Here is a 57477-nt window from a genome sequence, read left to right as displayed (position 1 = left end):
GGCTCTCGACGCGGCCAAAACGTGGCTTGACGCTTATTTCTCCGGGCGCGACCCCGGCGCCCTGCCGCCGCTGCACCTCATGGGGTCCGCCTTCCAGTGCGCGGTGTGGGCGAGGCTCATAGAGATTCCCTACGGTGAGACCACGACGTACGGCGCCATCGCCAGCAAGCTCGCCTCCGCAAAGCGCGCCGAGGCCACATCGCGCGGCGAGGGCCCTTCTGCGATCCGCGTCTCTGCCCGCGCCGTCGGCGGCGCAGTGGGGCGCAACCCCATATCGGTCATCGTGCCGTGCCATCGCGTGATCGGGGCCGATGGATCAATCACCGGGTACGCCGGCGGTCTTGACCGCAAGCGTGCCCTGCTCTGTTTGGAGACTGATGCCGAGCAGCTATCTAAATCGCAAACACCATGATGGGCAGCTGCTTATTTGCCCTAGAGCGCTAGACGGAGTCGGGGGGCACCGCACCGTCTTGAGCAGTAGACTCGATACGAAAAAAGCCAGAGCCGAAGCTCTGGCCTTACAATGCGTGGTGGGCGTTACAAGATTTGAACTTGTGACCTCTTCCGTGTCAGGGAAGCGCTCTCCCCCTGAGCTAAACGCCCGTTCAGGGTGCGCTCGCAAGCGCAAGGGATAATATACCGAAGCCCGCGCGACCTGTAAAGCAAAAGTTTGAAAAAGTTTGGAACCGCTGCCGATATCCTGCTCGCAGACGCTAGTCGGAGCCGCCCCGCAGCTCTCCCCACGCGCTACTTTGCGGCAGGCGGAATGTCCTCACCGATCCTCATGTTCTCAAACGTCTCCGCCATAAAGCGGTCGTCAAAATGCGTATCGACATACATCTCAAAACTGTTGCGCGGCGGCACGCCCTCAAACCGCTGGCCGGCGCGCCAGAAGCAGGCGACCGTCATCGTCACGTCCAGGGCGATGAACGCCGCCAGAAGCGTCACCAAGATCACTTGGCGGCGCGACGTGGGTTCCCCGATGCGGTAGATCATCTCGGGCATGATGACGCGGCACCACACCACGCCCAGAATGCCCCCCATAACCACAAAACGCCACGCTACCCATTGGGTGATATGGTCCGGCAACCCCAGATAGGTCCACGATTGCAAGTGGGCAAAGTGCTCCATACTCCAACCGGACACCTGCTCGAGCGCACTCCCCAGCACCGCGGAGATGAGAAAGACCTTCCAGACCGACTCTTTGCGCAGGCGCCAGAGCACCATGGTGAGCAGAACCGCGCCCGCACCGTAGAGCGGCGAGAACGGACCCCATACGAGCCCCACACGACTCTCCCAGATGCCAAAGACCACAAAGGTGTAGATCGTCTCTATCACAAGACCCAGGACCGACGAAACGAGAAAGATAATGATGTATTGGTAGAGCCCCGGCACCGTGTCGTCGAGGAAGTCCTCGCGCATCTCCAGGCGCGCCTGCAGAATCGCGTTGCGCTGCTCGTTGGAGATGCGGGAGCGCACCCTGCGCGCCCCGGAGGTTGTGGCGGACCAGAGGGCGTCGGCGTAGACCCCCGCCTCGAGCCTGCCCTGGGTGAGCATGCGCTTGAACGCGCGGCCCCGCGCCCTGCCCTCGAGATAGCGCTGAACGCTCCCGATCACAAAACGAGCCAGAAGAAAGGCCAGTATGATGAAGAGCGAGATGGTGAGCACGTGCGTCCTTTTCGTTTAAGCTGCGCGCCCTACCTGCGCAGACACTGTGTCAACGTAGGGTTTATTCTACCCCAGCAAATTTTTTCAAAACAATGCTTGCATTCCTTTGGAGAGTCCCGTATAGTATCTCCTTGCAAGCGGACATGGCTCAGTTGGTAGAGCACAACCTTGCCAAGGTTGGGGTCGCGGGTTCGAGCCCCGTTGTCCGCTCCATCGCATGTAAAGGGCCGGATGAATACATTCGGCCTTTTTCATCGGCGACGTGGCCAAGTGGTAAGGCAGAGGCCTGCAAAGCCTTTACCCCCAGTTCGAATCTGGGCGTCGCCTCCATCGCATCGTAAGGGCACCGGCAACGGTGCCCTTTTCGTTACCGCCCCGGCCACCGAGCCACAACATCCCAAGCTCAAGTCGTTTATGAGCGTAAAACTGAGGTGTGCCGGGTTTCATGCCGCACACGAATGCAAAAAATGCACGATTTGCCCAGATAATCGCTTCGCTAGACTGACGTGTCGACGGGGAGTGCCCATGAATACGCTCATGATCGACTTGAGCCTCATCGGGACGGCACGCGTCGCCGGTTAGGCGGCGGGTGCGAACAGCTTGATGAGGCGGACCATGGTGCCCTGCACGTCCGCGCGACGTTTGACCTCGGCGCTATCGACGAGCATCCTCATGAGCTTGATGCCGCGGCCGCGCTCCTCGGACTCGGCAACGTCCTCGTCGGGCGCGATCTCAAAACCGCCGCCGCAATCGCATACCTCGATGACGACCCGGTCCTCGTAGGCGCGCACGTTGAGCATGCAGCCGGCAGCGCCCGCGTGGTCGTACGCGTTGCCGAGCGCCTCCCCCGCCGCGAGCGCCGTGTCGTACACCGCGTCGCGCCCCAGGGGTAGCGTCTCCAACAGCTCCACCACGCGGTGCCGGTACAGGCCGAGGTGCTCGATGCCCTCCGCAACCGAGATGCTGCGGCTCCACACCGGGAGCGTCCCCGGAGAGAGCACGGGCACGGGCGGGCGGTCGCGTGCCGTCACGTGCAGCACGCTGATGAGGCGGGCGATCTGGAGAAAGCGCGACACCTCGGCGGAGACGTTCACGAGCGAGAGCATGCCGCCCTCCTGTATGAGCCGCCGCGCACGGGAGAGCAGAAATGCAAGCCCGGTTGAATCGATGAAGGTTACGTTTTCGCAATTGAGCAGGATGCGCCTCGTCCCCGCGGCGATAAGGGAATCCACCTCGCTGCGAAGACCGGGCACCGTTGCGATATCGATATCGCTCACGGGCGCCAAAACGGCTATGTCCATCCATTCACGCATACGCTCATGGTTCCCGCCGCGGGCGCCGCTTAATCACCCGCACCGCCAAACGGAGGTGCCCGGCGGCGCAGGCGGTGCGGCGTCAGTCAAAGCGTAGGGCGACCATGGCGATGTCGTCTTCGAGCGCAGAGTCGGTAAAGGCGTCAAGCTCGCCGAGGACGCGCTGGCACAGGCCGTCGACCCCCTGCCCCACCGAGGAGATCACCACGTCGCGCAGACGCTGCTCGCCAAAGAACTCGCCCGCGGCGTTGCGCGCCTCGATGGCGCCGTCGGTGTACATGAAGAGCACATCGCCCGAATCGAAACGGAACGACCCGCTGCGAAAAGCCATGCCTTCAAAAGCGCCGACCACACCCGACTGCGTGCTCAAAAGCTCGACCTCGGTCGCCTGGGTATGGGTCTCTCCGCCGGCACCCAGGGTATGGCTGCGCACGAGCATCGAAGGGGGATGTCCGGCGGAACAGTAAAGGGCACTGCGGTAGCGCAGGTCGATCTTGGCAACAAACATCGTGGCGAAGGTCTCCACGCGCGAGAAGCTCATGAGCATGCTGTTGAGCGAGCGCACCATGTGCACCGGGCTCGCCCCCTCCCACGCGTAGGCCGTGAGCGCGGTCTTGACCAGGGCCGACATGGAGGCCGCCTCGACGCCCTTGCCCGATACATCGCCCAGAATCATGACGGCGCGGTCGTCGGGCAGGCGGATAAGCGTGTAGAAGTCTCCACCCACGAGCGCCTGGCGCGTGGCGGAGGAGTAAAGCGCGTCTGTGGTGATACCCGGCACGACGCCGAGCGAGCTCTGCATGCCGCTCTGGAGGGCCTGCGCGATATGGCGGTCCTCGCTCTTCTGCTCCTCGCGGCGGAAGAGGAGCTCGAACTCGTGGGTGAGGCGGACGAGATAGTCGTACTCCACATCGTCGATGGGCTCCTGGGTCCCATCGCGCAAAAGCAGAACGAGCGGCGTCATAGCAGAGGGGGACCTGGGCGCTGCGAGCGCAAGCGCGCCGGTATCCGGCTCCTCGCCCTCGTCTGAAGCGGTGCTGTCCGGCGCGAACTCGATGAAGACGCCCTGGTTGGGCAGCCCGTGCGCAAGCAGCCACTCCCCCGCATGGGAGAGTCGGTCGATACGGGTGACGCGTGCGAACTCGAGCCCGTCCTCATCGGGGGCGCCCGCGGCAAAGTAGTCGCTCACCACAGGGCTCACCTTGGCTGCCGGCGCGGTGCTCCCGCCGCCGAGCCACTCGGAGCCGCCGGGAAGCGCCACCTGGCTGCCGCCCTCGTAATCGAGCACGTAGCAGCCGCGCTCCGCATCAAAGACGACCGGGCAGATATGGCAGGCGAGGACGCGCCGCACCTCGGCCGAGATCTCGGCCCAGGCGCTCGTGCGGTCGCCCTCGAGGGTAAAGACGGTGTCGCGAACGTTGTTGAGCGAGCGCGTGAGCTCGGCCGAGCGGCGCGACCGCATACTCGTGATGAGACTCACGAGCTCGATGGAGAGGTAGTCGCAGATCACCTCGAGCACGTTGACGTCGTAGTCGCGCGGGCGGCACGGACGGCCCCAGCCGAGCTCCATAATGCCCATGATCTGACGACCAAAAAAGACCGGCACGGCGATAAGCGTCTTGAAGGGCGGTACGTCCTGCACGCGCAGGGGGCGCGTCTCGCGGTGGTCGATGTCGTAAAAGACACCGCTCGAGGCCATCCCCTCCTCCGCCGGCACGACCGAGATGCGGCATGCCCTCGCCTCGCGCAGCACGTAGGTGGGAATTCCCGCGCCAAAGGGGATGAACTCGGGCACGAAGGAGCGCGTGAGGCTCTGCGAGATGCCGCGGAGCTTGAAGCCGCCGTTCTCGGCAAAGTACATGGTCGAGCCGTCTACATCGAGCGCATCGACGAGCTTGTTCAGAACCGAATCGAGAAGCCCTGAGAGGTCCTCGGCGCCCACGGTGGCCATGATGACCGAAAGCGTGCCCGAAAGGCGCTTGTTGGCCGTTTGGAGCTCCGAGAGGACGCGGCGCATCTGGCGGTCGCGCGCATACTGCTCGGCGAGGCTGCGCACCACCACGAGCACGCGCTCGCGCGGTGCGAGACGGCGGGCGATCTTGCGGCGGATATCACTGGAGCGTGCCGAGGGCGAGGTCGCGCGGACCTCGACGGGAATGAAGGACCCGTCGTTGAGCTTGAGCCTGAGCGTGGTCGGCTCGCCTTTGAGCGGAAAGGGCAGATGATGGTCTTGCGCGCGCTCGAACGCATCGGAGAACAGGAGGTCCTTGATGTCGGACCCCACAAGAGTCCGGCGGTTCTTGCCGGAGAGCTCGCAAAAGCGCTGGTTCACATGGCCGATGGAGCCGTCGAGGCCGCATACGGCAACCGCATCGCTCGTCAGCTCGACCAGCTGCGAGATCTTGGGCAGATCTTCGTGCGCGTCGCTCGCCATGCTACCCCTCCCCTGCGCGCAAAGACAGATGTCCTCGGTATACCCCGAACGGGCGCCACCGTGCACAGAACCAATCGGTAAGAAAAAAGCCTCCGAAGAGGCTCGTGTATTCGATGGTGTCGGAGGCGGGACTTGAACCCGCATGACCGAGATGTGGTCACTAGCACCTCAAGCTAGCGCGTCTGCCAATTCCGCCACTCCGACAAAAGCAGCAAGAAGAATAATACCCATACCCCCGGGTGAGCGCAAGAGGGAATTTTGAAAAAGTTTGCGCCGGCGCGAGGTCGCCGATCGGGCCGTCCGCCGGCGCCCCCGCCGCGCATCTACTCCTCAGGGGGAATCTCCGCCAAGCGGGGTACGCCCGCAGGGTCGATGACAAGGCCGTTTGCCTTGGCCGTGCAGGCGAAGGCATGCATGGGATAGGTAAGCGGGATGACGGGCGCTTCCTCCCCTATGAGCGTATCGGCCTCGGCAAGCAGTGCCTCGCGCGATATGTCGTCGCGAGCGGTGCGCGCCTGATCGATCAGGCTGTCGACCTCCTCGCTTGCAAAACCGCTCACGTTCGAGCCGCCGCGGCAACGGGAATGGAACAGCGGGAAGAGCACGCTTTCTGTAACCGGGCGCTCCGTCACCACGTCCAAGCGCGCGATCTGATAGTCCCCGGAGCGCACGCGCTCGTAAAAGACCTGCTCCTCGAGCTCCTCGGGCTCGCACTCGATACCCACGGCAGCAAGGTCCTCCACAATCTGCTCGATGACGTTCTCGTTGCCTCCTCTGCCCGTGTAGATAAGACTGAAGGGCTCGCCGCGCACGCCCTCGTCGTTTGCAGGGTACACAGCGTCGAGCAGCTCCCGGGCGCGCGCCGGGTCGTACACGGTATAGGGCCATGCGGCGTCTCGATAACCCGAGACAAACGGCGGCACGATACCGTCCGCCACAAGATGCGTATCGCGGTACACGCGGCCCACAAGGCCCTGGCGGTCGACGGCAAGCGAGAGCGCGCGGCGCACGTCGGCGTTATCGAGGGGCGCCGCAGCGACATTGAGGGCAAGGTAGCTCGTCGCAAGGTCGGGCGCCTGCACAAGATGGGCGCCGGGGCCCACCGTAAGGCCGTCCACCGCGCGACCGTAGCGGGCGATGGCACCCTCGAGCTCATCGACAGGACACGCCGCCATATCGAGCGAGCCGGTCAGGAACTCCTGATAGGCGCTCACGGTGTCTGAGAACACCTGGAAACGCGCGCCCGCGAGCACGGGGGCATCGCCGGTGTAGCCGTCAAAGCGTGTGAGCCTGACCGCCGTGGAGTTCTTGCCCCACGACCCCTCCATGCGAAACGGGCCGGCGCCGATAGGGCTCGAGCCAAACGCGGCAACGTCCTCCTCAGCGGACGCTGGCACGGCAGCCAGCGAGGGATGGGCGAGCACGGACGCAAAGCCCGCATAGGGCTCGACCAGATGAATCTCGAGTGTGCGCTCATCGGGGCAGCTGACGCCAGAGAGCGCGCTCACGTCTCCTGCGGCAAGCGCATCGTAGCCCTCGACGACCGCAAGACGATAGGCGTTGGGCGATGCGCCGAGCTCGGCGGCAGCCGCGCTTGCGGGGTTCACGAGGCGCTCCCATGCGCGCTTGAAATCGCGCGCCGTCACCGCGCTACCGTCGTGGAACACGCGCTCGCGAAGATGGAACGTGAAGATGCGCGCATCCTCCGAGACGTCGAAGCGCTCTGCCGCCGCCCCCACAAGCTCACCTGAAGTGTAGTCAAACCGCACGAGCGGTTCGAAGATCTGCGAAGCGACCTGTTCGGCGGACGTTCCCACGAGCGCAAACGGGTCGAGGGAGACCGGGCGCAGGATGCCGACGGAGAGGATGCCCTCGAGATTCTCGGCATCACCTGCGGGTGCACCGTCCTGTGCACAGCCCGCCATGAGAGCGGAGGTGAGAAGACAGGTCGCGCCGATCAGGCCCCGCCTGCTTATGAGTGGCAACGCGTTGGAGACTGTAGCCATGCAAGCTCCTTTAGAGGCTAAGAGTTGCGTGATTGCCTAGACGATACGGCAACCTACCGCGCGCGTCCACCACAGGCACCCATCCCCTGCGCAATCCCCACGGCAACAAAAAAGGACCCCGCAGGGTCCTCAATTAACTTTGTTTGCCCCTCGACGCACGAGCACCTATCTTGCAAAGGCCCCGTACGAAACCCGCAGAGCGTTTCCCGCAGCCGCGGGGCGCGAAGCGCACCCCCGCAGCGAGGACCACGCCCGAAGGGTTTCGTGCAGGGCCTCTCCCAAGCCTAGAGCTCGATGCTCGACTCCTTGATGGGGAACGGCGCCGCAAAGTGGCAGGCGCAGAAGTGACCCGGCTCGACCTCGCGGAACTCGGGCTGCTGCTCGGAGCAGACACCCTGCGCGATCGGGCAGCGCGTATGGAAGCGGCAACCGCTCGGCGGATCGATCGGCGACGGCGGATCGCCGGCGAGGATGATGCGGCTGCGGCTCTTCTGGATGTCCGGATCGGGGATCGGGGCAGCAGAGAGCAGCGACTGCGTGTAGGGGTGCTGCGGCTCGGCGTAGAGGGTCTTCCAGTCCGAAAGCTCGACGATCTTGCCGAGGTACATGACCGCGACACGGTCGGAAATGTGCTGGACAACCGACAGGTCGTGGGCGATGAAGAGGTACGCCGTACCGAACTGCTTCTGCAGGTCCTTGAGCAGGTTCAGCACCTGGGCCTGGATCGACACGTCGAGTGCCGAGACCGGTTCGTCGCAGATGATGAGCTTGGGATGCAGGGCAAAGGCGCGGGCGATACCGATACGCTGGCGCTGACCGCCGGAGAACTCGTGCGGGTAGCGGTTGATGTGCTCGGGGTTCAGGCCCACGACGTCGAGGAGCTCGCGAACGTACTTGTTGCGCTCGCTCGCGGTCCTGCCGTCACCGTGAATCTGCAGCGGCTCGGAGATGATCTCGCCGATGGTCATACGCGGGTTCAACGACGCGTACGGATCCTGGAAGATGAACTGCATCTCGCGGCGGAGGCTCTTGAGCTCCTTGTGACTCATCTTCGCCACATCGCGGCCCTCAAAATAGACATGGCCAGCGGTGGGACGCGTGAGGCGCATGATGGAGCGGCCGGTGGTGGACTTGCCGCAGCCGGACTCACCGACCAGACCGAGCGTCTCGCCCGGATAAATCTCAAAGCTCACGTCGTTTACGGCGGAGACCTTCTTGGCGAAGCGGCTCATGAGCATGCCGGACTCCGCAGGGAACTCCTTAGAGAGGTGCTCAACCTTGAGCAAGGGCTCTTTCGTAGCCATTTACGCCTCCTTCTTCTCAGACGAGGCACCCTGGCCAGCGGCCTTGCGCACAGCGAGGTCGGCGCGGGTACGCGAGTTCTCGGGAGCGAACTTGAGGAACGCGGGGTCGTCGGCAAAGTGGCATGCCGAGTAATGACCCGTCTCGGTGGTGATGTGCTGGGGCAGCTTCTCGTGGCAGATGTCGACCGCATACGGGCAGCGCGGAGCAAAGGGGCAACCGGTGGGAAGGTTCACGAGCGACGGCGGATTGCCGGCGATGGGCGTGAGCTCCTTCTTCTCGTCCATACCGTGATCGGGGATGGAGCGGATGAGGCCCCAGGTGTAAGGATGGCGCGGATCGTAGAAGATCTCCTCGGCGGTGCCGAACTCCACGGGGCGACCGGCGTACATGACCATGATCTTGTCGGCCATATCGGCAACGACGCCGAGGTCGTGGGTGATCATGATGATCGCGTTGCCGTTCTCCTCCTGCATCTTCTGCATGAGCTCGATGATCTGCGCCTGGATGGTCACGTCAAGAGCCGTGGTGGGCTCGTCGGCGATGAGGATGTCCGGGTCGCAGGCGAGTGCCATGGCGATCATAACGCGCTGGCGCATACCGCCGGAGAACTGGTGCGGGTACTCGTTCACGCGCTTCTCGGGCTCGGGGATACCCACGAGGTCCAGAAGCTCAGTGGCGCGCTTGAGCGCCTCCTGCTTGGAGTAACCACGGTGCAGACGCAGGCCCTCGCCCACCTGACGGCCGATCTTGTAGACCGGGTTCAGGCTCGTCATGGGGTCCTGGAAAATCATGGCGATATCGTTGCCGCGGACGTGCTGCATCTCCTCCTCGGTCATCTCCAGAATGGAGCGACCGCGGTAGCGGATGTCGCCGCCCTCGATCTTACCCGGGGGCATCTCGATGAGGCCCATGATGGTCATGTGGGTGACGGACTTACCGGAGCCCGACTCGCCCACGACGCCCAGAGTCTCACCACGGTCGAGCGTGTAGCTCACGCCGTCAACCGCGTGCACGACGCCGTCCTGGGTGTGGAAGTACATCTTGAGGTTATCGACCTCGAGCAGATGGCTCCCCTCGGGGATGGGCTGCTCCTTTAGGTCGACGTAGTTCTTAGCGTGCTTAGCCATTATGCATCCTTCATCTTGACGTCGAGAGCGTCGCGCAAGCCGTCACCGAGCAGGGTGAAGGCGAGCACCGTGGAGAGGATCGCGAGACCCGGCAGGATCATCAGCCAGGGCTCGGTCTGCAGGTACTGCTGACCGTCCTGGATGAGGGTGCCCCACGACGGGTTGGGGGGCACGACGCCCATGCCGAGGAACGACAGCGCGCTCTCGGTGAGGATGGCGCCACCGATGTTCATCGTGGCGTAGACCACGATGGAGGCGACGGAGTTGGGGAAGATGTGGCGCGCCACAATGCGGACGTCGGAGGCGCCCATGGCACGAGCCGCGTCCACGTAGTCGTTCTCCTTGACCGAGAGGATCGCCGAGCGGAAGACGCGCGCGATCGACGGCCAGCCGAGGATACCGATGGCGATGAACACGTTCTGGATGCCGTTACCGATGACTGCGATCATCGCGACGACGAAGAGCGTGTAGGGGAACGCCAGGAAGATGTCAGCAAGGCGCATGATGATGGTGTCCCAGATGCCGCCGTAGTACGCGGCGATAGCGCCCATGATAAGACCGAGGATGGTCGAGATGCCCGTGGCGACCACACCGACGGTGAGCGAGATGCGCGCACCGTAGATGACGCGGGAGAGCACGTCGCGGCCGAGGGTATCGGTGCCAAAGGGATGCTCGAGCGAGGGCGCGAGGCGCGAGGACTCAGCCATGTTCGCAGCCGTGGCCGTGGGATCGCCGAGCGTCTGGGGAACCCAAAGGTCCGCGGTGATAGCGATGAGGATGATGAAGATAATCCACACAGCCGCGATGATGGCGAGCTTGTTCTTCTTCAGACGGCTGAAGGCATCGCCCCACAGGGTGCGGGAAGCGCTGCTGTCGCCAGCGTTGGCCTTGGCGGCAACAGTGGACTCAGCCTTGGCCTGCATACCGATGTTTTGAGTCGGTGACGGATAAATCATGTGCGTTCCTCCCTAGCCCTCGTTCTTGGAGCTGCCGAGGCGGATGCGCGGGTCCAGGAAGGCGTAGCTCACGTCGACGATAAGGTTGATGATCATGACGACGCACACGATCACCGTGACCGTGCCCATGACGATGGGCCAGTCGCGCTGCGTAATCGCGATGTAGGTCTCACGACCGATGCCGGGCCAGCTGAAGACCGTCTCGGTCAGGATGGCGCCGGCGAGCATCGCGCCAAAGTCCATGCCCACGTACGTAACGACGGGGATGAGGGCGTTCTTGAGCGCGTGCTTGCGAATGATCGCACCCTTGGAAAGGCCCTTGGCCTTAGCGGTGCGGATGTAGTCCTGATTCATAACATCGAGCAGCTGCGAACGCATAATGCGCGCGGTGTAGGCAGTGGAGACCGCGGCGAGCGTGCAAGCGGGCAGGATGTAGTAGGTCCAAGCGGGATACTTGGAGATGGGGCCGGCAACGCCGGAGATGGGCAGCGCGATGGCGCCGCCGGTAAGGTCCTTCAGCCAGATGCCAAAGATGAGCTGGAGCAGCATGCCGAACCAGAAGGCGGGCATGGCAACCAGAAGGGACGTCACGAGCGTGACCAAGATGTCCCAGAACGAGTAGCGCTTGATGGCCGAGATGATGCCGGCGCCGATGCCCACGATCGCCTCGATCACGATGGCGACCAACGCAAGCTGCACCGTATAGGGGTACTTCTGCACTATGATGGCCGTCACCTCGGTGCCGCGCTGATACGACGTGCCCAGGTCACCCTGGAGCAGGTTGGTGAGATAGACCACATAGCGCTTCCACAGCGGCGTGTCGATCGTGTCACCGTTCTCATCGTAGATAATCTTGCCGTCGGCATCCGTTTCGATGAACCCATGGGTGGCGCGCAGGTTCAGCTCCACCTGGGGATCGAGCTTCCTTTCACCGGCGATCAGCTTGATGGGATCGCCCGGCACAACGTTCTGCATGATAAAGAGAATCAGCGTCACGCCGAGGAAGACAGGGATGAACTGCAGGATTCGCTTGGCAATATACTTGACCACGGCGATACCCTCCCTTGTCTGGCTTATACAACTCAGTCGCTTTATGACCGTAAAGCGCTAGTATACCGGAAACGCCGGTACCATAGCGAAAATGCTCGAAATAACGCATATCGTGCACCGCCGCTGCCAGATGAGCCTTCCTTATTGGACCGATGCACAAAACAGGAGGGGCGCCGAAAAGTCAGCGCCCCTCCCCTCGCCGTCCTAGCGGACGTCGTCACACTCGCAGGAACACGCCTTACGCAAGCTCAGCGGTCTCGAAGTGCGGGATGGTCTGAGCGTCGTAGTTGAAGCTGGCGAGACGCTCGGTACCGACGTAGTTGTGCGCATAGAACACGATCGGGATGACCGGCATATCCTCGCCGATCTGGTGGCAGATGGCGCGGTAAGCGTTCTTGCGCTCCTCCTCGTCCTGAATCTGGCGGGCAGCCAGCAGCGCGGCGTCGACGTCGGGGTTGTTGTAACCACCGTAGTTGTTGTCAGCCGTGGAGAAGAAGTTCGGATAGAGGAAGTTGTCCATGGTCGGGTAGTCAGCGGTCCAACCAAGACGGGCGAGCTTGTAGTTGCCGTCGGACAGGTTGTTGAGGTAGGTAGCCCACTCGGTGGTGTCCTGGGTAACGGTGATGCCGATGGCCTCGAGGTTGGCCTGGACGGCGCTCATGAGCTCCTCGTGGCCGCCGTCGCCGTTGTAGTTGAGCTCGACGGAGATGTCGCCCTCGGCGTAGCCAGCATCGGTGAGGATCTGCTTGGCGCGCTCGGGATCGTAGGCGCAGTACTCCCAGACGTTCTGCTCGTTGTCGTCGATCGAGAGCGGCATGATGGAGTTAGCCGGCTCACGGTAGCCCTCGTAGAGGGTGTCGACGATGGCCTGACGGTCGATGGCGAGGGAGATGGCGCGACGGACGTTCACGTCGGAGAGCGCCTCGTCCTCGAGGTTCACCACGAGGTAGTAGGTGGAGAGCTCGGTGCCGGTGAGGGTCTGCTTGCCCGGGGTGACGGTGAAGCCGTCGTCGGAGAGACCATAGGCGTCCACGGTCTCCTGGATCTTGCCAGCCGGAATCATGGCGAAGTCGATATCGCCCGCCTCGAGCGCGCGGAACGCGGTGTCGGGGTCGGCCTGGATGGACATGTACACGCCGTCGATCTTGGGAGCCTCACCGTAGTAGTCGGCGAACTTCTCAAGCAGGATGTACTGGTTGTGCTGCCAAGCATCGGCCATCATGAAGGGGCCGTTGCCGATAGGCTTCTCGAGGAAGGACGCCGGATCGTCGATGGCGGCCTGCGGCACGGGCACGAGGCCCGGGTGGCAGCACACGGCGACGAAGTCAGCCATGGGGTCGGTGAGGGTCACCTGGAAGGTGAGGTCATCCACGACGGTGAGGCCGGAAATCTCCTCGGCCTCGCCAGCGGCCATCTCGGCATAGCCGGCGACCGGCGCGAGGTGGTAACCGATCTCGGACGGAGAAGCCATGGTGGAATCAGCAAGGCGCTGCCAACCACGCTTGAAGGACTCGGCATCGACCGGATCGCCGTTGTGGAACTTCATGCCCTCGCGAAGCTTGAAGGTGTAGGTGAGGCCGTCCTCAGAGACGGTGGGGAGCTCGGTGGCGCAGACCGGCACAGCCTCGTTAACGCTCCAGTCCCAGGTGACCAGACCATCGAAGCAGGCGCGGACGACCGCGGTGCCCTGGTTCTCCTGAGCGTTGTACGGGTCGATGTACGCAGGCTCAGAGAGGTAGAAGTTCATGTAGTTGTCGCCAACCGTGGGAGCAGCCGCGGAAGCGGAGCCGGAACCGGTGCCGCCACCGTTGTTGGTGCAACCCGCCAGAGCAGCGAGGGCGCTCGCCGCGAGGGCGCTGCCCACGAACTGGCGACGATTCATGTTGAAGTCTGCCATGCAATCCTCCTTCAGATGTAGGCGTGCGCCTTGCACGCCCCTTACATCGTCTTCACCCCAAAGACACAGAATTGTGCTCAGGATGCTGACGTTCTGTATAACAGTACCCGATTTTTACCGCCCGCGTGCAAACTATTTCGGTAAACGCGCTGGACACTCTTTGGCACGCTGGAGTGTTCCTGCTATTACGCTGGTTGTTATCTCATAGGAACCGCTCACCGATGCATATTGTTTCAAGCGTGTTTCTCGCAAACCGAAAAAAGGCCCTCGCGCTCACGGGAACGACACGTCCCCAAGAGCGCGAGGGCCCTGACAAATCCGCTTGTTGCGTAACGGCAGCTTAGATGCCGACAATGCCCTGCGGGAAGAAGAACATGCAGAGGACCACGCACACCGCAAACACCACGGAAACGATGATGGTGAGCTTGTCGAGATTCTTCTCCATAACGCCAGTGGCAGCGCTCGCGTTGTAGAGCGAGCTCGCAATCATGTCGGAGACGCCGGTGCCCTTGCCGGAGTGCATAAGCACGAGCGCGATGAGAGCGAGAGCAGACAGCGCCCACACGATGAAGATAATGATCTGGAACGGACCCATGGGTCACTCCTCGTTGGTTTTGGGGACAGGCGATTATGAATCGCTGTCCCTCGAAAGACATATCGTTCGATACTTTAGCGCAACCTCGCTTTACGCCGCAAGCTCATTTGGGGACGGGTTCAAAACGTGCAATTGCATCACGATTGGGGACCTTCAGCGCGCGGTTGCGCGAGAAATGACGCTCGCACCGATGCCCGTCAGGCGCTCAATCTGCTTGCGGGTAAGGCCCGCTTGCCGCAAAGCGCGCAAGGCATCGTCTCGGCGAGCCTTTTCTATCCCTTTCACGTCCGTTGGAGTGACATCGCCCAACACGTTGCGCGCCGCAAGCATCGCATCTTCATCGGAGACCCGTTTGCCCGACCGCACATAGTACCCAGAATACCGCTCGCTGCGGCTGAACTCCTCAAAGTGCTCCCTGCCCCCGATCAGCTCAAGAACCAGCTTGTCGTTGATAAGGTGCGCACCGCTCAGGTACTCCCTATAGCTGCTCCAACGGTATTCCCGGAACGGCGCAATCCCTGCCTTTTCGGGATTGTCATGAATATAGCGAACGACTTGCAGTAGTTGTTCGTTATCTTTGATGGGAACGCTGGTGAAGCGGCCTTGAAAGACCGCTCCTACATGACCGGTCGCATCATTGAAGTGACGCGCGTAGGCGGTTGCCAGCGCATGCATGGCGTGGCTCAGATTGTTTTGCAGATCATCGAGCAGCAGATGAATATGGTTGCTCATGAGGCACCACGCGATAAGGGAAATGCCCTGACCCAAGACCTTTTCCTTTAGTAAGCTGAGGAAACACACTCGGTCCTCGTCGCTTTCGAATAGCAGCTGCTTTCCGTTGCCGCGGAATATGACGTGATAGAACCCGGATTCGGAACGGATGCGTGACGTTCTCGGCATTTCGGTTCCTCCTTTTGCACGCGGTCCCATACCCGCATATTTCGACCCCGTCCCCAAACGTGCAAACGTGCGTCCACGTGCACGTTTTGAGCACGTCCCCAAATACGCAAAAGACCATCCGCCGAAAACAGCAGATGGTCTTTGGTTGTTCTGCGGGGCGGGACGCTCAGGCGCCCCACCCCGTATATTGGGATGGGTCAAAACGAACCCGTCCCCAAATGCGCTACTCCTCGACGGCGAGCACGCGACCGGTCATCTCGGCAGAGGGCTCGAGACCGGCGAGCGTGAGCATCGTCGGAGCGGTGTCCGAAAGACGCCCATCCTCGATACCGGTGAGCTTGGCAGCCGGATCGACCACGATGAAGGGCACGCGGTTGGTCGTGTGGGCGGTGAAGGGGTGCTTCTCGCCCGACTCGTCCTCGTCGTACATGTGGTCGGCGTTGCCGTGGTCAGCCGTGATGAGCGCGAAACCACCCTTGGCGAGAATCGCCGGGATGACCTTCGACAGGCCGTCGTCCACGGCCTCGACCGCCTTGACGGCAGCGTCGAAGACGCCGGTGTGGCCGACCATGTCGCAGTTCGCGTAATTCACGATGTAGAAATCGGCGCGATCCTCGTTGATAGCCTCGACGAGCTTCTCGGTAACCTCCGGCTCGCTCATCTCGGGCTGCAGGTCATAGGTAGCAACCTTGGGCGAGGGAACGAGCACGCGCTCCTCCCCCTCCTTGGGCTCCTCGACGCCGCCGTTCAGGAAGAACGTCACGTGGGCGTACTTCTCGGTCTCGGCGGTATGAAGCTGCTTGAGCCCGTTCTGGGCAATGACGTCGGCGAGCACGTTCTCCGGGAAGGTCTTGGGGAACGCGACCTCCACGTTGGTGAAGGTGTCGTCGTACTCCGTCATGGTGACGAAGTGGCTGAGCTTCGGCGCGACCTTGCGCTCGAAACCGTCGAAATCGGCCTCGGTGAAGGCGCGGGTCATCTCGCGGGCGCGGTCGGGACGGAAGTTGAAGAACACCATCGCATCGCCGTCTGCAACGCCCTCGTTGTGGCAGGCGAAGGGCTCGACGAACTCGTCGCCACGCTCATCCTTCTCGTAGTAGGCCTTGACGCCCTCGACCGGGTCACACTCGGTGTCGGAAGGCAGGGTGACCACGTCGTAGGCGCGCTCGACGCGCTCCCAGCGGTTGTCGCGGTCCATAGCCCAGTAACGGCCGGAGACGGTGGCGATGCGCGCATCGACGCCGGTGTACTTGGAGAGCGCCTCGAGGTTCTCCTTCAGGGTCTCGATGTAGCCGGCACCGGAGTGCGGGTCTACGTCGCGGCCATCCATGAAGCAGTGGAAGCGCACGCGCTCCACGCCGTGCATGGCGGCGATGGCGGCGAGGTTCTCGCCGTGGCGCTGCATGGAGTGGACGCCACCCGGGGAGACGAGGCCGAGCAGGTGCAGGGTCGCACCCTTCTTGGCCACGTCGTCCATAGCCTTGGCGAGGGTAGCGTTCTCCTGGATGGAGCCGTCCTTGATGGCGTTGTTGATGCGGCTGAGCTCCTGGAACACGATGCGGCCGGCGCCGATGTTCAGGTGGCCGACCTCGGAGTTGCCCATCTGGCCGTCAGGCAGACCCACATCCTCGCCCGAAGCGCCGAGCGTGGTGTGCGGATACTCGTTCCAGAGTTTGTCGAGGAACGGCTTGTTCGCCTTGTAGACGGCGTTGTTGTCGCCCGCGGGAGCGAGGCCGAAGCCGTCCATGATCACGAGGAGCGCCGGAAGGTGACGCTTGTTCTCTGCCATTACTCAGCCGCCTTCTCAACCATCGCAGCGAAGCTGTCGGCCTTGAGCGAAGCACCGCCCACGAGCGCACCGTCGACGTCCTCCTTCTCGAGGAAGCCAGCGATGTTCTCGGGCTTGGCGGAGCCGCCGTACAGGACGCGGATGCCAGCCGCGGTCTCCTCGCCGAAGATCTCGGTGAGCGTGGCGCGGATGGCGCCGCAGACCTCCTGGGCGTCATCGGCCGTGGCGGTCTTTCCGGTGCCGATGGCCCAGATGGGCTCGTAGGCGACCACGTACTTGCTGGGGTCGGTGATCTCGAGGCCCTCGGTGTCCTTCTTGATCTGGTCGACGACGAACTCGACGTGCTTGCCGGCCTCGCGGACCTCAAGGGACTCGCCGCAGCAGCTGATCGGCACGATGCCGGCAGCCATGAGGGCCTTGGCCTTCTTGTTGACGTCCTCGTCCGTCTCATGGAAGTAGTCGCGACGCTCGGAGTGACCGATGATGCAGTACTCGGCGTTGACGGACTTCAGCATGTCGCAAGAGGTCTCGCCGGTGTAGGCACCGGAGGCCTCCCAGTAGACGTTCTGGGCGCCTAGCTTGATAGCGGAATCGGCGACCTTGTGCGAGGTGCACGCAAGGTCGATGGTGGGCGGGCAGATGACGACCTCAACGGAGTCGGAAGCCGGAACCTGCTCGACGAGCGCCTCGGCGAGCTCCTTGGCGGCCGGGACGTCGTTGTTCATCTTCCAGTTGCCTGCGATGAGGCGGGTACGCTTACTCGGCATCGTTCAGAGCCTCCACTCCAGGAAGGGCCTTGCCCTCGACGAGCTCCATGGAGGCGCCGCCACCCGTGGAGATCCAGGACATCTTGTCGGCCAGGTTGAACTTGTTGACAGCTGCGACGGAGTCGCCACCGCCGATGATGGAGGTGCAGCCCTCGTTGGCGGCAACTGCCTCGGCGACAGCCTGGGTGCCGTGCGCGAACTGATCCATCTCGAAAACGCCCATGGGGCCGTTCCAGAAGACGGTCTTGGCCTCAGCGATGGCGTCGGCATAGAGCTTCTCGGTCTTGGGGCCGATGTCCATACCCATGCGGTCTGCCGGGATCTTATCGGAGTCGACGACCTCGCCCACGGCGTCCTCGCCGAAGTGATCGGTCACGATGTTGTCGATCGGGAGCAGGATCTTGACGCCCTTGTCCTCGGCCTTCTTGAGCATCTCGCCGGCGCGCTCGACCCAGTCGGGCTCCTGGAGGGAGGTACCGACGGTGTAGCCCTTGGCGAGGAAGAAGGTGTAGGCCATGCCGCCACCGATGATGAGGGTGTCAGCAGAGTCGATGAGGTGATCGAGAACGCCGATCTTGGAGGACACCTTGGAGCCGCCGACGATGGCGACGAAGGGACGCGCGGGCTCGGCAAAAATGGAGGTCAGGGTGTCGACCTCCTTCTCGAGCAGGAAGCCGGCGACGGCGGGCAGGTAGGCGGCGGGGCCGACCACGGAGCCCTGGGCGCGGTGGGCGGTGCCGAAGGCGTCGAGCACGAAGATGTCGCCGTAGGAGGCGAGAATCTTGGCGATCTCGGGGTCGTTCTTCTTCTCGGCCTTGACGAAGCGGACGTTCTCGAGAACGAGGATGTCGCCCGGCTCGAGAGCGTCGACGGCGGCCTTGGCCTTCTCGCCGTAGGTGTCATCCACGAACTTCACGTCGTAGCCGGTGAGCTCAGCGAGCTTGTCGGCGGCCGGCTTGAGCGAAAGCTCGGGCTCGGGACCGTCGCCTTTCGGGCGGCCGAGGTGGCTCATGAGGATGATCTTGGCGTTGTGCTCCTTGAGATACTGAATCGTGGGGATGGCGGCGCGTACGCGCGTGTCATCGGTCACGACGCCGTCCTTCAGAGGCACGTTGAAGTCAACGCGCATGAGAACGCGCTTACCGTCGACGTCGATGTCACGGACGGTCTTCTTGGTGAAAGCCATGTGCATCTACCTTTCTAGCGTTACGGGTACTTACCTATCTGACGATGGGGCGGCGCGTCCCATCGAAAAGGGGCGCGGCTTCGGGCCCAAGCCCAAAGGCCGCGCCCCTATCAGACGCTAACTGCGTTCAAGCTCGCGAAGCGGCACTTAGGCGACGAACTTCTCGAAGTACTTGATGGTGCGGACCATCTGCGAGGTGTAGGAGTTCTCGTTGTCGTACCAAGAGACGACCTGAACCAGGGTCTGGCCGTTGCCGAGGTCAGAGCACATGGTCTGGGTGGCGTCGAAGATCGAGCCGTGGGTCTCGCCGATGATGTCGGTGGAGACGATGTCGTCGGTGTTGTAGGCGAAGGTCTCCGGGATGGTCTCGGCGTAAGCCTTCATAGCGGCGTTGACCTCGTCGACGGTGACCTTCTTGTCAACGACGGCGTAGAGGTTGGTGAGGGAGCCGGTCGGGGTGGGAACGCGCTGGGCGGCACCGATCAGCTTGCCGTTGAGCTCGGGGAGCACCAGGCCGATGGCCTTAGCAGCACCGGTGGAGTTCGGGACGATGTTGACGGCGCAAGCGCGGCTGCGGCGCTTGTTGCCCTTGCGCTGCGGGCCGTCGAGCGGCATCTGGTCGCCGGTCCAGGCGTGGATGGTGGTCATGATGCCGGAGACGATGGGCGCGAAGTCGTTGAGACCCTTGGCCATCGGAGCGAGGCAGTTGGTGGTGCAGGAAGCGGCGGAGATGATGTTGTCATCAGCCGTCAGGCTCTCATGGTTAACGTTGTAGACGATCGTGGGGAGGTCGTTGCCCGCAGGAGCGGAGATGACGACCTTCTTGGCGCCAGCGTTGATGTGGGCCTGAGCCTTGTCCTTGCTGGTGTAGAAGCCGGTGCACTCGAGAACGACGTCGACGCCGAGCTCGCCCCACGGGAGGTTGTTAGCGTCGGCCTCCTTGTAGATGGTGATCTCCTTGCCGTCGACGGTGATGGAGTTCTCGCCAGCGGTGATCTCGTGATCGCGGCTGTAGTTACCCTGCGTGGAGTCATACTTCAGCAGGTAAGCAAGCATGTCAGGGGAGGTGAGGTCGTTGATGGCGACGATCTCGGAACCCTCGTGCCCGAACATCTGACGGAACGCGAGACGACCGATGCGACCAAAGCCGTTAATCGCAACCTTTACTGCCATTCGTGTCTCCTTTCGTTAGACCTCCGCGGACGGGTGCCCGCAGTCGAGGTCCACAGACAAACCACTTACTCAGTGTACCGTTTTTTCAAAATTGCATTCGCGTCAATGGCGAGTTTTTGACCGAAAGCTGATGTTCATCGGTGGACGGTGGGTCACTTGATTATCTGACACCCTGCCTTAGCTGCGGAGAGTTCATTTTGGTGCACAGCATACCGGTTTGCACGCACATCCTCAGTGCTCGCCGAAAAGCTTCTCTAAGCGGAGCACCCGATGATAGAGGGCGGACTTGGAGAGCGGTGGGTCGACGAGCGCGCCCAGATCGCGCAGTGACAGATCGGGGTGGGCCTCGCGCAGGTCGCAAAAGGTGCGCAGGGCCTCGGGGAGCGTTTCGTACAGCCCCTCGGCATGCACGCGGGCGATGAGCTCGACCTGATGCTGAGCGGCGTCGGCGGTGCGCGACTGGTTAGCAAACTCGGCGTTCACCCGGCGGTTCACATTGTTCTTGACGTGCTTCATGGCGCGCGCGTCGCGCACGCTCGCAACGCTGCGCTTAGCGCCGACCGCATCGAGCAGCTGGCAGATATCCTCCGCGCTCTTGATATAGACGGCAAAGGCGCCGCGCCGGCGGTTCACGCGGGCGTGGACTCCCACCTGCTCGATGAGCTGCGCGAGTCCCTCGGCAAGCTCCTCGCCCGAGACGGCGATCTCGAGGTGGAAGTCCCCCTTGGGGTCCGCCACAAAGCCGCCCGCGATGAGCGCACCGCGCAGGTAAGCGAGCCTGCAGCACGGGCGCGCGACCACGTGCCGGGGAACCCCCGCCACAAGACGTCCCTTGCGGTCGAGGATACCGAGCAGGACGAGGGCTTTGTCGAGCCCCGGCTGCTCGGGCAGCGTGATGAGGTAGTTGCGGACCTTGTGGAGGACCGAACGGCGCGGGGTGAGCTCGGTCTTGAGCTTGAGCACGGTGTGCGTGAGGTTGATCATGGTGCGCGCCACCGCGCCCGTCTCCGTCGCAACGGTGAGCCGGCGCCCCTCACCGGTGATGGAGAGGGTTCCGCTCACGCGCACGAGCGCCGCCAGCGTGGCGAGGTTGCAGTACTCGCACGCGGGTTCGCAGCGCGACAGCTCGTCGCGCACCTCAGCGGTAAACGACATCGCTCTCCCCTATCAGTGGGCTTCGCCCGTAGGCGTGAGGTTGGCGCGCGAAAGATCGCGGTGCGACACCGCCACGTGATAGCCCTGCCCGGCAAGGTAGCGACCCGTAGCCTCGGCAATAGCCACCGAGCGGTGCTGGCCGCCCGTGCAGCCCACTGCAATGGAGAGCTGCGGCTTGCCCTCGGCGATGTAGCCCGGCATGACCGCGTCGAGCAACTGGCACCACGCGCGCCAGAACGCCTCGGTCTTGGGGTGGTCGAGCACAAACGTCGAGACCTTCTCGTCGAGTCCCGTCAGGCGGCGCATCTCGGGGTCGTAGAAGGGATTGGGCAAAAAGCGCACGTCGATCATGATATCGGCCTCCGCGGGGAGCCCGTGCTTGAAGCCAAAGGAGAAGACGCGCACCTCCATGAGCTGCTGGTCGGTGAGCTCAGAGAAAGCGCTTCTCAGCATCGCGCGAAGCGATGAGGTGGAAAGGTGCGAGGTGTCGATAATCATGTCCGCGCGGTCGCGGATGGCGGCGAGCTGTTGGCGTTCCCGCGCGATGGCGTCTGCGGTGCTCTCGCCCGTCTGCGCGAGCGGGTGGCGACGGCGGTTCTCGTTGTAGCGGCGCATGAGCACTTCGTCCGAGGCGTCGAGGTAGACGACATCGACCGACATCTCGTGCTCCTCGAGGGCAGTCACCACGTCGAGGAGCTCGTCGAAAAGCCCTTGGCTGCGCAGGTCGCACGTCACGGCGAGATGCCTGCCCACGCCCGCGTTGATGCCCACGAGCTCGGCAAGCTGCTGGATGAGGCGCGGCGGCAGGTTGTCGATGCAGAAGTAGCCCATATCCTCGAACACGTGCATCGCCTGCGTGCGGCCGGACCCGGACATGCCGGTGATAATCACGATGTCGGGCACGCGCTCGGCGTTTTCCCGCGTTCTGATGGCCTCGTCGCTCGCCATGAGCGCACCTCCTAAAAGACATCGGGGGCGCGACGACCGCCGCGTTGCCCCCGATCGCTCGTCTCTATTCAGTATAGCGGTGCGCGCGGACATGCGCCGCAACGCCCGTTGGCACCAACCTGCGTGCCACGGCGCCTTACGCGTCGAGCGCAGCCTTGAACCAGCTGGTGATGCTTGTGGGATGCGTGATCGCGGTGCCCACCACAACCGCCCAGGCGCCGGCGTCGATGGCGGCGCGAGCCTCCTCGGGCGTATGGACGCGGCCCTCGCAGATCACAGGGAAGCCGGGGAACTCCTCGGCGGCCTGGCGCAGAAGCGGCAGATCGGGGCCGTCCGCCATGGTGCAGTCGATGGCGGCGACACCGTGGGAGAGGGTGGTCGAGACAATGTCGAAGCCCATCTCGACCGCGCGGCGGATGTCGTCGATGGTCATGCAGTCCGCCATGGTGAGCACGCCCTCGGCCTTAAGCGGCTCCAGGGTGTCGGCGACGGTCTTTCCATCGGGACGCGGGCGGTCGGTGGCGTCGATCGCCACGATATCTGCACCCGCCATGACGCAGGCACGCGCATGGCGCAGCGTCGGCGTGATGTAGACGCCCTCGTGGCCCTCCTTCCACAGACCGATGACGGAAACCTCGACACGGCCCTTGATGGCGGCGATGTCGGAGAGTCCCTGGCAGCGGATAGCAGCCGCGCCGCCGAGCTCGCAGGCGCGTGCCATGGTCGCCATGATCTCGGGGCGGCGCAGGGGCTCGCCCTGGTAGGCCTGGACGCTCACGATGAGCTTGCCCTTAAGCGATTGGATGATCGGATCGACGGTCATGGGTCTTCCTTTCTGGAAAAGCAGCGAGGTTGGGGGCACCTAGCCTCAGATGTACCCGCCCCGCGCGACTCATTTCAGGGTATCGAGCAGATTCTCCGCAGCACCGATGAGCGGGGCCTCACCCTCGAGCTCGCCGATGAGGATGGGCGTATCCTGCAGGGGGTCGAGCGCCTGGGAGCGATAGCCCTCTGCAACCGAGGCGCGCCAGGTCTCGCTGCGCCAGCCCGTGCCCTCGTGGATGACGCCGCCCGAAAGCACGATGACCGCGGGGTCGAGAACGTTGGCGAGCGACCCCAAGCTCGCGCCGAGGGCGTGCCCCGCCTCGCGCACGACCGAGATCGCACGCTCGTCTCCTGCGGCAACAAGGTCGTTGACGTCGCGGCCGACCGTCGGGCGCGCAGGGTCGACGCGACCGTAGCGCTCCTCAAACACGCGGCCGATAGAGGTGCCCGAGGCGACTGACTCAAGGTGGCCCGAGCGCCCGCACGCGCAGGGGATGCCCGTAGCAGCCGTGCTCTCGATGTGGCCCATGTGGCCGGCGGCACCGTGAGAACCGCGCATGACGCGGCCATCGACAACAAAGGCTCCGCCAATGCCCGTGCCGATGCCTAGGCAGAGTTCCGAGTCGTACCCCCTGCCAACGCCCCAGCGTGCCTCACCGAGCGCGTGGGCATGAACGTCTCCCGTCACCGCAACGGGAAGACCGAGCGCCTCTGCCAGGCGCGGACCGAGCGCAATGCCGCCCCACCCGGGCATGATCTCGTTCGCATAGGCGATGCAGCCGGTCCTTGGGTCAACCACACCGGCAGACCCTACGCCCACGCCGAGCACCTCTCCCCCGTCAAAGGAGGCAAGCGCCGTACACACCGCATCTTCAACGCGCGCGTAAACCGCCTCGCCGCCCTCGGAGGCGCCGGTGGCAACCTCTGCCTCATAGACCGGGTGCGGGCGCTCCCCCGTTGCGGGAAACGCCATGATGGCGCAGGCGATCTTGGTACCGCCGATATCGACGGCGCAAACGAAACGGTCGGTGTTCTCCATAGTCTCCCCTATCGCCCAGCTGAGCAGCGTCGGCACCAAGCGGCACCGTACCGCAAAACAGCAGGGGCGGGCTCGTGCGCCCGCCCCTCTCATGGTTTACAGAAGGCCGTTGTCCACAAGGACGCGGCGGATTGCCTCGACGTTCTCGCCCTTGAGCGAGTGAACGGGACGCGGCATCTGGTTGGTCTCAAACACGCCCATGAGCTGAAGGGCCGTCTTGAAAGCGCCGACGCCGGCACCGAAGCCCTGAACACCGGAGGTCACCGAGGTGATCTCCATGATGCGGGCAAGGCGATCCTGCTCGTCACGGACGGCCTCCCAGTCGCCGGCCTGCGCAGCCTTCCACTGGCGGATGTAGCCGTAGGGCTCGACGTTGGCGAGGCCCGGCACCGAGCCGTCGGCACCGCCGAGATACGCCCCATCGACCACGACCTCGTGGCCGGTAAGAAGCTGCAGCGGATGGCCCGCGTCGCGGTTCTTGAGGATGAGGCGGCGGAACGACACGTCATCGCCCGAGGAGTCCTTCACGCCGGCGAGTACGCCGTCGACACCAAGGCGGATGAGCATGTCCACATCGAGCTTGTTGTGCACGCACACCGGAATGTCATAGGCAAAGATGGGCAGGTTGAGAGCATCGTGCAGGCAGCGGAAGCTCCACTCAATCTCATTGATGCCCTGGAGCGCGTAGAACGGGCAGGTGGCCACGAGCGCGTCGACACCCATCTGCTCGGCACGCTTGCCGTGCTCGATCATGCGCTCGGTCTCGGTATCGATGATGCCCGCAAGAACCGGCACGCGATGGTCGACGATGCGCACCATGTTCTCGATGATCTCGGTACGGCGCTCATCGGTCGAGAACACGACCTCGGAGGAAGAGCCCAGGATGAACAGGCCGTCAACGCCCGCCTCGATCATGCGGTTGATGTTGCGCTCGAACGAGGGCACATCAAGCTTGCGGTCCTGGGTAAGCGGCACCACCACGGGAGGAATGACACCGCTGAATCTCTTGTTTTCCACAATTGCTCCTTCACGGTACAACCACTTAACAGAGACTGTTCTCGGCGAGAGGTCACAACCACGTGGCAAACGGTAATCGCAGGTTATCCCTATTTTTTTATTGACAAAACATACTGGTATCAACAAGTGTGATACCAGTATGTATCGCAATGGTAAGGCCAGTTGGAGCACACATCATCTTGACACGGTGTGTTTGACCTGCTAGATGCACAAATGATGCCAAAATGCGCGGTTGCCTCGTAAGACAGCTGCAGCTACGAAACGGCGCTTAGCTGTTGCGCTCAGCGTCCCAAGCGCGCAGGGTATCGTATACCGCCTGAGCCACATCACGCGGCACGCCCTTTACAGCGGCGATGTCCTCCACACGAGCCTGCTTCAGACGCTTGAGCGAACCGAAATGCTTCATGATGGCCTTTTTGCGCGTGGGGCCCACGCCCTCCACCTCGTCCAAGACCGACACCGTCATGGCTTTGTCGCGAAGCTCGCGGTGGAAGGTGATGGCAAAGCGGTGCGCCTCGTCACGGACCTGCTTGATGAGATAGAGCGAGGCCGATCCGTTGGGCAGCACAACCGGCGTGTCATCCCAAGGGACAAAGACCTCCTCGTCCGCCTTGGCAAGACCGCATACGGGAATATCGAGCCCAAGCTCCTCAAGCTGCGTCAAGGCCGCCGTGAGCTGCGGCTTGCCACCGTCGACCACAAGCAGATCGGGCCGTGAGCCAAAGCGCTCGTCCTCCATACGCTCCGGCGCGTAACGGCGCCCGAGCACCTCTTGCATGGAGAGGAAGTCGTTGGCCTCACCGGTGACGCTTCTCACCTTGAAGCGGCGGTACTGCGACTTGTCCGGCTTGCCGTTGGTGAAGACCACCATGGACGCCACGGTGAAGCGACCGTGGATGGTCGAGATGTCGAAGCATTCGATACGTAGCGGAGGCGCCGGCAGCGCAAGGGCGCTCTCGAGCTCGAGGAGCGCCTGGTTGGTGCGGTCGTCGGCGTAGCCGGTGCGCATCATGTAGCGCATGAGCGCGTGGCGGGCGTTGCGCTCACACATCTCCATCAGGCGGCGCTTCTCGCCGCGCTGCGGCCGGTGGATCTGGCAGGCGCGGCCGCGCTTCTCGGCAAGCCACTCCCCTATCACCTCGGCATCGGCGAGCTCCACCGCCACATCGACCTCGGCGGGAATATCGGCGGTCTCGTCGTAGTAGCGCTTGATGAAACCGGCGACGAGCTCCTCCTCGTCCACATCAAGGCCCTTGTCGAGGATGAACTCGCAGCTTCTGACCGTGCGCCCCTCACGCACCGCGAATACGCAGGCACCGGCGATGGTCTCTTCGCGGTAGAAACCGATGACGTCGATGTCCACCCGCGAGGGGAACACGACCTGTTGGCGGTCGTCGAGCCCGTCGATCACCTCGAGGCGGCGTTTGATGCGGGCGGCGCGCTCGAAATCGAGCTCGGATGCGGCTTCTGCCATCTCCGCCTTAAGCTCGCCGGTGACCTCGCTGCGCTTGCCCGAGAGGAACCGCTCCACCCGACGCACGTTTTTGGCATACTCCTCGGGCGAAATCGCACCCACGCAAGCCCCGGGGCCGCGCCCCACGTGATAGTCAAAGCAGGGGCGCCCCTTCTCCGCCATGATGAGGCCGAGGATGCCCTCGTCCCCTTTATGCGCCTCGGCAAGGCGGCGGCAGCGCTTCCATTCCGCGCAGGTGGCAATGCAGATGGGAATCACCTTACGGATGGTGTCGATTGTGTCGCGCGCGGCGCGGCTGTCGGTATAGGGGCCAAAGTAGCGCGTACCGGGGCGGTGCCGCTCGCGCGTGTACTTGATAGCCGGAAAGAGGTCACCCTTGGTGAGCGCGATGAAGGGGTAGCTCTTGTCGTCTTTGAAGTCGACGTTGAAGTAAGGGTGGTACTGCCCAATGAGGTTGCGCTCCAAAACAAGCGCCTCGTGCTCGCTCTCCACCACAAGGTAGTCGAAGGAGCGTACGAGCTGCATCATGAGCGGGATCTTCTGCCGCTCGTCGGTGAGCTGCACGTACTGGCGCATGCGGGCGCGCAGGTTTTTGGCCTTGCCCACGTAGATGACCGTACCCTCGGCGTCCTTCCACAGGTAGCAGCCCGGACTCGTGGGGACGCGCGCGACCTGCTCGGCCAGGCTCGGCTCGATGCCGGGCGCCGGTGCTATGAGGGTCTCGTCGATATGCTCGGTACGCTCGGCAGACGGCTGCGCGTCGTGCCACTGTTGCGATGCCATGGGCGCCTACCGCTTCACACGGCGCAGAATGGAGCGGAACATCTCCGCCTCGGGGAACTTGAGGACGATGGCCGGCGCAAAGGTGACGATGAGCGCGACGATGCCGCCGGCGACGATGTAGGCAAACGTTTGCGCCATGCCCGCCGTGACGACGCTGCCGTCGGGCAGGTAGCTGATGAGCGGGCTCACGAAGGTCTCGAGCGCGGCAACCACGCCCGCGCCCGCCGCGGCGCCGAGGCCGCCGAGCACAAGGCCGCCCACGATGCCGTGCGCGATCTTTGCCGTGCGAAGGCCGCGCAGGCGACGGCGCATCCACCAGAACGCGCCGATGTCTGAGGCAAGGTAGGACGCCGTCATGGAAAGCGCGATGGCCGGCATGCCAAACCCGGCGCCCACCGCGAAGGTGAGCGAGAAGGCAATCTCGGCCACGGCGCCGATGAGCATGAACGCGGCGTAGGGGTTCATGTTGCGCAGCGCCGAGCAGCCCTTCTGCATGAGCATGCACACGCCATAAAGCGGCAGCGACGGCGCGAGGAAGCACAGGTACTCCGAGACGAGCCCCACGCCCTCGATGTCAAACGCGCCGGCGCAGTAGACCATGTTGAGCGGGAAGCTGAACGCCATGAGGTAGAGTGCAAAGGGGATGAGCACAAAGAACTGCTGGGCAATGCCGCGGGAGAGGCCGTCACGCACCGCATCGTCGTCGCCCACCGTGGCGTCGCGCGCGAGCTCAGTGTAGAGCGCGGTGTTGAGCGAGACCGCAAGAAGGGCGTAGGGCAGCGTGTACCACAGGCGCGCATACGCGATGACCGACGAGCCCGTGCCCGGCTGGACGGCGAGCGCCGTTGAGTTCATGACCGAGCTCGTAACGAGCGTGCAGAGCGTAGCGATCACCGTGGGCACGCCAAGAGAGACGGTCTTCTTGAGGAGCGGATCGTGCAAGTCCACGTGCAGGCGCGGGTGGATGCCGTGGCGCGCAAGCGCGGGGATCTGGCAGGCCATCTGCACAAAGACGCCGGCGGTGGTGCCTACGGCGAGCACCGTGATCGCGGCCGCCTCGCTCACGCCGGCGATTGCCGGAAACGCCGCGAAACTCGCGATCACGACCACGTTATTCAAGATGGGTCCGACGTTGCTCCAGAAGTAGTCGCGGTGTGCGTTAAGCACGCCGGAAAACACCGAACCAAGTCCGTAGAACAGGATCTGGAACGCGAAGAAGCGGAAGAAGTAGACCGCCGTCTCCATCTCGGAACCGTCGCTCAAAAACGACTGCGTCCAGATGAGCGCCGGGGCGAATACGCAGGCTATGACCGAGACGCCGCCCAAGATGATGAGCAGGATCGACAGGAGGTTCCCCACATAAGCGTTGGCGCCCTCACGCCCGCCCTGCCGGCGCGCGTCCATGTAGACGGGCAGAAACGCCGTGACGAGCATGCCGCCCATCACAAGCTCGTAGAGCATGTTGGGGAGGTTGTTGGCGATGTTGTAGGACGAAGCGAGCAGCGACACGCCAAAGGCGATGCCCATGAACCACGTGCGCGCAAAGCCGGTCAGGCGCGAGATGATGATGAGCAGCGTCATGAGGCCGGCGGAGCGCCCTACATTTGCGTAATCTCCCGACGTGGAGAAGTCATCGTCCGCCGCCGAAGCAGGCGAAGTCGGCTCGACAGCGCCCTCGGCACCCTTGAAATGCGCGCCCTCGCGGCGCTTCTCGTCACTCATGCTTTGCCCTCCATGCAGATGTCTGCCATCTGCGCCTTGGTGATGCGTACGAGCTCCGCAGGATCGAGCTCGAGCTGGATGCCCCGCCTGCCGCCAGAAACCATGATGGTGTCGAACAGCTGGCAGGTCTCGTCGATGATGGTGGGGAACGGCTTTTTCATGCCCACGGGCGAGCAGCCGCCGCGAACGTAGCCGGTCACCGCGGTGAGATCGCGCAAGGGCAGCATCGAGAGCGCCTTGCACCCGGCAGCGCGCGCCGCGCGCTTGAGGTCAAGCTCCTGGTCGACGGGAATGCAGCAGACCACATGGGCACCGGACGGGGCCGCACATACGAGCGTCTTGAAGACCTGGTCGGGGTCCTCACCAAGTTGCTCGGCCACATGCACGCCCGAGAAATCGCCCTCGACGTGCTCGTAGGTATGCACACGGTAAGCGATGCCCGCTACCTCGAGCTCGCGCATGGCATTTGTCTTCTTTACCGCTGCCCCCATGAACCGCCTCGCGCTTAAATGGGGCTGCCGCCACCGCAGAAGCCCGAGCTGTAGTAAAGGCCCGAGGTGATGACGCCCGTGCTGTAGTCGCTCGCGTGGATGACGTTGCCGCCGCCAATATAGATGGCGACGTGGCGGATGGTCCCGCCCGTCTGATAGAAGACGAGGTCGCCCGCAACGAGCTGGGATGCGTCGGTCTTGAGGTTGCCGGCGTTCTTGACGGTGCGGTACTGGGTAGCTGAGGATCGCGGGATGGAGACGCCCGCCAAGCTGTAGCAGTAGGTGGTAAGGCCCGAGCAGTCGAACGAGACGCCCGGGATCATGGTGCCGTAGTCGTAGGCGCAGCCGAGCTGGCTGCGCGCGGCGGCGATGATGGTAGAGCGCTGGCCCTGGCTCAGGTTGCCGCTACCGGCGGGCACGCTCGGCGCAGGGTCGGGATCAGGCGTGCTCGGCGCGGGGTCCGGGTCAGTTGAGGGCGCGCTCGGGGTCGTGGCGCCGCCGTTGCCAGCGCCGCCGTTGTTGCCGTTGTCCTCGTTGCCCGAGCCCTCGGCACTCCCCTCATCGTCTGCAGGAGTGGAGCCACCGTTATCGGTTGCGGGTGCCGAGTTCTCCTCGCTCTCGTGCACGACCTCCGCTGCGGCGGCACGCTCGGCCGCAAGGGCCTCCGCAAGCTCGCCGGAGAGACCGTTGACGTAGCTCGACGTCTCGTTGCGCGCGGCCTCGAGCGCGGCGGCATCGGCAGACTGGTCGGCCAGAAGCCCGGTCAGCTCGTCCTCGCGCGAGGTGAGCTCGCTTTTTTGGGCGGCGAGGCTCTCTTGCAGCTCACGAACGGTCGACACGCGGTCGGCCTCCGCCTCGGCGACCTTGTTCGCGTAGAACAGACGGCTTGCGAGCTCGTCAAAGCTCGATGAGGAGAAGATGATGTCGATAAGGGTGACCGCACCAGATTTGTACGATTGGGCCGCCTTGCTCGACAAATCCGCCTGGGCAGCGTCGAGCTGCTCGGAGGTCTCGGCCACCTGCGTCTCGAGCTCCGCGATGCGGTCCTGGGTGTCGGCGAGATCGAGCGCCGTGGTGTCCGCCTCGGCCTGGGCAAGCTCGAGCTCGTAGGTAAGGTCAGCAAGCTTTTCCTGGGCTTCAGTGACCTGAGCCTCCAGGCTGTCAGAGGGCGCGGCCGCCGCAGAGAGCGGCGCCAGGACGCTCGCCCCGGCAAGCGAGAGCGCAAGGCCCGCAGCGACCGCCCGCCGGACGGCGCCGGCGCGCGCAAGGCATGCAACGGTATGGTTGAGCTTCATGTCTGATGCCTTCCCGAGGGGCAGAAACGTATGCCTACCATGATAGCAGGCTCCACGGGCACCCAAACACACTCCACAACGCCCGCGCGGCGAGGCCACGCGGGCCGTTGCGTGCACCTTTTAAGCCTCTCGCGCCTCCATGCGCGCGCGGTCGCGCTCGAGGATGGGGCCGAGGAAGCGTCCCGTGTAGCTCTCCGGGCAGGCCGCGACCTGCTCGGGCGTGCCCGAGACCACGATGCGCCCGCCGCGCGAGCCGCCCTCGGGGCCAAGGTCGATGATGCGGTCGGCCACCTTGATGACGTCGAGGTTGTGCTCGATAACAAGCACGGTGTTGCCCGCATCAACCAGGCGCTGCAGCACGTCGATGAGCTGGCGGACGTCCTCAAAGTGCAGACCCGTGGTGGGCTCGTCCAAAATGTAGAACGTGCGGCCCGTCTGTTTGCGGTGGAGCTCCTTGGCGAGCTTCACGCGCTGCGCCTCACCGCCCGAGAGCGTCGTCGCCGGCTGGCCCAGGCGAACGTAGCCCAGGCCCACGTCGTAGAGCGTCTGGAGCTTCCGCTTGATCTGCGGGATGTTGCCAAAGAAGGCGAGCGCCTCGGTCACACTCATATCGAGCACGTCGGAGATGTTCTTGCCGCGGTAGGTGACTTCAAGCGTCTCGCGGTTGTAGCGCTTGCCGCCGCAGACCTCGCACGGCACGTAGATGTCCGGCAGGAAGTGCATCTCGATCTTGATCTGGCCGTCACCCTTGCAGGCCTCGCAGCGGCCGCCCGCGACGTTGAAGCTAAAGCGCCCGGGCGAGTAGCCGCGCGCCTTGGACTCCGGCACGCTCGCAAACAGCGCGCGCAGATCATCCCAGAGCCCAATGTAGGTCGCGGGGTTGGAGCGCGGGGTGCGGCCGATCGGCGACTGATCGATATCGATGACCTTGTCGATCTCCTCAACACCCTCGAGCTTCTTATACGGACCGACGGGGCGGCCCGAGCGATGAATGGCGTTCGTGAGGGCAGGGGCGATCGTGTCGGTCACAAGACTCGACTTGCCAGAGCCCGATACGCCCGTGACGACGGTAAAGGTGCCGAACTCGATCTTTGCCGTGACGTTTTTGAGGTTGTTTGCCTTGGCACCCGTGATGGTGAGGGCGCCGCGCCCGGGGCGACGGCGCTCGGCGGGCAGCTCCACCATGCGCGAACCGGTGAGATACTGGCCCGTAAGCGAGTCGCTGCAGGCCATAACCTCCTGAGGCGTACCCGCGCACACCACGTGTCCGCCGTTCTCGCCCGCACCCGGACCCATGTCGATCACGTAGTCCGCGGCGCGGATGGTGTCCTCGTCGTGCTCGACCACAATCACCGTGTTGCCGAGGTCGCGCAGGCGCTCGAGCGTGGCAATAAGACGCTCGTTGTCGCGCTGGTGCAGACCAATTGAAGGCTCGTCCAAAATGTAGAGGACGCCCATGAGGCCCGCGCCGATCTGCGTCGCCAGACGGATGCGCTGTGCCTCACCGCCCGAGAGCGTGGCAGAAGCACGGTCGAGGGTGAGGTAGTCAAGACCCACGTCGACAAGGAAGCGCAGGCGCTCCACGATCTCCTTCACAATGCGGCCGCCAATGAACTGCTGACGCTCGGTGAGCGTAAGCTCCTCAAAGAACTCGAGCGAATCACGGCAGCTCATGCAGCACACCTCGTAGATGGACTTGTCGCCGACCGTGACGGCGAGCATCTCGGGACGCAGGCGCGCGCCGTGGCAGGCACGGCAGGGCTCCTCGCGGATGTACTTCTCGAGGCGCGCCTTGGTGTTCTCGTTGGTGGTCTCGATGTAGCGCTCGTACAGGATGTTGCGCACACCCGAGTACTTGGTGAACCAGTGGGTATCGCGCCCGTCCTGTGTGTGATAGTCGACGCGCATCTTCTTGTCGCCAAGGCCGTCGAGAAACACCTTCTTCACGCGCGCGGGCAGGTCGCGCCACGGGGTGGCGGGATCGACCTTGAGGTGCTTGGCGAGGGCGCGGAAGATCTGCGGGTAGTAGTTCGACTTGCCAAAGAAGCTGCCAAAGACGCCGTCCTCAACGGAGAGCGACGGGTCCTCAATGAGTGCCTCGGCGTCCACAACCTTCTTGAAGCCGAGGCCGTCGCACTCCGGGCAGGCGCCGTACGGGGCGTTGAACGAAAAATCGCGCGGCTGCAGGTCGTCGATGGAGTGACCGTGCTCCGGGCAGGCAAGCGCGAGCGAGTAGGTCAAAAGCTCGCCGGCCGTGCCCTCGGGGGCGTCACGGTCGGGCAGCAGGTACACGGCAACACGACCGTGCGCGAGCTTGGTCGCCTGCTCGACGGCCTCTGCAATACGGCCGACGGACCCCTCGCGGATGACGATGCGGTCCACCACAACCTCGATGGTGTGGCGGAACTTCTTGTCGAGCTCGATGGGATCGTCGAGCGAGTGCACCTCGCCGTCGATACGCACGCGGGAGAAGCCCTCGCGGCGCAGGTCGTCGAGAAGCTTGGCAAACTCGCCCTTGCGGTCCGTGACAACCGGGGCAAGCACAAAGGCGCGCCGGCCCTCCCCCGCCTCGAGGATCTTGTCGGCCACCTGGTCGGTGGTCTGGCGCTCGATAACGCGACCGCACTCAGGGCAATGCGGCGTGCCGATACGCGCAAAGAGCAGGCGGAGGTAGTCGTAGATCTCGGTCACCGTGCCCACCGTGGAGCGCGGGTTCTTGGAGGTCGTCTTCTGGTCGATGGACACTGCCGGCGAAAGACCGTCGATGGAGTCGAGGTCGGGCTTGTCCATCTGCCCTAGGAACTGACGCGCATAGCTGGAGAGCGACTCGACGTAGCGACGCTGGCCCTCGGCATAGATGGTGTCAAACGCGAGACTCGACTTGCCAGAGCCCGAGAGGCCGGTGATAACGACGAGCTTGTCGCGCGGGATTGTGACATCGATATCCCGCAGGTTGTGCTCGCGCGCCCCGCGGATGCGGATGGATGTATCTGCCACTGAGAACCCCTTTCGGTGGACCAGGTGCGAAACGTATGGGAATTGCGCCGGCAACTACCGGCTAACAGTTCAGTTTAGCGCCACCGATGGCGGACAGGTGTTCGACCACCCGTCCGTCACGGGATATTCAATCCTTGTTCGATTGTGGCTTTGAGGTGCGCCCTAGCTGACCATATCAATCTCGCCGGCAAGGCCTAGGCGCTCCGCGGTATCCGGCTTGAGCCAGAGGGTGCTCTCGTCGCGTGACATAAAGTCGCGACCACTGTCCTCAAGCCCGAGTACCTCGACGTTATCTGCCGAGAGCACAAACAGGTCATCGTCGTAGGTGACGACCTCATAGTCGTCGCCCGACATCGTCACGCTGCGGAGCTCAAAGGCATCGGTGTCCACGCCCTCAGGATTTTTGCTGCCCAGAGGATCGAAGAACACAAAGCCGATCGCCAAAAAGATCACGAGCAAAATGATCGCGATAACGCGCCCTTGCCCGGTGTTGCCGGTGCTGCCATACGGGTCTCATTCCCCTCGCCTCACTCATACCTATTGTGGCGAGCCCGGTGCGCACCGTGAAGAGGAAAATATTCAACCGTTTGTTGATATTGTTGGAAAAAGAGGCAATCGCGCCGGCTCCAAGCCGATCCAGGTGCTTACGACGTATTCACGATGCGCCGTTCGTCCACCACGGCGATGGAAAGCTCATCTAGGTGAAGGCCCGCGTCAAAGAGCGCCCTGTTCAGCCGCTCTGCAGAGGGCACGTGCTCCGAGCCCGCAATCTCGAGCCTCAGTTCACCGTCCTCAAGCTCGAATCGTGAAACGCGGTAGTCACTCCCCTCAATCCATGCCCCCACCTCGTCTTGGGCGATGCGCAGCTGCTCGTTCTCATGGACGATGCCCATGCTCGTCGTAGCCAGCAGCGCCACGACGACCGCCGCGGCGATTCCCACGCTGATGTACCAGAGCTCGCGCGCCTCGCCCTCGATAACCGAGAACTTCCGAGCCCCAAGCCCTGCGGCGAGGTATACCGCTGTACCGGCAATTTGGATAGCGACGTAGTTGGTCACAAAGAGTAGGAAGAACCCGAGAGCGGCATCGGGCGCTCCCTCAAAGAGCGCCGCCCGTCACGCAGAGCGGCGGAACAATAGATGCCGAAAGCGCGATACCGGGCGCCGTGCCGGGAATATCGCGGCGGATCGAGGCGAACGCCGCCATGAAGCCGGCAGCGAGAGCGATGATAAGGTCGACAAGCCGTGGAGATATGCGAGCCAGAATCTGGGCGTTAGTGCTCAGGTCAATCGCCACGGGAACGATGGCCGTCACACAGGCGGACACAGCAATGACCGCCGCCATGCCAACGAGCGTGAGCGCGAGCGTCTGGAGCGTCTTTGCGGGCCGACCGAGCGCCGTGGCGAGCGCAGCACCGAGCATGGGGGACATGAGTGGCGCCAAGAGCATGGCGCCTATGACGGCGGTTGCGGAGTCTGCGGCGATTCCCGCGGTAGCAACGACCGTTGCGGCAACAAGTCGCAGAAAAAACGCGGTGTACTGGTGCCAGGGATCATCCACCTTCACAAAGCTGGCTCGCTCGGCATCCGCCACCACTCCGGGTTCGAGCCTACCGCCAAGCAGAATCTTGCTCAGACTGGTCATGCGCATCTCATTTCACGATGTAGGCATCCACGACCTCGCCGTAATAGGCGGTGTGGTAGACCGGTGCGCCGCCGTACACGCTCTGGCGGAGCTCATCAGGCATAAGCGCAGTGTCCTGATCGCGACGGTAGATGATGCGGCACTCGAGCGTGAGCGGCAGCTCGGCAATAGCCGGAGCGTCCACCTGCTCGCCCTCGACGAGTGTAAGGCCGAGCCCGTCTATCTTGTTGAGGTCGCGCCCGCTCTTTGAGCCGCAGAAGCCGAGGGCGCGGCGCACGCGCGCATCCGCCTCGGCGTCTCCTGTTGGTACAGGAGCGTTAACAGTGAAACAGTCGGCGCGCTCGAGCAGCTCGTGCGTGTAGCGGTCGTTGCGGATATAGGCGATAAAGACGGGCTTGCGCCACTCGATACCGAGCATGCCCCAGCCGATGGTCATCGTGTTCACCTCGCCGTCCACGCATACCGTGAACAGCGCCCCGGGCGTAAGTGCGCCCAAGATGTCGCCCGCGCGCTCGATGACGTCGATGTGCTCCTTCATATGCCCTCCTCGCAAATTGCCGTTACCCTACGCCAATCCGATTAATGATGACAGGCATGCTCCTCGCCCATCACAGGCAGCGCGCCCGCGGCGGTCTTCTCCGCAACGTCGCCCACGCGCGGGGTCTCGGCATCGTAGAGCACCGTGATGCCTGCCTCAGCAAAGCCCATCATGGGCCGCATGCCCATGCCTGCGGCAACGATGGCGTCGATGCCGGCATTGGCGAGGATTCCTACGGGACGCAGGCAGCCGCCCTCCTCATGGGGCGGGTTGTCGATGATGTCGGTTGCGACAATCTTGCCGTCCTCGACGGTCACCACCGTAAAGCAGTCGCAATGGCCAAAGTGACCGGAGCGCTCGCAATCAAGTCCGCCGGCACCCATGGTTGGAATAGCGATTTTCATATAAGGTCCTTTCTGCTGGCGCCCGCCGGGGCGCACGTCGAATCGATAGCCGAGTTGTTATTTTCTCTCAACCGACACCACGTGCTCGAAGGCTTTCCGCGAACGGTTAGGGCGCGGGGCCGCCCATCAGGCGCGCCCCTCTTCGCGCGCCCAGGAAAAAAGCGCGCCGGCAATGCCCTTCGCATCCGAACGCGTCACGAGGTAGAACACCGCATGGGCGGCGGGGTCGGAAATGGGAACGATGGCGCGACCCGGCGTAGCGTCACGTTGAAACGGTGCGTCGGTGATGAACGTGCAATGCGGAGTTGAGCGCGCCAGCTGCGAAAAGACCATGCGATCGTTCTGCTCGATATAGGTGGCGCCTGGAATTGCACGGTCGACCAGGCCGCGCCAGAAACCGATATTCGTCATGATGAGGAACGTCTCGTTTGCAAGGTCGGCGAACGCCACAGCTTTGCGAGCGGCAAAGGGATGGTTAGGCGGCAGCGTAACAAAGAGATTCTCGTGCATGAGCTCGCACGCCTGAAGGCCCGGTCGATGCGGGTCCGCGCACGTTATGGCAAAGTCGCTTGCGCCGGAAGCCACCTGCCGCAGCGCCTCGCGCTCATCCACCGTCTCATAGATGAGCGTCTCCTGGGGAAAACGCTCCATCGCAAGAGCGGTCAGGCGCCACAGCGGCGCCGGCGCGACCGTGGCCACGTGCAGGGCGCGAGCGCGCTCTACTGCCGCCGCCACATTCACCCGGAGCACCTTCTCGTCACGCAAGATGGCCCGTGCCCCCTCGACCGCCGCACGACCGGCATCGTTGAGCTCGATGCGGCGGCCCGCGCGGTCAAATAACGTGCAGCCCAGCTCGGCCTCAAGCCGCTGAATAGAACGGCTAAGAGCCGGCTGGGATATGTGCAGCTCCTCGGCAGCCGATGACATGGTGCCCAAACGCTCTATGGCGTCGAGCTGACGCATCTGATCAAACTCCACAGCTACCTCTCACCTTTCGAATTTGATGCCCACAATCGCCGCGAGCATTCTAGGCGCTATATGCGCTACATGCATGCAATTGACTGCTAGGTGCATTTTACACCAGCTCTATACCATGTAATTCTATGCATGAGATGAAAATGCTATACAAGAGAAAGGAACGATAATGGGTATCAAAATCCCCACCCTTCCGTTAACGAGCGGCACCGAGATTCCCGCCATCGGCTATGGTGTGTATATGATGACCTCCGCCGAGGTCGAGAAGCACCTGCCCGAGGCCCTCGAGCTCGGCTACACGCACATCGACACCGCGAATGCCTACTTCAACGAAGTCGCCGTCGGGCGCGCGATCAAGGACGCAGGCGTTCCGCGCGAGGACCTCTTCGTGACGACGAAGCTCTTCCCGCAGAGCTACCCCTACGAGAAGTGCAAGGCGGACATCGACGCCACGCTCGAGCGCCTCGACACGGACTACGTCGACCTGCTGCTCTTCCACCAGCCCTACGGCGACTACGTAAGCGGTTGGAAGGCGATGGAGGAGGCTGTGCGCGAGGGCAAGGTGCGCGCCATCGGCCTCTCCAACTTCCCCATCCACAAGATTGATGAGATCTTGGCCGTCGCTGAGATCAAGCCGGCCGTGCTCCAGGTGGAAATCAACCCCTACAGCAACCAACACGAGCTCAAGGCAGCGCTTGCCGAGCGCGGTCTCTTCGATGTGGTCTTCGAGGGCTGGTACCCGCTCGGCCACGGCGATGCCAACCTCATGACTGAGCCAATCTTTACCGAGCTTGCCCAGAAGTACGGCAAGGGCACTGCGCAGATCATCCTGCGCTGGAGCTATCAGGAAGGCAACGTCACGTTCCCCAAGACGCTGAACCCCGCGCACATGGCCGACAACATCGACATCTTCGACTTTGAGCTGACCGAGGACGAGATGGCGCGCATAAACGCGTTGCCCCAGCACCCCTACTACCAGGTGCCCGAGGAGCCGCCGGCGTTCGTGCTTGCGACTAACGATTATTCCAAGCAGGCGTAACTCGTTCGGCAGGGTCGACAACAAGAAGGGAACCACCATGGAGTTTGTAAAGCTGAACAACGGCATTGAGATGCCCATGCTCGGGTACGGCGTATTTCAGACACCGCCGGAGGAGACGGCACGCTGCGTCGCCGAGGCCCTTGAGGTCGGCTACCGCCTCATCGACACCGCCCAGGCCTACGGCAATGAAGAGGGCGTGGGCGAGGGCATCCGCAAGAGCGGTGTGCCGCGCGATGAGGTCTTCATCACCAGCAAGGTCTGGGTTTCCAACATGAACTACGAGCGTGCCACCGCCTCGATTGATGAGACACTCAAAAAGCTCGGAACCGATTACATCGACCTCATGCTGCTCCACCAGATGATGGGCGACTACCCCGGCGCCTACCGCGCCATGGAGGACGCATACACGGCGGGCAAGATCCGCGCCATCGGCGTCTCCAACTGCTACGCGGAGCGCTTGGTGGACCTCTGTAGCCTGACCGAGGTGGCGCCCGCCGTCAACCAAATCGAGACGCACCCCTTCCGTCAGCAAGACGCCGCGCACGAGGTCATGGCGCGCTACGGCGTGGTGCACGAGGCCTGGGGTCCCTTCGCCGAGGGCAAGAACGGCATCTTCACCAACGACGTGCTCGCCCAGATCGGCGCCAAGCATGGCAAGACGGCGGCGCAGGTGGCACTGCGCGCCCTCATCCAGAAGGGTGTTGTCGTCATCCCCAAGTCCACGCATCGTGACCGCATGGAGCAGAACTTCGACGTCTTCGACTTCACCCTCGATGATGCCGACATGGCCGCGTTCGCCACACTGGAGGATCCAACCTTCCCGCGCATCTTTGACCATTTCGACCCCAACACCGTGGGCTGGATGCTCGGCGAACTCGTGAAAAAGCAGCAGCTCGGTGGTGGCACGCTGTACTAATCAGACGAGATGTAAGGTCCATGCGCCTCCGAAGCGCGCCTTCAACCCCGTCACGCAACAGGAGGGTAACCAATGTTTGACCAGCTCAACGATCAACTGATTGAGACCAGCAAGTGCTTCTGGGACGCTATGGAGCACGCCGACGAGGCTGGCATGCGTGCCATCGCCGACCCCGCCTGCACCTTCGTGCACATCGGCATCACCGCCCCGCTCGACCAGGAGATCGAGTTCTACACCTCGGGCGCCTTCAAACCAACGAACATCCTTTTCCACAACCAGACGCCGAGTGTTTTTGGCGACACCGGCGTGGTCATCACCGACTGCGACTACGCGCTGCTGCTCGACGGACAGGAGACCGCGCACCACTTCGCCGTGACCGAGGTCTACCATCGTGAGGGCGATGCGTGGAGGCTCGTCACCTTCTCGTTCGCCGCACTCGTATACTAGGTGCAAAGCAGTACGCAATCCCGACGACAATGAGGAACCCACATGTCAAAGCTCTATCTCATGCGCCACGGCCAGACCCTCTTCAACGTGCTCAAGCGCAAGCAGGGCTGGTGCGACTCGCCCTTGACCGAACTCGGCATCGAGCAGGCGCAAGGCGCCGGCCGCTGGTTTGCCGAGCACGGCGTGACGTTCGACCATGCCTACAGCTCCACCTCCGAGCGCGCCGTCGACACGCTCGAGCTCGTGCTCGCCGAGAGCGGCCAAGGCGACCTCGCCTACGAGCGTGTGAAGGGTCTCAAGGAGTGGAACTTCGGCTCGTTCGAGGGCCTTACCGAGGACGTGAACCCGCCGCTTCCCTACGGCGACTTCTACGTGCCCTTCAGCGGCGAGGGCGAGATGGCGTTCCGCGCGCGCCTCGTCGAGACCATCACCGAGCTCATGCGGCGCCCCGGCCACGAGCGCGTCCTCATGGCAAGCCACGGTGCGGCGGTCGCGCAGTTTTTGCGCGCGCAGGGCCCCGAGGCGGAGCAGCGTCTGCGCGGCGACGGGCGCCGCATCGGCAACTGCGGCATCACCGTCTACGAATTCGATCCTGCCACGGCGCAGTTCGAGGCGCTCGAGCTCATCAACCCCAACGATTAAAGCCTCCGCAAGCAAAAATGCAGCTATTCAACAATCCGGCGCAGACCCTTCAAGTAGGCAGGGATTGCTGAGATTCAAATCCTGCGGTTTTGTCTGCGATTGCAGCACCCTTGCCCGAAGTCTCGCTTGAGATTGTTGAATAGCTGAAAAACGCTCGGCGACAGCGCCCACGCCGATCCTACAGAGCCGTTGCCCCGCGCTCGCCGGTGCGAATCCGCACCACGTCATCGACCGGCGTGATGAAGATCTTGCCATCGCCCACCTCGCCGGTGCGGGCAACGGTGCAGATGCGCTCGACGAGCGACTCGACCTCGCCGTCGTCAACTACGAGCATCACCTCGACCTTGGGCACCATCGTGAGCAGTACCTCCGAGCCGCGCACGAACTCCTTCCAGCCATGCTGGTGGCCAAAGCCCTGAACTTCGAAGATTGTCATGCCCGACGCCCCGGCCTCGGAAAGCGCATCCTTCAAGGGCTCGAGCACTTCCGGGCGCACGATTGCCGTAATCTGCTTCATCAGAATCATTCCTCCCAACGGGCACCGCAGCTCAAGCGGACGCCCGCGCATCTAATCGTTCTACACGTCCAGGCCGGTATAGGCGGGGTAAGCGCTCTCACCGTGGGCGGCGACATCGAGACCGAGCGCCTCCTCGGCATCCGTCACACGCAACCGCCCGCCAAAGAGGGCTCGGACGACGATGATGAGCAGCGCGTCCAGCGCGAGTACCAGCACCGCCGTCACCACGATGCCCAAAACCTGGCTCGCGAGAAGCGTCGCGTCACCGGTGTAGATGAGCCCGCCGTACTCCGTCCACGAGAGCTCCGGCACGCAGAAGATGCCCGTGAGAATGCCGCCCAAAATACCGCCGATGCCGTGACAGCCAAACGCATCGAGCGCGTCGTCGTAACCAAAACGCGTCTTAAGGTGCGAAATAGCGAAGTAGCAGACCGGCGAGACCATAAGGCCCATGATGACCGCGGCCCACGGCTCGACGAAGCCCGCCGAGGGCGTCACCACGACGAGCCCCGCCACCAAACCGGTGCAGGCGCCCACGAGCGTGGGCTTGCCCGTGGCCAGGCGCTCGACGATCATCCACGAGGCCAAGCCGGCGGCGCTAGAGACCACGGTGTTCAAAATCGCAAGCGCCGCGATGCCGTCTGCCGCAAAGGCCGATCCGCCGTTGAAACCAAACCAACCGAGCCACAGAAGCCCAGCGCCGAGCGCCACGAAGGGCACGTTGTGGGGCCGGTAGGTCTTGATACCAAACCCCTTACGGGCACCGAGTGCGCAACAAAGCGCAAGGCCGGTGAGGCCGGAGCTGATGTGCACCACATCACCGCCCGCAAAGTCGAGTGCGCCGATGATCCCGCCGATGAACGAATGCTCGCCACCCCAGACCATGTGGGCGAGCGGCGCGTAGACCACGAGCGACCACGCCGCGATAAACGCCGCCAGCGCACCGAAGCGCATGCGCCCTGCCACGGACCCGGTCACGATGGCGCAGGTGATGAGCGCAAATGCCATCTGGAACGTGACGTCCACCACACCGGGATACGTGGCATCGCCCGGCGCGGCGGCCTCCTTAAGCATGCCCGCAACCGTACCCGCGAGCCCCAGTTGATCGAACCCGCCGATGATAGGGTTGGTGCCGTCGCCCCCGTAGGCAATCGACCATCCCGCGACCACCCACGTGAGCCCCACGATGCCAATCACCGCAAAACTCATGAGCATGGTGTTGATCACGTTCTTGCGTCGTGACAGTCCACCGTAGAAAAATGCCAGACCCGGCGTCATGAACAGGACGAGCATGCTGCTCACCATCATGAACGCGGTCGAACCCGTATCGAACATACGCGTCGCCTCCCAAATAGCGCGTACCTAACTTGACCGCCCCCGCCGCGGCGCCTGCGACGGGACGGAACACAGTCATGGTAGGAGCGCGATTAACCCCCGGAGGCTCGCACAGGGGGCGTTTTACCGTCCCACAATGGACTCGAAACATCGGAAACGCCCTCGCAACCGACGGGAAAGCAGACGGTCGCATGCGGGAAACGACCTCTCAACATGTCGGAAACATACCGACAGCCCATTTTCGCTTCTCTATGCGTTTGCCATGCAACGATCGATTTTTAGCCGATTACAACACACGATTTTGCAAGGTGACCACGATGAACCTCACGGGGGCACAGCGACGTTTCACTCAATTCGAGCAGGAAAGATCGCCCTCGCGACATAGGGCTTCTATTCGATGGGCGAGGTGTAAAACTGGGGAGCATCATCTTACCGCCGCGGTTTATGCGTTCGCATAAACCGCGCTGTGGCCAGCCGTGTATTATGCGAACGCATATATTTTCGCACGTGGCGGCATGAGCTCCCTCGCTTGCTTGCCGCTCAAGTGGTCGATGCGCAGCTCCAACATGCAGAACCCTGACCAGAACCGGTTGATCTCCTCTTCGCAGGCGGTATCCGGCAGATTGGGCCCATACCGCCGCCCCAGAAGCTCTGCCGCGGCACGTCTCTCGACGTCGTCTTCAATCACGCGCATCCGCCCGAAAGCGATGACGCTCCGATAGTACGTGGTGAACTCAGCAGGATGAACGTCGTCTTGGTCGACCACGCAAAACGAAGCCTTGGGGCAGCGCGCGATTGCGTCGATCTTGTGCCCCTCGCGCGCGCTGTGGAAGATAATCCTATCGCCGTCAAGGGCGTAGCTCAGCGGCACCGCGTAGGGATAGCCCTCGTCACCCACAAGGGCAAGCACGCCCGACGTCGCCCGCTCGAGCACCTCCCGGCACGCTTCGGGCGAAAGCTCCTGACGATGACGGCGCATGGGTCGAAACTCCATGGCACGCTCCTCTCTCGACGTCCTTATATCCCCTATGTTCAGAGCACCATTCTATTCCCACTTCGGCTCTACATAACGTGAGGCCCACGTAAAGCACGAGAAAGCGCAGCGTGGCCGTTTGCCCCGCGCATAACGGCTGCGTTATGCTGTGGCGCAATCAGCGTCAACTGCCGGCCGAGGAGCCCCATGCCCGTCAACGACATTCAGATCCTCTCTGCTACGAACCGCACACCGGAACTCGCGGCGCAACTCGTCTCTGTATGGGAGCGCTCCGTGCGCGCAACGCATACGTTTCTCTCAGATGCAGAGATCGTCGAGATTGAGCCCTTCGTCCCGCAGGCGATCGAGGGCGTGGGCGAGCTTGTCGTAGCCGAGCGCAATGGAGCGCCCGTAGGCTTCATGGGCGTGGAGGCGGGTCGCCTTGAGATGCTTTTTCTCGATCCTGCCGTGCGCGGACAGGGCCTTGGTCGGAGGCTCCTCACGTACGGTATCGAGCGCCTCGGCGTGAGAGAGCTCACCGTGAACGAGCAAAACCCTAACGCCGTGGGTTTCTACGAGCACATGGGATTTGCAACCTATAAGCGAACCGACTTCGACGAAGAGGATCGTCCCTACCCGCTGCTCTACATGCGGCTGCAAGGGCGCGTCCCCGCAGCTGAGCGCTCAATCGCCTACCGCCCCGTCGATGAATCAGACCTGCCCGCGCTCGCCGAGATTCTCCGCGGCCTTTGGCACACGGATACCCCCACCGAGGAGTACGCCGCGCTTGAGGCGCTGCATGACGTGCTCGACTGCCTGAGCTGGTCCACCTTTGCGATTGTTGCCGAGGTGGATGGCGAGACGGCGGGCATTTGTTGCGCGAACACCGGCGCGAACCGGAGAAACGGGAGTTTTGAGCGCTGGGGCGAGCAGCGTGACGAGGTCGAGCTGCGCCTGCAGGAGACGGACCCGGTCGCCGCGGCGCGCTACCGCGCCTACCTCGACGCGAGCTACGTCGTCAACAAAGGACTTATCGCAGATGCCGGCATCACACACGAAGCGGAGATTGTTCTTCTCGCCATCGGGCCCCGCGCCCGCGGCCTCGGCATCGGCCGCGCCCTTATCACCCGCGCGGTCGAACGCCTCCGCAAAGCCGGGGCGCCGGGCGCGTTCCTCTTTACCGACACCGACTGCAACTGGGGCTTCTACGACCACCTCGGCCTCAAGCGCGCCGCGGAGCACTGGCGCAGCGCCAACGATTACGAAGGCCTCCCCGAGGGCATGTTCATCTACCGCGTCCCCTGCTAGCAGCGAGACAAGCGCGGCGAGCGCAACTACGGTCACGCGTCGGCCGGCTTCTCCGCGCAGGTCGCCCAAAACGTCGGGATGCCGAGCTTATGCAGCCGGCTTTCTCCCCCGTTGGTATCTTCATATAGGTCGATGAGCGAGAGACCCGCTTGGATCTGTCCGCGGATCTGCTCGTCGAGCGTGTGCGAGAACTGCATGCCCCACTCGTCGAGCTCCTCAGCGGGAATCAAGCCTGGGTTCCTGAGCGGGTTGAAGGGAAGCCCTTGCACGATGCGCTCCTCATCGTCGTCGACAATGTAGTTGACGCCGTTGTCGAGCCCCGCAAGCAAGCGGCCGCCCGGGCGCAGCACGCGCGCGCATTCGCGCCAGATAGCGCCGACGTCCTCAACGTAGCAGTTGGAAACCGGATGAAAGATGAGGTCGAACTCCTCGTCTGCAAAGGGCAGGGGTCGCGTCATGTCGGCGCGGATTGCCCGGATCTCATATCCCTCGCGCCGGGCGACGAGTTCCTCCGAGGCAATCTGGCGCTCGGAATAGTCGAGCACTGTGCACACGGCTCCCATCGCCGCAAAGATCGGCATCTGCTGACCGCCACCCGCAGCGAGGCCGAGCACGCGCCGCCCACGCATATCGGCAAAGAGCCAGTCACGCGGCACCGGGCGCGCGGGTGTGAGGAGCATGGACCAGTCCCCCGCAACCGCCGCCGCGTCGAAGAATGCCTTGCAGGGGCAGCGGCACGCATCGGTTCTCCCCGCGAAGACCTCCCATGGCAGGAGGACAAGTTGGACCCAGAGTTCACCGCCTATATCAAGCGTTTTCCCGAGAAGCAGGCGCCGCTTCTCCGTTCCCTTCTCGACAATCGCCCCACGGGCATCGAGCTCTTCACCTTTCGCTCCCATGCGGAGGCAGAGCACTACCTCACGTGCCTCTAGCACGCCCGGCGACCTTGCACGTCATGAACGCAGGCGTCTGCCGACATATAATCTCTCAAGAACACCACCGCGCTGTGGCTCCACCAATGTCCGCAGCGAGAAGGCTCGACAAGAAGGAACCCCATGCACGCACGTCCCGTCATTGGCATCGTACCTACGCACCTGCCCGCTGTAGGTGACATACGTCTTGCCTGCAACTATGCCGACGCAGTGATTTCCGCAGGAGGCGCGCCGCTCATCCTGCCCCTCACCGAGGACGAGACCACCTACACACAGCTCTTTCCCCTTCTGGACGGCGTGCTGCTTACTGGCGGCCACGATGTGGACCCTGTGCGCTGGAGCGACCCGCATCGTGATGACACCCGCGGGGAAGCACCCAATTCCACCCGCGCCAACACGTTCGGCACGGACAGTGAGCCGGATATTACCCCGCTTCGCGATGCGGTCGAATGGCGCCTTGTTGCTTACGCCATCACGCACAATCTGCCCATCTATGGCATCTGCCGCGGCCTACAGGTCTTAAACGCTTTCTTTGGCGGTACCCTCTACGAGGACCTGCCGAGAGATTTCTCGCCGCAAAACGACGAGGCCCTATGCGAGCACAATGCCCATACACCCGAGGGCGACTATGATGGCGAGCGGCTCTGTCACACGGTCACCTTTGCTGAAGGCTCTCAGCTCGCACACATTTTCGATGCCGAGAAGCTCGCCGTGAATTCGCTTCACCACCAGGCGGCGCGCGCCGTAGCACCCGCGCTCCGCGCCACGGCCTACGCCCCCGACGGCGTTGTCGAGGGCGTAGAGGCAGAAGACGGCAGCCCGATTGTGGCGGTGCAATGGCACCCGGAGTACTTTGGCACTACAGCGCCTATGAACCGCTTCTTCCAGGCACTCGTGGCAGAGAGTGCTGCGCGGGCGGCTACGCGATCTCGGCGTTCTTGAAATCGCCGAGCAACTGCGCGTCGAACATGAACGATTTCACTCGCTCCGAGACCACATAGTTATGGGCAGCGTGCATGATTGGAATCACCGGTACGTCCTGTCCGATAGCGTGACAAATCTGACGATATGCCACCTTGCGGTCCTCGTCATCGGTAATCTGGCGCGCCGCATCGAGGGCGGCGTCGATATCAGGATTGTTGAACGTAGACGAGTTATCGTTCGCCGTGCTATAGAAATTCGGGTAGAGGAAGTTGTCCATCGTGGGATAATCGGCAGTCCAGCCGCTGCGCCCCATCTGGAACTGGGCATCGCCCAGGCGCGGCAGCAGCGCCGCCCATTCGAGCGACTCCTGTTCGATAGTGACGCCAATGTTAGCAAGGTCTGCCTGAATGGAGGACATGATGTCCTCATGCCCACGCCCGCCGTCGTAGCTCAGCGTGAGCGTAAGGTTGCGCTTGCCGTTCTCGTCCGCCGGATAGCCCGCCTTATCGAGCAGCTGCCCCGCGCGCTCGGTGTCGTAGGTGCAATACTCCCAAGCATCCTCGGGGTCGTCGTCGATAACGGGTGGGAAAATAGAGGTTGCCACCGCACGTGTACCCTCATAGAGCGTGTCGACGATGTTCTGGCGGTTGATGGCAAGCGACAGGGCGCGGCGCACGTTCACATCAGAGAGAATCGGATCGCTAATGTTGAGCGTGATGAAGTAGGTGTTAGCCTGACTGCCTGTAAGCACCTGCTTGCCACTCTCCGCCGTGTAGCCGTCCTCAGACTTGCCGTAGGCATCAATGGTGTCCTGAATGCGTCCAGTCGGGATGGGTGCAAAGTCCACATCCCCCGCCTCGAACTCGCTAAAGGCAGTATCGGGGTCCGCCTTGATATCGAAGTAGATGCCCTCGATTGCCGGCGCCTCGCCATAGTAGTCGTCAAACCGCACAAGGTTGATGTACTGGTTGTGCTGCCAAGCACCGTCCATCATGAAGGGACCGTTGCCAATAGGCGCCTCGAGGAAGGATGCCTGATCGTCGAGCGCCGCCTGGGGAACAGGAGAGAGGCCCGGGTGACAGCACACGGCGAGGAAGTCCGCCATAGGTGCGATGAGCGTCACCTGGAAGGTGAGCTCATCCGGGCAGGCAAGGCCAGCCATAGACGTCGCCTCGCCCGCCGCCATCTCCGCATAGCCCAGAACCGGCGAGAGGTGGTAGCCAATCTCTGAGGGGGTGGCGAGGTTGGGATCGGCAAGGCGCTCCCAACCGCGACGGAACGACTCCGCGTCTACCGGGTCGCCGTTATGGAACGTCATACCCTCACGCAGCTTGAAGGTGTAGGTGAGACCGTCCTCAGAGATGGAGGGCAGCTCGGCAGCGGCAAGCGGAACGGCAGCGTTGGTCGACCAGTCCCAGGTCACAAGCGGATCAAAGAGCGCGTGAACCACAAGGGCACCCTGCGTCTCCTGCGCGTTGTTGGGGTCGATATAGGCAGGCTCGCTGAGGTAACAACGGAAGACCCTATCGGAGGACGAGGAGCCCGACGACGCCGAACCAGCACCGGCACCGGCCTCTCCGCTGCATCCCGCCAGCATGGCGAGCGCACTCGCGGCAAGTGTGCCAGCGGTAAACTGGCGGCGTGAGATAGCCTGCTTCGTATCGATGCCCATACGCTTTTCCTCTCCCTTAACAGCGGCGTCAACGCCTTATAACGTTAACGCACAGAATATGACGGATACCAGTATGGAGGGATAGCGAGCAAGCAGCGACATGGCAAGACAAGGTAACCGGTTGGAAAAGTCAGGCGCCACTCACCGGTTAAATAACGCCTTTTGCCGGCGGGGCGGCATTCCTCGCACAGCACCATTGGCGCCAGCGCCCGATTCCGACGCGCGATCGCATGTCACACGCCCAAACCTGCGATAAGCGCCTCCGCGCAGCGGATGCCGTCTGTCGCCGCACTCATGATGCCGCCCGCGTATCCAGCACCCTCGCCGCACGGGTAGACGCCCGGCGCGCCATCCGCCACGCAGTCGCGGTCGCGCACAACCGTCACCGGCGAACTCGAGCGCGACTCCACACCGGTGAGCACCGCACCGTCGCGCGCAAAACCGCGGAGCTTGCGGCCGAGCTCGGGCAGGCCGCGTCGGAGTCCCTTGGCAATAAAGGGCGGGAGCACCTCGTCAAGTGAGGTCCACGTAACGCCAAGCGGATAGGTAGGCGCAACATCGGCAGGGCCGGTGCTCGGCGTGCGGGCAAGAAACTCGCCCACCAGCTGCGCCGGAGCACGATAGTCGCCGCCCGCCACGTCAAAGGCGGCGCGCTCGCAGCGCCGCTGGAGCGCGACTCCCGCCAAGGGGTCATCCCCGGGCAGGTCCCCGGGATTCACGTTCACAAGCAGCGCGGCATTGGCATTGGCGCCGGCACGCGCGTACTCACTCGCACCGTTGGTGACAACGCCGCGCGGCTCCGAGGCCGCCGCAACGACCATGCCGCCCGGGCACATGCAGAAGCTAAAGACCGAACGCCCGCCCTTGGGATGGGCGACGAGCTTGTAGGGAGCCGCTCCGAGCGCCGGATGACCGGCGGCCGTGCCGTACTGCGCACGATCGATGAGGCGCTGCGGATGCTCGATGCGCACGCCCATGGCAAACGTCTTCCGCTCAAGGTGAAAGCCGCGCCGCTCGAGGAGCTCGAACACGTCGCGCGCGGAGTGCCCACAGGCGAGCACCAAGCGGTCGCAAGCGATACGCTCGACCGATGCCGGCGCGTCACTCGTTACCCCACGCCCGGCGGCCGACGAGGGATCGCGCTGCTCGACCTCGATGCCGCGGACGGCGCCCGCTGCATCGCGCTCGATGTCAACCAAACGGGTCCGGTAGCGCACCTCACCACCGAGCTCGCGGATGCGGGCGGCGATATGCTCCACGACCCGAGGCAGCAGGTCGGAGCCGATATGCGGCTTGGCGTCCCAGAGAATCTCCCGCGGGGCACCGGCGGCAACAAAGGTCTCCAGGATGAGGCGATGCGCAGGGTTCTTTGTCCCCGTCGTCAGCTTGCCGTCCGAGAACGTGCCTGCGCCGCCAAGCCCAAACTGGATGTTGCTCTCGGTATCGAGCTCGCGTGTGCGCAGGAAGTGCTCGATGGCCTCGGCGCGCCGGGTGGCATTGTCGCCCCGCTCGATCACGAGGGGCTCTAGCCCCGCCTCGGCAAGCGCAAGCGCGGCAAAAAGCCCCGCGCACCCCGCGCCGACCACCACGGGACGATGGCTAAGCGAGCCGCACGTAGCGTGGGGAAACACCGGCGCGGCGTCCTCGACAAGGTGAATATGCGCCCGCCGCGCGGGAGGAACGGCCTCGAGAAGCGCCTCATCCGCCCGGGTATCGCCCGTCGACACACGCGCCGTGCAGATGAGATGTACGTCATTCTTGCGGCGCGCGTCAACCGCACGGCGCCTGAGCTCAACCTGCAAGAGCGCACTAGGCTCGCAGGAAAGAGCGCTCGCGGCAGCGCGGCGCAGCGCGGCAAGGCACGACGCCTCATCGCGTCCCTCATCGAGCGAAAGCCTGATATCCGTTATCTCGAGCACGTTCTCGTCCTCCCGTCGGCTGCGTTGTCGCCGGCCCTATTGTCTTGTAGCCTCGCGCGCCGCGGCAGAGCCCGCGACCAAGCCCGACGTCCAGGCCCACGCCAGATTGAAACCGCCGCAATCGGCGTCCATGTCGAGCGCCTCACCGCAGGCATACACGCCGCTAAGATGGGGTTCGGCACAGGCAAGGGTCGCGCTGTCCACCGCGTCAAAGGGGATGCCGCCCCGGCGCACCTGCGCCTGGCGCTCCTCCGCTGTACCCTCGACCGTGAACACGAGGCGCTTCGCCGCGTGCGCGATCGCGGACACGCTCGGATGCCCCCCATCGTTCTCACGCGCCTGCGCGAGGACAAGCTCCGCCAGGGGGCGTGCCAGAAGCCCGTCAAACCAGGGGCTCGACGCAGCGTCTAGGGAGCCAAGGACCGTTTCCCGTGCCGCCAGATGTGCGGCAAGCTCGCGCTCCTCATAGGCGGGAAAGACGTCGAGCGCGAGCTTGTCGCCCGCGCGCACGCGACGCGACGCATCGAAGGAGACGATGCCAGAGATCCCGTACGGACGGAAGAGCACCTCGCCCTCCTCCTGCCAAACGGTGTCACCCTCCCGGACAAGCGAGAGGCGCGCTTCGGCACGCAGACCGTCGAGCCTCTCGAGGGCGTGCGGGGAGGCGTCAAACGATCCCGCGACGGGGCAGAGCACGGGGCGCTCGGGCAGGTGGGGCACGCCAAAGAGCTCGCACAATCCTTCCGAGCGGCCGCCCGGCGCAAGCACCACGGTACGCGCAGAGATCTTTGCCTCGCGACGCGCCGCCCCCTCGAGCGCTCGGCGCTCAGCACGAAGCGTCGCCTTAGCGTCGCGTCCGCGCTTTGCACGCAACGGACTCACGGGTTCCCGGAGCGTGAGGGCCCACGCCCCAGCAGCGTCGTCGCGCCACGAAGCAACCACATCGCAGCCGCGTCTGAACTCCACGCCCTCCCGCTCGCACGCGGCAAGAAGCGCATCCCGCACGGATTCGGCGCGCTTGCTGTACGGATACAGGCGCCCCTCCTCCGCCATGGTCAAGATTCCCACGGACGCAAAAAACGCTTCGAGCGTGCGCTCCGGCTCCTCTCCCATCACCGCTCGGGCGATGTCGGGGTGACGATAGTGCTCAGGGCCGAGGCGCTCGGCAGAAAGGTTGCAGCGCCCATTTCCCGTCGCTAAGATCGGGAGCCCGCAGGCGACGTCCCGCTCAAGTATCACCACATGCGCGCCTTCGCGGGCAGCGGCAAGCGCGGCAGCAAGCCCCGAGGCTCCCCCGCCTATGACCACCACGTCGTATTGTGCATGCACATCCATGGCCTGCTCCCGTTACCCAAACCGCTGCGCCCTACTGTCGTATCGATGGTATCAGGCCTCTACCTTGCCGCCAAATTACCTTTGAGCCCAACAAATGCCAAAGACATGAGCCCTGGGCGTGCATCTCGAGCGCCCTCGAGCGCGCTTCAGGCGAAAAGCAAAGTAGTGAACCCGGACGGTGTTTCATGCAGAAATTGAGGTAGTGAACCCGAAAAGGCGCGATTCGGTGCCCTTCCCAGCACCGGGTTCACTACCTCGATTTCTGCAGGACCTCTACCAGCGGTTCCTTCGCCGGCTTTTTCTCGGGTTCACCACCCGGGTTCACTACCTCAATTCTTGCAAAAACCGCGGCAAGGGTTCACTACCTCAATTCTTGCAAGACGCGCGGCGCCGGCGTCCAGCCCGCGGCGGCAAGACCCGTCCCCGGCGCCGCGCGTGGCAGCAGTTCGCATCCACGTAAAGGAGGCCCCGTAGGGCCTCCCAGCATCAAGCATCATTGAGCGGACAGCGGACGCGCGAGCGCGCCGCGGCAAGCAGCACGCCTCCGTACGACCTCTCGGATTCGAGAGCTAAGCGTTCTCGCCCGCGACCTCGCCCTCGTGCGGTTCCACAGCCTCGCAGGCCGCAATCGCATCGGGCAGAAGGTCGGCAGGCAGGGCCTCCTCAATCGCGCCGGCGTCGCAAGCAAGAGCGAGCGACGGATCGATGGGCAGGCGGCCGAGTACCTTCACGCCATAGCCCTCGGCAACCTCATTGAGCTTGCTCGGGCCAAAGACCTCAATCTTCTTGCCGCAGTCGGGACAGGTGATGTAACTCATGTTCTCGATGATGCCAAGGATGGGCACGTTCATCTTGTCTGCCATGTTCACGGCCTTGGCCACAATCATGGACACCAGGTCCTGCGGGCTCGTAACCACAACGATGCCATCAACCGGCAGCGACTGGAAAACCGTGAGCGCCACGTCACCCGTGCCCGGGGGCATGTCGACAAGCAGGTAATCGAGCGGACCCCAGGAGGTGTCGCTCCAGAACTGACGAATCGCGCCAGCAATGACCGGACCGCGCCAGAGCACCGGATCGGTCTCGTTGGCGAGCAGAAGGTTTGACGACATGACCTTGATGCCGGTCGTGGATACCTCGGGCAGCAGAAGGTTGCCGATACCGCTAGCGTGGCGACCGCTCATGCCGAGCATCTTGGGAATGGAAGGGCCCGTGATATCGGCATCCAGGATACCGACCTTGTTGCCGCGACGGGCGAGCTCGACGGCGAGCGAACCCGTCACAAACGACTTGCCCACACCGCCCTTACCCGAGAGCACCGCGATTACGCGCTTAGCCTCGGAGAGGTTGTTCTCTTCAAACTGCTGGGGAGCCGTCTTGCCGCCGGCCGCCACCGCATGCTCACATGTTGCCATGGATGGTCCTTTCATACGCATCGAGAGCGCCCGCAAGCGCTCTCGAAGTTGTAGTACCCGCTTATGATACCCACACCGCTAGGCTGCAACCGCCTCGGCGATAGGAGCCTCGTTGCACGCATCGGAAGGTGCGGCGAGCTTGATCGCGCCGTAGACAAAGCCCCAAGCGGCAACAAAGAAGGCGAGGGCAAAGAAGCCGACTTGCGCGCTCTCGACGGTGTTGTTCATGCCGCCGGCGAGCGAGATGACGAGCACGACCGCAGCAACGATGAGCTCAGCAAACCAGAGGGCCTCATCTCGACGATAAAGCTCAAGAGCCACCGCGGCGAGGTAGAGAGCGAGCAACACGCCCGTGATGGTGTGCATCTGGGAGAACGAGCCCAGAAGCGGCTCATTCCAGATGCCCCAAAGGCCGGCGAGCAGAAGCACGATGCAAAGCACGGGCTCCGTCCAGCCGAGGGCGCGGGGTGCGCGCGTGGCGAGCGAGGTGATGGAGCCGACAAAGCCCGCGACGATGGCCCACCAGGGCAGCAGGGCAACCAGGCCGGAGGGGCCCTCGACAGGCGTGGGCAACAGTCCGCCCGCGCCGCCCTCGGGCGCCGTCACGAACATGTAGACCGCCCAGAAGAAGCAGAGCGCCGCCATAGCGATGAGGCTCCACTTGGCGCCGGCGAGCCTGACCGCCAGCCCCTTCGTGTCCACGGGTCGGTACTCGGGCATATACTCTTCGTTCATAGAGACCCCTCTATTCCCCCGAGCGCGGCAGGCATCCGCGCGATTTCACTCTCCTGAGTATACCATCGGCCCTGGCTCTAGTGCTTGGCGCGCTTTGCCCGAGCGCCCTGGCGCTTGCGGCCGGAGGCAAACACGCTCCCCTTGCGCGCGTCGCGCCGCAGAAGCTCGATGACCTCGTCCTCACTCGTTCCCTCGGCGATGGCGCGCAAATGGACAATCGCGTCACGCAGACGCGCCGCCTCCTCAAAGTCCATGGCCTCGGAAGCGCTGCGCATATCCTCTTCCATGGTGGCGACGATGCGGGCGAGCTCGTCTTTGGGCAGGTTGGCAAGCTCTTCGGCAAGCTGCTGCCCGTCCGAGACTGCCGAAGCGGGCGCCTCGTCGGCACCGTGCTCCCCCGCCGGTGTGAAGAACGCGCCGTGCCCGAGTGTGTCGCCGCGGCTTCGGTCGCGTTTGCCCACGTTCTCAGTCGCCTCGGCAATGAAGCTCGAGATGTCGTTGATGGCCTTGCGCACGGTCTTGGGCTCAATGCCGTGGTCCTCGTTGAACTTCATCTGGATTGCGCGGCGGCGATTGGTCTCGTCGATGGCCTCGCGCATCGAGTCGGTGATCGTGTCGGCATACATCACCACGGCACCGTCGGCGTTGCGTGCCGCGCGGCCGATAGTCTGGATGAGCGAGCGACGGTTGCGCAAGAAACCCTCTTTGTCCGCATCGAGAATCGCCACGAGCGAGACCTCGGGCAAGTCGAGGCCCTCGCGCAACAGGTTGATACCCACAAGCACGTCAATCTTGCCCTGGCGCAGATCGCGCAGGATGTCCACGCGGTCCATCGTCGCGGTGTCGGAGTGCATGTAGTTCACCTTCACACCGGCATCGAGCAAGTGGTCGGTGAGGTCCTCGGCCATGCGCTTGGTGAGCGTCGTCACCAGCACGCGCTCGTGCCGCGCGGTGCGCTCGCGAATCTCTTCCAGCAGGTCGTCAATCTGACCGCGCACGGGCCGCACATCAATCTTGGGGTCGAGGAGTCCCGTGGGACGAATGATCTGCTCGACGTTGTTTTGGCTCACACGCAGCTCGTAGTCACCCGGCGTCGCCGAGACGTAGATGAACTGCGGGATGCGCGCCTCAAACTCGTCAAAGCGCAAGGGACGGTTGTCGAGGGCAGAGGGTAGACGGAAACCGTGCTCCACAAGCGTCACCTTGCGCGAGCGGTCCCCCTCGTGCATACCGCGAATCTGCGGGACTGTCACATGGCTCTCGTCGATGATGCAGAGCATGTCCTTGGGGAAGTAGTCGATGAGCGTGAAGGGTGGCTCGCCGGGTTTGCGGCCGTCGAGATGGCGCGAGTAGTTCTCGATACCGTTGCAGAAGCCCATGGTCTCGAGCATCTCGAGGTCGTAGTCGGTGCGCTGCTGCAGGCGCTGCGCCTCGAGCAGCTTGTCGGCCGCTTTGAGCTCCGCCACTCGCTGCTCGCACTCCTCCTCAATCGTCTTTAAAGCCGCGGTCACCTTGGGCTTCTCGGTCACGTAGTGCGAAGCCGGCCAAACCGGAATCGCGTCGTATTCCCGCAGAATCTCTCCGGTGACCTCGTCAATCTCGGCAATAAGCTCAACCTCGTCGCCAAAGAACTCAAAGCGCAGCGGGTGCTCGGCGTAGGGTGGATAGACGTCCACCACGTCGCCGCGCACGCGGAAGGTGCCGCGAGCGAGGTCAAAGTCGTTGCGGTCGTACTGGATATCGATAAGGGTGTGGATGAAGTCGTCGCGCTCGAGTGGAGTTTTCTTGTCCACGTTGGGCGCAAGGCCGGCATAGTCCTCCGGCGAACCGATACCGTAGATGCAGGAGACGCTCGCCACCACAATCACGTCGCGGCGCGAGAGCAGAGACGCCGTCGCCTGATGGCGCAGCATCTCGACCTCTTCGTTAATGGAAGCGTCCTTCTCGATATAGGTGTCGCTCTGCGGCACGTAAGCCTCGGGCTGGTAGTAGTCGTAGTAAGAGACAAAGTAGACCACCGCGTTATGGGGGAAAAACTCCTTGAGCTCGCTGGCGAGCTGCGCGGCGAGCGTCTTGTTGGGTGCCATCACGAGGGTGGGCTTGCCGAGCGCCTCGATGGTCTTTGCCATGGTATAGGTCTTGCCCGAGCCGGTCACACCAAGAAGAACCTGGTAGCGGTCACCGTCCTCAACGCCCTTCACCAGCGAGGCGATGGCCTGGGGCTGGTCGCCCGACGGCTCAAAGGGAGAGACGACCTCAAACTTGACGGGATCGCCCGCAACACCGAAGCGCTTAAGCTCGCCGCCAACGCGCTCGACCTCAAACTTCTCCATGCAAGCCTCCTCGTCACCTGTGCCCCATCAGGCGGATTCGCTACAGAAACTCGTTGCTGTAAAGCTCCTTATACCGCGTCCAGGCGTTGTTAACCCTAAAGAGATACGCCTGGGTCTCGGGGAACGCAATCGCGTTGTGCAACGCGGTGTCGACCTCGCTCCAATCGTTCACGCGGGAGAGCCCGGCATTATACGCCGCGATGGCGCGGTCTGTCGAGCCGTTGAAATAGTCAATCAAATAGGAGAGGTACGCGCTGCCGAACTCGATATTAGTCTCGGGGTCGTCCAGATTCTCGGGATCGAAGCGCATGGCATCCACAAGTCCCAAACGCACCATATCCTCCGCGGTTGCCGGCAGGAGCTGCATAAGTCCGTGCGCATCCTTGGACGAGACAGCATCAGGATCCCAGTTGGACTCAGTCTCTATAACCGCCGCGACCAAAAACGGATCAACTGCATGGCGCTCGCTTGAGGCACTGATGTAATCGGTGTATTCGAGCGGATAAATGAGCTGAAAGAGAGCAGCTGGCGCATAGATATACACAAACGAGATGGCGCCAATGAGAGCCATGATAAGAAGCGGAACGATTCGATACCACGCGAGAAGACGAACACGGTTAGGCATCGAGACCGTCCAGACTCATCTGACCGGGAAGAAGTCCCTTGTCGGCCATCCAGGCATCGAGAGCAGCGAAAAGCGAATCGTCACCCGCAGCATTGTCAATCACGAGCGAAGCCAGGGAGCAGAGCTCCTCCTCAGAAGGCTGGAGCGCTGCGCGCGCGTCAAAATCCTCGGCACTCATGCCGCGCTCGATAGCGCGCATGCGGCGAATGTCTGCGGGAGCCGTGATAGCGATAATCTCATCAGCAAGGTTGAAGGCATAGGTGAATTCCTGGGCAAGCGAGACCTCAACAACGGTAAAGGTGGCCCCATCATCCTCAACAGTGCACGTTGACGGAAGAAGCAAATTGTTCAGTCGATCATAGACCACCGGTAAGACGATGGAATTAAGCTGGTGGGCAGACTCGGGCGTGGCAAACGCACGCTCAGCGAGAACCCTGGTGCGAGTGTAGCCACCCTCATCGAGGATTTCTGCACCAAACGCGTCCACCAAGCTCTCAACAATCTCGGAGCCAGGAACGTAGAGGTCTTTTGCAAGCCGGTCGAGGTCAATGCTACGAGCTCCACGAGAAGCAAGGTAGCACGTTGCTGTACTTTTGCCGGAAGCAAGGTTGCCTATGACGAACGCCGTGAACATACCAGCCTCCTCAAACCAGATAACCGTATAAGGATACTAAACAGATACTCTACATAGCAAAAGAGCCTCTGGAATCCAGAGGCTCTCAATGCATTCGTTCGGACGGCCCGGTGCCGTCCACCGGTCAGCGGCGCCCTACCCTCCCACGGGCTCACCCCGCAGTACTCTCGGCGCGAGGGGTCTTAGCTTCCGGGTTCGGAACGGGTCCGGGCGTGCCACCCCTGCTCTGGCCGCTGACCGGTGGGCGGCGCCCGCCGGCCCCGGGGGACCGCGTGCCCTGAGGGCCGCACAGCGGAAGGAAGC

Annotated in this window: 51 protein-coding genes, 4 tRNA genes and 1 rRNA gene (1 of these 56 only partly in view); 10 read left to right on the top strand and 46 right to left on the bottom strand. The window is 63.3% G+C overall.

The annotated features are described in order from the left end of the window. Positions 1-412 carry the 3' portion of a methylated-DNA--[protein]-cysteine S-methyltransferase gene (locus B5F89_RS10305; RefSeq protein WP_275532085.1) on the top strand. 218 nt of this gene lie to the left of the window's left edge, so only the last 412 of its 630 coding nucleotides appear in the window; the start codon falls outside the window, past its left edge; it ends in the stop codon at positions 410-412. Between the two features lie 116 nt (positions 413-528). On the opposite strand, the gene B5F89_RS02205 is transcribed toward B5F89_RS10305, so the two are convergent. Together B5F89_RS02205 and B5F89_RS02200 are read right to left on the bottom strand one after the other, a co-directional pair. Next, positions 529-603 (bottom strand) — tRNA-Val (locus tag B5F89_RS02205). Between the two features lie 144 nt (positions 604-747). Then, positions 748-1668, bottom strand: a complete 921-nt coding sequence (locus B5F89_RS02200) for a putative ABC transporter permease (RefSeq protein WP_087430183.1) — start codon at positions 1666-1668, stop codon at positions 748-750. 137 nt (positions 1669-1805) lie between these two features. On the opposite strand from B5F89_RS02200, the gene B5F89_RS02195 reads away from it, so the two are divergent. Next, positions 1806-1881: transfer RNA gene (locus tag B5F89_RS02195), tRNA-Gly, on the top strand. Positions 1882-1924: 43 nt separating this feature from the next. Beyond that, positions 1925-1998 (top strand) — tRNA-Cys (locus B5F89_RS02190). A gap of 248 nt (positions 1999-2246) precedes the next feature. Here B5F89_RS02190 and B5F89_RS02185 read toward each other — a convergent pair. From B5F89_RS02185 to B5F89_RS02040, 31 genes are all read right to left on the bottom strand, one after another. Beyond that, positions 2247-2981 carry an anti-sigma factor antagonist gene (locus B5F89_RS02185; protein ID WP_087430182.1) on the bottom strand — a complete coding sequence of 245 codons (735 nt, stop codon included), beginning with the start codon at positions 2979-2981 and terminating at the stop codon, positions 2247-2249. A gap of 82 nt (positions 2982-3063) precedes the next feature. Continuing rightward, on the bottom strand, positions 3064-5415 hold the full coding sequence (locus tag B5F89_RS02180) for a SpoIIE family protein phosphatase (protein ID WP_087430181.1): 2352 nt from the start codon (positions 5413-5415) through the stop codon (positions 3064-3066). A 114-nt stretch (positions 5416-5529) separates the two neighbouring features. Beyond that, positions 5530-5619, bottom strand: a tRNA-Leu gene (locus tag B5F89_RS02175). Positions 5620-5738: 119 nt separating this feature from the next. After that, positions 5739-7421: an ABC transporter substrate-binding protein gene (locus B5F89_RS02170; RefSeq protein ID WP_087430180.1), complete on the bottom strand. Its 1683-nt coding sequence runs from the start codon at positions 7419-7421 to the stop codon at positions 5739-5741. A 284-nt stretch (positions 7422-7705) separates the two neighbouring features. Then, a complete protein-coding gene (locus B5F89_RS02165) occupies positions 7706-8725 on the bottom strand; it encodes a dipeptide ABC transporter ATP-binding protein (RefSeq protein ID WP_087430179.1) in 1020 nt (339 codons plus the stop codon). Then, complete coding sequence (locus B5F89_RS02160; protein ID WP_087430178.1) at positions 8726-9853, bottom strand: ABC transporter ATP-binding protein; 1128 nt, start codon at positions 9851-9853, stop codon at positions 8726-8728. Then, positions 9853-10776, bottom strand: a complete 924-nt coding sequence (locus B5F89_RS02155; RefSeq protein WP_343206318.1) for an ABC transporter permease — start codon at positions 10774-10776, stop codon at positions 9853-9855. The genes B5F89_RS02160 and B5F89_RS02155 overlap by 1 nt, the downstream gene beginning before the upstream one ends. Before the next feature lie 45 nt (positions 10777-10821). Further along, a complete protein-coding gene (locus B5F89_RS02150; RefSeq protein WP_087430176.1) occupies positions 10822-11859 on the bottom strand; it encodes an ABC transporter permease in 1038 nt (345 codons plus the stop codon). Positions 11860-12097: 238 nt separating this feature from the next. Beyond that, entirely contained in the window at positions 12098-13756 is a 1659-nt protein-coding gene (locus B5F89_RS02145) for an ABC transporter substrate-binding protein (RefSeq protein WP_087430175.1), read from the bottom strand. 340 nt (positions 13757-14096) lie between these two features. After that, positions 14097-14351: a preprotein translocase subunit SecG gene (gene secG / locus B5F89_RS02140; protein WP_087430174.1), complete on the bottom strand. Its 255-nt coding sequence runs from the start codon at positions 14349-14351 to the stop codon at positions 14097-14099. Positions 14352-14504: 153 nt separating this feature from the next. After that, on the bottom strand, positions 14505-15251 hold the full coding sequence (locus B5F89_RS02135; RefSeq protein WP_087430173.1) for a transposase: 747 nt from the start codon (positions 15249-15251) through the stop codon (positions 14505-14507). A gap of 223 nt (positions 15252-15474) precedes the next feature. Beyond that, the gene (gene gpmI, locus B5F89_RS02130; RefSeq protein ID WP_087430172.1) at positions 15475-17040 is read right to left on the bottom strand and encodes a 2,3-bisphosphoglycerate-independent phosphoglycerate mutase; all 1566 of its coding nucleotides are present in this window, start codon (positions 17038-17040) and stop codon (positions 15475-15477) included. After that, a complete protein-coding gene (tpiA, locus tag B5F89_RS02125) occupies positions 17040-17807 on the bottom strand; it encodes a triose-phosphate isomerase (RefSeq protein WP_087430171.1) in 768 nt (255 codons plus the stop codon). The genes gpmI and tpiA overlap by 1 nt, the downstream gene beginning before the upstream one ends. Further along, positions 17797-18993 (bottom strand): phosphoglycerate kinase, encoded by a 1197-nt coding sequence (locus tag B5F89_RS02120; protein WP_087430170.1) that lies wholly within the window; start codon positions 18991-18993, stop codon positions 17797-17799. Before B5F89_RS02120 ends, tpiA begins: the two co-directional genes overlap by 11 nt. A gap of 147 nt (positions 18994-19140) precedes the next feature. Next, positions 19141-20166 carry a type I glyceraldehyde-3-phosphate dehydrogenase gene (gap, locus tag B5F89_RS02115; protein ID WP_087430169.1) on the bottom strand — a complete coding sequence of 342 codons (1026 nt, stop codon included), beginning with the start codon at positions 20164-20166 and terminating at the stop codon, positions 19141-19143. A 231-nt stretch (positions 20167-20397) separates the two neighbouring features. After that, entirely contained in the window at positions 20398-21321 is a 924-nt protein-coding gene (whiA, locus tag B5F89_RS02110; protein WP_087430168.1) for a DNA-binding protein WhiA, read from the bottom strand. Between the two features lie 12 nt (positions 21322-21333). Continuing rightward, positions 21334-22269 carry an RNase adapter RapZ gene (gene rapZ, locus B5F89_RS02105; protein ID WP_087430167.1) on the bottom strand — a complete coding sequence of 312 codons (936 nt, stop codon included), beginning with the start codon at positions 22267-22269 and terminating at the stop codon, positions 21334-21336. A 136-nt stretch (positions 22270-22405) separates the two neighbouring features. Continuing rightward, a complete protein-coding gene (locus tag B5F89_RS02100; RefSeq protein WP_087430166.1) occupies positions 22406-23092 on the bottom strand; it encodes an N-acetylmannosamine-6-phosphate 2-epimerase in 687 nt (228 codons plus the stop codon). Between the two features lie 69 nt (positions 23093-23161). Next, positions 23162-24133: an ROK family protein gene (locus B5F89_RS02095; protein ID WP_087430165.1), complete on the bottom strand. Its 972-nt coding sequence runs from the start codon at positions 24131-24133 to the stop codon at positions 23162-23164. Between the two features lie 96 nt (positions 24134-24229). Then, a complete protein-coding gene (locus B5F89_RS02090) occupies positions 24230-25150 on the bottom strand; it encodes a dihydrodipicolinate synthase family protein (RefSeq protein WP_087430164.1) in 921 nt (306 codons plus the stop codon). A 268-nt stretch (positions 25151-25418) separates the two neighbouring features. Continuing rightward, positions 25419-27407 (bottom strand): excinuclease ABC subunit UvrC, encoded by a 1989-nt coding sequence (gene uvrC, locus B5F89_RS02085; protein WP_087430163.1) that lies wholly within the window; start codon positions 27405-27407, stop codon positions 25419-25421. Positions 27408-27413: 6 nt separating this feature from the next. Further along, entirely contained in the window at positions 27414-29129 is a 1716-nt protein-coding gene (gene murJ / locus B5F89_RS02080) for a murein biosynthesis integral membrane protein MurJ (protein ID WP_087430162.1), read from the bottom strand. Then, positions 29126-29620, bottom strand: a complete 495-nt coding sequence (ybaK, locus tag B5F89_RS02075) for a Cys-tRNA(Pro) deacylase (protein WP_087430161.1) — start codon at positions 29618-29620, stop codon at positions 29126-29128. The genes murJ and ybaK overlap by 4 nt, the downstream gene beginning before the upstream one ends. Before the next feature lie 14 nt (positions 29621-29634). Continuing rightward, positions 29635-30915 (bottom strand): NlpC/P60 family protein, encoded by a 1281-nt coding sequence (locus B5F89_RS02070; protein WP_087430160.1) that lies wholly within the window; start codon positions 30913-30915, stop codon positions 29635-29637. 120 nt (positions 30916-31035) lie between these two features. Then, complete coding sequence (gene uvrA, locus B5F89_RS02065; RefSeq protein WP_087430159.1) at positions 31036-33912, bottom strand: excinuclease ABC subunit UvrA; 2877 nt, start codon at positions 33910-33912, stop codon at positions 31036-31038. 162 nt (positions 33913-34074) lie between these two features. After that, the gene (locus B5F89_RS02060; RefSeq protein ID WP_143758320.1) at positions 34075-34371 is read right to left on the bottom strand and encodes a hypothetical protein; all 297 of its coding nucleotides are present in this window, start codon (positions 34369-34371) and stop codon (positions 34075-34077) included. A gap of 185 nt (positions 34372-34556) precedes the next feature. Then, positions 34557-34970, bottom strand: coding sequence for a hypothetical protein (locus B5F89_RS10175; RefSeq protein WP_239286639.1), 414 nt, complete (start codon positions 34968-34970; stop codon positions 34557-34559). 40 nt (positions 34971-35010) lie between these two features. Beyond that, the gene (locus B5F89_RS10170; RefSeq protein WP_239286638.1) at positions 35011-35556 is read right to left on the bottom strand and encodes a DUF389 domain-containing protein; all 546 of its coding nucleotides are present in this window, start codon (positions 35554-35556) and stop codon (positions 35011-35013) included. Between the two features lie 7 nt (positions 35557-35563). Next, positions 35564-36094 (bottom strand): flavin reductase family protein, encoded by a 531-nt coding sequence (locus B5F89_RS02050; RefSeq protein ID WP_087430157.1) that lies wholly within the window; start codon positions 36092-36094, stop codon positions 35564-35566. 41 nt (positions 36095-36135) lie between these two features. Beyond that, positions 36136-36498 carry a NifB/NifX family molybdenum-iron cluster-binding protein gene (locus B5F89_RS02045; protein ID WP_087430156.1) on the bottom strand — a complete coding sequence of 121 codons (363 nt, stop codon included), beginning with the start codon at positions 36496-36498 and terminating at the stop codon, positions 36136-36138. A gap of 126 nt (positions 36499-36624) precedes the next feature. Next, a complete protein-coding gene (locus B5F89_RS02040; protein WP_087430155.1) occupies positions 36625-37476 on the bottom strand; it encodes a LysR family transcriptional regulator in 852 nt (283 codons plus the stop codon). A 166-nt stretch (positions 37477-37642) separates the two neighbouring features. On the opposite strand from B5F89_RS02040, the gene B5F89_RS02035 reads away from it, so the two are divergent. From B5F89_RS02035 to B5F89_RS02020, 4 genes are all read left to right on the top strand, one after another. After that, positions 37643-38512 carry an aldo/keto reductase gene (locus B5F89_RS02035; RefSeq protein WP_087430154.1) on the top strand — a complete coding sequence of 290 codons (870 nt, stop codon included), beginning with the start codon at positions 37643-37645 and terminating at the stop codon, positions 38510-38512. A 37-nt stretch (positions 38513-38549) separates the two neighbouring features. Next, complete coding sequence (locus tag B5F89_RS02030) at positions 38550-39428, top strand: aldo/keto reductase (RefSeq protein ID WP_087430153.1); 879 nt, start codon at positions 38550-38552, stop codon at positions 39426-39428. A 72-nt stretch (positions 39429-39500) separates the two neighbouring features. Beyond that, positions 39501-39875 carry a nuclear transport factor 2 family protein gene (locus B5F89_RS02025; RefSeq protein WP_087430152.1) on the top strand — a complete coding sequence of 125 codons (375 nt, stop codon included), beginning with the start codon at positions 39501-39503 and terminating at the stop codon, positions 39873-39875. A 42-nt stretch (positions 39876-39917) separates the two neighbouring features. Beyond that, positions 39918-40517, top strand: coding sequence for a histidine phosphatase family protein (locus tag B5F89_RS02020; protein WP_087430151.1), 600 nt, complete (start codon positions 39918-39920; stop codon positions 40515-40517). Between the two features lie 178 nt (positions 40518-40695). Here the strand turns inward: B5F89_RS02020 and B5F89_RS02015 are convergent, their stop codons facing one another. The 3 genes from B5F89_RS02015 to B5F89_RS02005 all read right to left on the bottom strand — a co-directional run bounded on the left by B5F89_RS02015 (position 40696) and on the right by B5F89_RS02005 (position 43363). Further along, positions 40696-41034 carry a P-II family nitrogen regulator gene (locus tag B5F89_RS02015; RefSeq protein ID WP_087430150.1) on the bottom strand — a complete coding sequence of 113 codons (339 nt, stop codon included), beginning with the start codon at positions 41032-41034 and terminating at the stop codon, positions 40696-40698. A 60-nt stretch (positions 41035-41094) separates the two neighbouring features. Then, positions 41095-42369, bottom strand: a complete 1275-nt coding sequence (locus B5F89_RS02010) for an ammonium transporter (RefSeq protein ID WP_087430149.1) — start codon at positions 42367-42369, stop codon at positions 41095-41097. 481 nt (positions 42370-42850) lie between these two features. Continuing rightward, positions 42851-43363 (bottom strand): pyridoxamine 5'-phosphate oxidase family protein, encoded by a 513-nt coding sequence (locus tag B5F89_RS02005; RefSeq protein WP_087430148.1) that lies wholly within the window; start codon positions 43361-43363, stop codon positions 42851-42853. Positions 43364-43549: 186 nt separating this feature from the next. On the opposite strand from B5F89_RS02005, the gene B5F89_RS02000 reads away from it, so the two are divergent. Continuing rightward, a complete protein-coding gene (locus B5F89_RS02000; RefSeq protein ID WP_087430147.1) occupies positions 43550-44650 on the top strand; it encodes a GNAT family N-acetyltransferase in 1101 nt (366 codons plus the stop codon). A gap of 32 nt (positions 44651-44682) precedes the next feature. Here B5F89_RS02000 and B5F89_RS01995 read toward each other — a convergent pair whose 3' ends face one another. Continuing rightward, positions 44683-45330, bottom strand: coding sequence for a class I SAM-dependent methyltransferase (locus B5F89_RS01995; protein WP_087430146.1), 648 nt, complete (start codon positions 45328-45330; stop codon positions 44683-44685). Between the two features lie 102 nt (positions 45331-45432). On the opposite strand from B5F89_RS01995, the gene B5F89_RS10025 reads away from it, so the two are divergent. Both B5F89_RS10025 and B5F89_RS01990 read left to right on the top strand, forming a co-directional pair. Next, complete coding sequence (locus B5F89_RS10025; protein ID WP_158098393.1) at positions 45433-45582, top strand: hypothetical protein; 150 nt, start codon at positions 45433-45435, stop codon at positions 45580-45582. A 123-nt stretch (positions 45583-45705) separates the two neighbouring features. Next, positions 45706-46524 carry a gamma-glutamyl-gamma-aminobutyrate hydrolase family protein gene (locus B5F89_RS01990; RefSeq protein WP_087430145.1) on the top strand — a complete coding sequence of 273 codons (819 nt, stop codon included), beginning with the start codon at positions 45706-45708 and terminating at the stop codon, positions 46522-46524. Here B5F89_RS01990 and B5F89_RS01985 read toward each other — a convergent pair. The 9 genes from B5F89_RS01985 to rrf form a co-directional block, all read right to left on the bottom strand. Beyond that, the gene (locus tag B5F89_RS01985) at positions 46502-48178 is read right to left on the bottom strand and encodes an ABC transporter substrate-binding protein (protein ID WP_087430144.1); all 1677 of its coding nucleotides are present in this window, start codon (positions 48176-48178) and stop codon (positions 46502-46504) included. The two genes, B5F89_RS01990 and B5F89_RS01985, sit on opposite strands and share 23 nt — an antisense overlap. Positions 48179-48411: 233 nt before the next feature. Next, positions 48412-50097 carry an FAD-dependent protein gene (locus B5F89_RS01980; RefSeq protein ID WP_087430143.1) on the bottom strand — a complete coding sequence of 562 codons (1686 nt, stop codon included), beginning with the start codon at positions 50095-50097 and terminating at the stop codon, positions 48412-48414. A gap of 36 nt (positions 50098-50133) precedes the next feature. Further along, a complete protein-coding gene (locus tag B5F89_RS01975; RefSeq protein ID WP_087430142.1) occupies positions 50134-51432 on the bottom strand; it encodes an NAD(P)/FAD-dependent oxidoreductase in 1299 nt (432 codons plus the stop codon). Positions 51433-52001: 569 nt separating this feature from the next. Then, the gene (locus B5F89_RS01970) at positions 52002-52847 is read right to left on the bottom strand and encodes an Mrp/NBP35 family ATP-binding protein (protein WP_087430141.1); all 846 of its coding nucleotides are present in this window, start codon (positions 52845-52847) and stop codon (positions 52002-52004) included. 78 nt (positions 52848-52925) lie between these two features. Continuing rightward, entirely contained in the window at positions 52926-53582 is a 657-nt protein-coding gene (locus B5F89_RS01965; protein ID WP_087430140.1) for a hypothetical protein, read from the bottom strand. Positions 53583-53659: 77 nt separating this feature from the next. After that, complete coding sequence (uvrB, locus tag B5F89_RS01960) at positions 53660-55915, bottom strand: excinuclease ABC subunit UvrB (RefSeq protein WP_087430139.1); 2256 nt, start codon at positions 55913-55915, stop codon at positions 53660-53662. A gap of 40 nt (positions 55916-55955) precedes the next feature. Then, positions 55956-56540 (bottom strand): lytic transglycosylase domain-containing protein, encoded by a 585-nt coding sequence (locus B5F89_RS01955; protein WP_087430138.1) that lies wholly within the window; start codon positions 56538-56540, stop codon positions 55956-55958. Next, positions 56533-57174: a dephospho-CoA kinase gene (coaE, locus tag B5F89_RS01950; RefSeq protein WP_087430137.1), complete on the bottom strand. Its 642-nt coding sequence runs from the start codon at positions 57172-57174 to the stop codon at positions 56533-56535. Before coaE ends, B5F89_RS01955 begins: the two co-directional genes overlap by 8 nt. Before the next feature lie 122 nt (positions 57175-57296). Continuing rightward, a 5S ribosomal RNA gene (gene rrf, locus B5F89_RS01945) occupies positions 57297-57412 on the bottom strand. Between the last annotated feature and the right edge of the window lie 65 nt (positions 57413-57477).

Source organism: Collinsella sp. An307 (genome assembly GCF_002161805.1).
Taxonomy (GTDB): domain Bacteria; phylum Actinomycetota; class Coriobacteriia; order Coriobacteriales; family Coriobacteriaceae; genus Coprousia.
The sequence above is the reverse complement of the archived record's forward strand: the minus strand, read 5'-3'. Positions and strand labels throughout refer to the sequence as shown.

Bases quoted from the DNA above. Each gene is read 5' to 3' on its own strand.
- B5F89_RS02020 (WP_087430151.1), top strand. From the start codon at position 39,918: ATGTCAAAGCTCTATCTCATGCGCCACGGCCAGACCCTCTTCAACGTG.
- B5F89_RS01990 (WP_087430145.1), top strand. From the start codon at position 45,706: ATGCACGCACGTCCCGTCATTGGCATCGTACCTACGCACCTGCCCGCT.
- whiA (WP_087430168.1), bottom strand. From the start codon at position 21,321: ATGTCGTTTACCGCTGAGGTGCGCGACGAGCTGTCGCGCTGCGAACCC.
- B5F89_RS01975 (WP_087430142.1), bottom strand. From the start codon at position 51,432: ATGGATGTGCATGCACAATACGACGTGGTGGTCATAGGCGGGGGAGCC.
- B5F89_RS02025 (WP_087430152.1), top strand. From the start codon at position 39,501: ATGTTTGACCAGCTCAACGATCAACTGATTGAGACCAGCAAGTGCTTC.
- B5F89_RS02095 (WP_087430165.1), bottom strand. From the start codon at position 24,133: ATGGAGAACACCGACCGTTTCGTTTGCGCCGTCGATATCGGCGGTACC.
- B5F89_RS02015 (WP_087430150.1), bottom strand. From the start codon at position 41,034: ATGAAGCAGATTACGGCAATCGTGCGCCCGGAAGTGCTCGAGCCCTTG.
- B5F89_RS02045 (WP_087430156.1), bottom strand. From the start codon at position 36,498: ATGAAAATCGCTATTCCAACCATGGGTGCCGGCGGACTTGATTGCGAG.
- B5F89_RS01970 (WP_087430141.1), bottom strand. From the start codon at position 52,847: ATGGCAACATGTGAGCATGCGGTGGCGGCCGGCGGCAAGACGGCTCCC.
- coaE (WP_087430137.1), bottom strand. From the start codon at position 57,174: ATGTTCACGGCGTTCGTCATAGGCAACCTTGCTTCCGGCAAAAGTACA.
- B5F89_RS02145 (WP_087430175.1), bottom strand. From the start codon at position 13,756: ATGGCAGACTTCAACATGAATCGTCGCCAGTTCGTGGGCAGCGCCCTC.
- rapZ (WP_087430167.1), bottom strand. From the start codon at position 22,269: ATGGCGAGCGACGAGGCCATCAGAACGCGGGAAAACGCCGAGCGCGTG.
- B5F89_RS01955 (WP_087430138.1), bottom strand. From the start codon at position 56,540: ATGCCTAACCGTGTTCGTCTTCTCGCGTGGTATCGAATCGTTCCGCTT.
- B5F89_RS01965 (WP_087430140.1), bottom strand. From the start codon at position 53,582: ATGAACGAAGAGTATATGCCCGAGTACCGACCCGTGGACACGAAGGGG.
- B5F89_RS02035 (WP_087430154.1), top strand. From the start codon at position 37,643: ATGGGTATCAAAATCCCCACCCTTCCGTTAACGAGCGGCACCGAGATT.
- uvrB (WP_087430139.1), bottom strand. From the start codon at position 55,915: ATGGAGAAGTTTGAGGTCGAGCGCGTTGGCGGCGAGCTTAAGCGCTTC.
- B5F89_RS02165 (WP_087430179.1), bottom strand. From the start codon at position 8,725: ATGGCTACGAAAGAGCCCTTGCTCAAGGTTGAGCACCTCTCTAAGGAG.
- B5F89_RS02030 (WP_087430153.1), top strand. From the start codon at position 38,550: ATGGAGTTTGTAAAGCTGAACAACGGCATTGAGATGCCCATGCTCGGG.
- B5F89_RS02010 (WP_087430149.1), bottom strand. From the start codon at position 42,369: ATGTTCGATACGGGTTCGACCGCGTTCATGATGGTGAGCAGCATGCTC.
- B5F89_RS02000 (WP_087430147.1), top strand. From the start codon at position 43,550: ATGCCCGTCAACGACATTCAGATCCTCTCTGCTACGAACCGCACACCG.
- tpiA (WP_087430171.1), bottom strand. From the start codon at position 17,807: ATGCCGAGTAAGCGTACCCGCCTCATCGCAGGCAACTGGAAGATGAAC.
- B5F89_RS02005 (WP_087430148.1), bottom strand. From the start codon at position 43,363: ATGGAGTTTCGACCCATGCGCCGTCATCGTCAGGAGCTTTCGCCCGAA.
- secG (WP_087430174.1), bottom strand. From the start codon at position 14,351: ATGGGTCCGTTCCAGATCATTATCTTCATCGTGTGGGCGCTGTCTGCT.
- B5F89_RS02135 (WP_087430173.1), bottom strand. From the start codon at position 15,251: ATGCCGAGAACGTCACGCATCCGTTCCGAATCCGGGTTCTATCACGTC.
- B5F89_RS02185 (WP_087430182.1), bottom strand. From the start codon at position 2,981: ATGCGTGAATGGATGGACATAGCCGTTTTGGCGCCCGTGAGCGATATC.
- B5F89_RS02170 (WP_087430180.1), bottom strand. From the start codon at position 7,421: ATGGCTACAGTCTCCAACGCGTTGCCACTCATAAGCAGGCGGGGCCTG.
- B5F89_RS02100 (WP_087430166.1), bottom strand. From the start codon at position 23,092: ATGACCGTCGATCCGATCATCCAATCGCTTAAGGGCAAGCTCATCGTG.
- B5F89_RS01995 (WP_087430146.1), bottom strand. From the start codon at position 45,330: ATGCTCCTCACACCCGCGCGCCCGGTGCCGCGTGACTGGCTCTTTGCC.
- B5F89_RS02155 (WP_343206318.1), bottom strand. From the start codon at position 10,776: ATGCAGGCCAAGGCTGAGTCCACTGTTGCCGCCAAGGCCAACGCTGGC.
- uvrC (WP_087430163.1), bottom strand. From the start codon at position 27,407: ATGGCATCGCAACAGTGGCACGACGCGCAGCCGTCTGCCGAGCGTACC.
- B5F89_RS01985 (WP_087430144.1), bottom strand. From the start codon at position 48,178: ATGGGCATCGATACGAAGCAGGCTATCTCACGCCGCCAGTTTACCGCT.
- ybaK (WP_087430161.1), bottom strand. From the start codon at position 29,620: ATGGGGGCAGCGGTAAAGAAGACAAATGCCATGCGCGAGCTCGAGGTA.
- gap (WP_087430169.1), bottom strand. From the start codon at position 20,166: ATGGCAGTAAAGGTTGCGATTAACGGCTTTGGTCGCATCGGTCGTCTC.
- B5F89_RS10170 (WP_239286638.1), bottom strand. From the start codon at position 35,556: ATGACCAGTCTGAGCAAGATTCTGCTTGGCGGTAGGCTCGAACCCGGA.
- B5F89_RS02070 (WP_087430160.1), bottom strand. From the start codon at position 30,915: ATGAAGCTCAACCATACCGTTGCATGCCTTGCGCGCGCCGGCGCCGTC.
- B5F89_RS02160 (WP_087430178.1), bottom strand. From the start codon at position 9,853: ATGGCTAAGCACGCTAAGAACTACGTCGACCTAAAGGAGCAGCCCATC.
- murJ (WP_087430162.1), bottom strand. From the start codon at position 29,129: ATGAGTGACGAGAAGCGCCGCGAGGGCGCGCATTTCAAGGGTGCCGAG.
- B5F89_RS02050 (WP_087430157.1), bottom strand. From the start codon at position 36,094: ATGAAGGAGCACATCGACGTCATCGAGCGCGCGGGCGACATCTTGGGC.
- gpmI (WP_087430172.1), bottom strand. From the start codon at position 17,040: ATGGCAGAGAACAAGCGTCACCTTCCGGCGCTCCTCGTGATCATGGAC.
- B5F89_RS02120 (WP_087430170.1), bottom strand. From the start codon at position 18,993: ATGGCTTTCACCAAGAAGACCGTCCGTGACATCGACGTCGACGGTAAG.
- B5F89_RS02180 (WP_087430181.1), bottom strand. From the start codon at position 5,415: ATGGCGAGCGACGCGCACGAAGATCTGCCCAAGATCTCGCAGCTGGTC.